We start from the raw sequence: 54,926 nt of genomic DNA on the forward strand, positions 1-54,926 counted from the left end.
ACGGACGCTTCCTTTGTACTCACCCTCTCGGGCTTTCCTCCGGGCGCTTCCCTTCGGTCTTGCGTTTCCGACTCTATCAGATCTTTTCTCGATCCGATTCCCTGTCGGCGGGATTTGCCTGAGGCTTCGGGCTTTCGCCCGTCGGCCTTTCGACATTCACTACGTTAGCCGATTCCCTCGGCAACTCATAATCGAGTCCTGCGAGACTGAATTCGGGCATGCGGGCATGCCGAATTCGCTCCCGCTGAGGGGCGTCGTAGGTAGTGGGTTGGCCGCTCTCGGCTGCTGGCGATCGCCGTAACCGGTTCAAGCGGCTTGGGCTACATTACGCACCTTGGCAAGGCGAGTCAACTTCGGCGGCGCCTCGGGACGTGGGCCCGATACGGGCTCACCGTCGGGTCGTTGGCGATCCAGAAGCGCCAGGGGTGGACGCCCCCGTCGCCGGCGACTCCCGTGCGTGGACCGTTGTCCACCTGATCGGAGGAGACAGGGGTGCCCGTGAGCACGCGTAGTGGGGTCTCGCCGGAGGTACAGGCGTCCGTACCGTCGAGGGCCCTGTCGACGCCCAGGGCCGTGGCCAGGCGGGCGGGGCCTTTGGCCAGTTCCTTGTCGTTTCGGGCCGAGAGTCGACGCTTGCGGGCCAGTTCGGCGCCCTCCACGATCTCGCCGGCGCGGAGCAGGACCGCGCTCGCCGTGCCCTCGGGACCGCAGACGAGGTTCATGCAGAACCACATGCCATAGGTGAAGTAGACGTACACGTGTCCGGCCGGACCGAACATCACCGCGTTGCGGGCCGTGCGGCCGCGATAGGCGTGTGAGCCGGGGTCGTTCGGGCCGTCGTAGGCCTCGACCTCCGTGAGACGCAGGGCGATCGGACCGTCAGGGGTGCTGCGTACGAGGGTGCGGCCGAGGAGGTCGGGGGCTACGTCCAGGACAGGGCGGTCGAAGAAGTTCCTGGGGAGGGGCGTACGGTCGGGGGTCGCGATCATGCCCTCCGAGCGTAGTGCAGACGGTTGGGTGCGTCGGGGTGGCCACCGGGCATCCGGCTTGCCAGGGTGTGTGCGGAACCGGTCACGGCCGGATCGCGTTTGTAGGGATCAGGGATCAAGCACCAGGGATCCACTCGTAACGAGGGAGAGTCATGGCGTTCAAGAAGCTGCTCGCGAGTCTGGGGGCCGGCGGGGCTTCGGTCGAGACGGAGCTGACCGAGTTCAACGTCGTGCCGGGCGGCGTCGTCCAGGGCGAGGTGCGGATCCAGGGCGGATCCGTCAACCAGCAGATCGAGGGGCTGTCGGTCGGGCTGCAGGCCCAGGTCGAGGTCGAGACCCAGGACGGGGAGCACAAGCAGAACATCGAGTTCACCAAGCAGCGGCTCGGGGGCGCGTTCGAGCTTCAGGCGGGCGCCGTGCACGCGGTGCCGTTCGGGCTGGAGATCCCCTGGGAGACGCCGATCACCACGATCGACGGCCAGACGCTGCGCGGCATGCACATCGGTGTGACCACGGAGCTGGAGATCGCCCGGGCCGTGGACTCCGGCGACCTGGACCCCATCAACGTGCACCCGCTGCCGGCGCAGAAGGCGATCCTGGACGCGTTCATCCAGCTGGGCTTCCGCTTCAAGAGCGCGGACATGGAGCGCGGGCACATCCGGGGGACGCGGCAGAAGCTGCCGTTCTACCAGGAGATCGAGTTCCTCCCGCCGTCGCAGTACCGGGGTCTCAACCAGGTCGAGCTGAGCTTCGTCGCCGACTCCCAGGCCATGGACGTCGTCCTGGAGATGGACAAGAAGCCCGGGCTGTTCAGTGAGGGCAGTGACACGTTCCGCTCGTTCCAGGTCGGTCTGCACGACTACCAGACGACCGACTGGGCGGCCTACCTCAACCAGTGGCTGTCCGAGGTCGGCAGCAAGCGCAACTGGTTCTAGGCTCGGAACCACAAGTTCCAGAACCGATGCAGGAGGTATTGAGGTGACCGAGCTCAAGAGGCGGCCGCTCCCCCACGACTTCCATCCGCCCGTGGCGTCCTTCACGGTCACGAGTGAGGACGTGCGGGAGGGGGCGACGCTCGAGGACGCTCAGGTCCACGCGGCCGGCAACACCTCGCCGCAGCTGCGGTGGGAGGGCTTCCCGCCCGAGACCAAGAGTTTCGCCGTGACCTGCTACGACCCGGACGCCCCGACGGGCAGCGGGTTCTGGCACTGGGTCCTGTTCGACATCCCGGCCTCCGTGACGGAGCTGCCCGCGGGTGCCGGCGGCGGCAAGTTCGAGGGGCTGCCGGAGGGCGCCGTACACGCGCGGAACGACTACGGGTCGAAGGAGTTCGGTGGTGCCGCGCCGCCGCCCGGGGACGGACCGCACCGGTACGTCTTCACGGTGTACGCGGTGGACCAGGAGAAGCTCGGTCCGGATTCCGACGCCACGCCTGCCGCCGTCGGCTTCAACCTGCGGTTCCACACGATCGGGCGTGCCCAGCTGATCGGTGAGTACGAGATTCCCGCGCAGGGCTGAATCAGCTCATCGTTCATTCAGCGTTTGCCCGCCCCTGGTCTTGGAATTGATCAGGGGCGGGCATTTTTGTTGCCGGGGGCACGGGGGTCACCCCCCGTGGGAGCAGCAGATATTGCGTTGTCCATCTCGGCGTGCCCGGCCAGAGTTGATCCCAGCCCGCCAGGGGGTGGGCCGGTGCACGGGAGGTGGGCTGGATGCGGGACACGCTGGTACTGAACGCGAGCTTTGAGCCGCTGTCGACGGTGACGTTGAACCGGGCTGTCGTGCTGGTGCTCCAGGACAAGGCCGTCGTCGAGCAGGCCCACCCCGAGCTGCGGATGCGGGGAGCCGCCGTCGACATACCCGCGCCTCGGGTGATCAGGCTGTGCAGGTACGTACGGGTGCCGTTCCGAAGACAAGCTCCGTGGTCGAGGCGGGGTGTCCTGGTGCGCGACCGGCACAGGTGCGCGTACTGCGGGAGGCGTGCGACGACCGTGGACCACGTGGTGCCGCGGTCGCAGGGTGGGCAGGACACCTGGCTGAACACGGTGGCCTCGTGTGCGGAGGACAACCACCGCAAGGCGAACCGGACTCCGGAGGAGGCGGGGATGCCGTTGCTTCGCGAGCCGTTCGAGCCGACTCCCGCGGACGCGATGTTGCTGGCGCTGGCCCAGGACGACTTGGCCGCGTTGCCGGGGTGGTTGGCACTCGACGCGGCGTAGTACGTCGGCTGTGGGTTGTGTGCGGCTGGTCGCGCCCACGTGGCGGAGCCGCACATGGACAGAACCCCGCGCCCCTTGGTGGGGGCGCGGGGAACTTTTTTTGTCCAGTTCCGTCAGTCGATCGACGGCTTCTCGCGGCGTTCCGGGATCTTCTTCTCCGTTCCGCCGTTGCCTCCTGAACCGCCGCCCATGGCGCCGAAGTTGCCCATGGCGCCGGAGAGGCCCTTGAGGGCGTCGCCGATCTCGCTGGGGACGATCCAGAGCTTGTTGGCGTCGCCTTCGGCGATCTTCGGGAGCATCTGGAGGTACTGGTAGCTGAGGAGCTTCTGGTCCGGGTCGCCGGCGTGGATCGCCTCGAAGACCGTCCGGACGGCCTGGGCCTCGCCCTCGGCGCGCAGGGCGGCGGCCTTGGCCTCGCCTTCCGCGCGCAGGATCTGGGACTGCTTCTCGCCCTCGGCGGTGAGGATGGCGGCCTGGCGCGTACCTTCGGCGGTGAGGATGGCGGCGCGCTTGTCACGGTCGGCGCGCATCTGCTTCTCCATCGAGTCCTGGATGGAGGTGGGCGGTTCGATCGCCTTGAGCTCGACGCGGTTGACGCGGATGCCCCACTTGCCGGTGGCCTCGTCGAGGACGCCGCGCAGGGCCGCGTTGATCTCCTCGCGGGAGGTGAGGGTGCGCTCCAGGTCCATGCCGCCGATGATGTTGCGGAGCGTGGTGACGGTGAGCTGCTCGATCGCCTGGATGTAGCTGGCGACCTCGTAGGTGGCGGCCCGGGCGTCGGTCACCTGGTAGTAGATGACGGTGTCGATGTTCACGACCAGGTTGTCCTGGGTGATCACCGGCTGCGGCGGGAACGGCACGACCTGTTCGCGCAGGTCGATGCGGTTGCGGATGGTGTCGATGAACGGCACGACGATGTTGAGGCCCGCGTTGAGTGTCCGCGTGTAGCGGCCGAAGCGCTCGACGATCGCGGCGCTCGCCTGCGGGATGACTTGGATCGTCTTGATCAGGGCGATGAAGACCAACACCACCAGAATGATCAAGACGATGATGACCGGTTCCATCGTCGGCTCCCCGTACCCTTCTCCGCCTCGGCGCTTTCGGAAGATCTTATGGCTGTCGAAGATCTTGCTGCTCGAGTCTGACAGACCGTCGCGTGACTCGTGACTCGTTCGCTTCAGTTGCGTCGTACGAGGTCACATGATGATTGCCGTGGCCCCCTCGATGTCCACGACGTCGACTTCCTGGCCTACTTCGTAGGCCTGGCCGCTGTCGAGAGCGCGGGCCGTCCAGACCTCGCCGGCGAGCTTGATCCGGCCACCGCCCGAGCCGTCGACCCGTTCCAGTACGACGGCCTGTCGGCCCTTCAACGCGTCTACACCCGTGGCGAGTTGGGGCCGCTGAGCGCTGTGGCGCGCCGCGATGGGGCGTACGACGGCGATGAGCGCGACCGATACGACGGCGAAGACGAGGACCTGGAGGACGATGCCGCCGCCGAACCCGGCGACGCCCGAGGCGGCGACGGCGCCCACGGCGAGCATCCCGAACTCCGGCATCGCGGTCACCACGAGCGGGATTCCGAGCGCGGCCGCGCCGACGAGCCACCACACCCATGCGTCGATGTCGTTCACGGGGCAATGGTAGGTCCGCGGGCACTGCCGCCGACAGGGCGCCGATCCGGTTGGAGGAGGCTTCTTACCGGGGTTTTCGCGAGCCCTTCACGCCGTCAGGACAGCGGGAGGCCCTGGGCGGTCCAGCGGTCGCCGACCTGCTCGACGACGAGCGGCAGGCCGAAGCAGAGTGAGAGGTTGCGGGAGGTGAGTTCGAGCTCCAGGGGACCTGCGGCGAGGACCTTGCCCTGGCGGATCATGAGGACGTGGGTGAAGCCGGGGGCGATCTCCTCGACGTGGTGGGTGACCATGATCATCGAGGGGGCGATCGGGTCGCGGGCGAGACGGCCGAGGCGGCGTACGAGGTCCTCGCGGCCGCCGAGGTCGAGGCCGGCGGCGGGCTCGTCGAGGAGGAGCAGCTCGGGGTCGGTCATCAGGGCACGGGCGATGAGGGTGCGCTTGCGCTCGCCCTCGGAGAGGGTGCCGAACTTCCGCTCGAGGTACTCGCTCATGCCGAGGCGGTCGAGGAAGGCGCGGGCGCGCTGCTCGTCGATCTCCTCGTAGTCCTCCTGCCAGGTGGCCGTCATGCCGTAAGCGGCCGTGAGGACCGTCTCCAGGACGGTCTGGCGCTTGGGCAGCTTCTCGGCCATGGCGAGGCCGGCCATGCCGATCCGCGGGCGCAGCTCGAAGACGTCGGTGCCGGGCTTGCCGAGGGTCTCGCCGAGGATGGTGGCGGTACCCCGGCTCGGGTAGAGGTAGCTGGAGGCGACGTTCAGGAGGGTGGTCTTGCCGGCGCCGTTCGGGCCGAGGATGACCCAGCGCTCGCCCTCCTTGACCGACCAGGAGACCTGGTCCACCAGAGCCCGGCCCTCGCGGACCACGGATACGTCCTGAAGCTCCAGAACATCGCTCATGAGCGCGTTGTCTCCCCTTGCAGTGTGGCCGGTCTCGGCTGTCGCGTTCGCCTGTGGCTCGGTCCGCCGCGCCGGTGGGCGCAGCCCTCTAGGAAATCTACGCCACGGGTGGGCCCGGACATTCCATCGGTCCGGTCCTTAGGGTGGGGGCATGCTCACGGAACCACGCTCTGGACGCCTTGCCGCTTGGGGAAATGCCCTATTGGCCGGACTTGTCTCTCCGGACGACGCCGTGCTCGCCATCGTCGGCGAGGACGCTGTGCACCGGGTGGAGGGGCTGCCCGGTGAGTCGGGGCCCGTCGGGCTCACGCTCGCACTGGGGCGGCTGCGGGCGCTGGGGGTGGCCGGGTTGCGGGTGGCGCTGCCGGCGCCGGGGCATCCGCTGGGGCTGAGCGGGCCGCCGGAGTTCAACGCGCGGGCCATGGAGGCCGAGGAGGCGGTGGTCTGTCACGGGGCGGCGCTGGGGTTGGTGCCGGAGGTGTTCGAGGCGGGGCCCGAGGGTGATGTGCATGTCGAGGTGACCTGGCGGTGCCTGGCGGTGCGGGAGGCTCCGCCGGCGGATGTGCCGTCGTTGGGTGAGGCGGAGCGGGAGCTGGCGGAGGCGCTCAGGGAAGCGACGCAGGTGCTGACACGGCTGGATGTGGCCGGGTCGGGGCCGGTGGCCGAGGCGGCGCTCGGCGCGTATCGGGCGCGGGCCGAGCGGGGCCGGGAGGTGCTGGCGCCGGGGTATCCGCCGCGGGCGGTGCGGGTGCTGGAGCTGGCGCAGCGGGTGGGGTTGTTGATTTCCCTGGCCTATGAGAACGGGCACGGGGGTGCGGTGAGTGCGTCGGAGATGGCGGCGCGGGGGCAGGCGTTGCGGCCGGTGGAGCGGACGGGGCGGCGGGCGCAGGTCGCGGCGTACAACTCCGTTGTGGAGGAGCGGGAGCGGGGGGTGCGGTGAGGGGTGCTCGCGCTGGTGGGCCGGTGCTGGGGTGGCCCTCGCTGGGGGCTCCGTCCCCAGACCCCCGTTCGGCCTGAACGGCCTCGTCCTCAAGCTCCCCCAGAGGGGGCACCCCCAGACGGGCTGGAATCGCCGATACATGCCTCAAGGCCCCGCGAGTTGTCGTTCGCTCGCGGGGCCTTCTGGGGTTCTTGGGCCTCAGTGGTTGAGGGCGGTGTTGCCGAAGGCCGGGTTCAGAACGCCGATGACGTTGACGCTGTTGCCGGAGACGTTCACCGGGATGTGGACCGGGGCCTGGACGACGTTGCCCGAGCCGACGCCCGGGGAGCCGACGGCCTTGCCGTCGGCCCACGCGCCACTGTCGGTGGCGGACGCCATGCCGGCACCGGCGGCGACGAGCCCGCCCGCCACCATCGCGACGGCCGCTGCCTTCTTCAGGTTGTTCACTTCTGAGTCCTCCTGGTGATCGCCGCGGCGGGCGCCGCGGCACGCACTGGAGAACGGCCGAGCCCGGGGGAGGATGCGCCGTTCGGATGACATTCCCACGGTCGTATGAATCTCGGCCTGGAGCGGAACCTTCCCCGTATCAGCCGGTCACGCCATGGCGTACGGCCCACAGGGCGGCCTGGGTGCGGTCCGCCAGGTCGAGTTTCATCAGGATGTTCGAGACGTGCGTCTTGACGGTCTTCTCGGAGAGGACGAGGGCGCGGGCGATCTCGCGGTTGGAGCGGCCGTCCGCTATCAGGCCCAGCACCTCGCGTTCGCGTTCTGTGAGCGACCCTCCCCTGCCCTGTCCTGAGCCGGTCTCCTCCTGTGCCAGCAGGGCACCCGCGACCTCGGGTTGGAGCAGGATGTGGCCCGCATGGACGGAGCGGATGGCGCCGGCGAGGGCGTCGGGGTCCACGTCCTTGTACACGTAACCGGCGGCGCCCGCGCGCAGGGCGGGGACGACCGTGCGCTGTTCGGTGAAGCTGGTGACGATCAGCACGCGCGCGGGGTTGGCCAGTTCGCGGAGCCTGCGCAGGGCCTCGACGCCGTCCATGCCGGGCATCTTGACGTCCATCAGGACGATGTCGGGCTTCAACTCCTCGGCGCGGTCGACTCCTTCGGCGCCGTCGGCGGCCTCGCCCACGACCTCGATGTCGTCCTGTACTTCCAGGAAGGTGCGCAGGCCTCGGCGGACCACCTGGTGGTCGTCGACGAGCAGCACCCTGATTGCGTCAGCCACCGGGGACCTCCATCTCGATCGTGGTGCCCTTGCCGGGCGCCGATTGCACCGTCAGGGTGCCGCCCACGCCGCTCGCCCGGTCCCGCATGGAGACCAGGCCCAGGTGGCGTCCGGCTCTGCGTATCGACCGCGGGTCGAAGCCGGAGCCGTCGTCCGTGACGCGCAGGACTGCGCCGCCGGCGCGCTTGTCCAGGGTGACGTCCACGAGGGACGCCCCGGAGTGGCGCAGGGCGTTGTGCAGCGCCTCCTGGGCGACCCTCAGGACGGCCTCCTCCTGGGCGGCCGGCAGGGCGCGGACGCCGGAGCCGGCGAAGGTCACGTGGGCACTGTGGGCGCGGTCGAGGACCTGGATCTGGGTGCGGAGGGTGGCCACGAGGCCGTCCTCGTCCAGCGCGGCCGGCCGCAACTCGACGACGGCCGCGCGCAGTTCGTCCGCGGCCTCGGCGGCGAGGGCGGCCACCTGGTGCAGCTCGCCCTTGGCCCGGGCGGGGTCGCGGTCGACGAGGGCGGCGGCGGCCTGGGCGGTCAGGCGCAGGGAGAACAGCTTCTGGCTGACGGCGTCGTGCAGTTCGTGGGCGAGGCGGGAGCGTTCCTCGGCGATGGTGAGTTCGCGGCTGCGTTCGTAGAGGCGGGCGTTGGTGAGGGCGATGGCCGCGTGCTGGGCGAGGATGGCGAGCAGTGCCTCGTCGTCCTCGGTGAAGCCGCAGCCGCCCTCGGGTTTCGGACAGGTCTTGTTGGCGAGGAACAGGGCGCCGATGACCTCGTCGCCGTCGCGGATGGGCAGGCCCAGGAAGTCGGACATCTCGGGGTGGGCGGAGGGCCAGCCCTCGAAGCGGGGGTCCTTGCGTACGTCGGCGAGCCGCTCGGGCCGGGCCTCCTGGAGCATGGCCGCGAGGATGCCGTGCTGGCGCGGGAGGGGCCCGATGGCCCGCCACTGCTCCTCGCTGACGCCGTCGACGACGAACTGGGCGAAGCCGCCGTGGTCGTCGGGGACGCCGAGCGCCGCGTACTGCGCGTCGAGCAGCTCACGGGCCGAGGCGACGATCGTCTTCAGGACGTCGCGCACCTCCAGGTGCCTGCTCATGGCCAGCAGCGCGGAGCTGACCGCGGCCAGGCCGGACGTCGGGCGATGACTCATGCACTCACGGTACCGGCGGGGTCCGACGGGGGGGATCGGACCTGTGGCGGCCTCCGACTGGGTCGGGGGACCTAGGACCTGCCTTCGGAAGGTCTGGGCCGCAGGTCCCAGGAGTTGCGGCGTAGGGCGAAGGGACCCGGGGGTTCGGGACCCGGGGCCGAGGTGGAGGGGGTGGGGCGGTTCCTAGGTTGAGGGGACCGCCGGGTCGGAGGCGGGCTGGACGAGGGGACGGTTGTCATGCCGGTAGCGATCATCACGGGGGCCTCGAAGGGCCTGGGCCGGGCGCTCGGAGAGGCGCTGGCCGCGCGGGGCTGGGATCTGGTGCTGGACGCCAGGACGGCGCACGTACTGAAGGAGACGGAGGCGGTGCTGGCGGCGCGCGGGGCGCGGGTGACGGCCCTGCCCGGCGATGTCACGGACGCCGCGCACCGGGCGGAGCTGGTGGCGGCGGCCCGGCGGTTGGGCGGGGTCGACCTGGTGGTGAACAACGCGAGCGCGCTGGGGGCGGAGCCGTTGGTACGGCTGGAGGTGCTGTCGCTGGAGGGGCTGCGGAGGGCGTTGGAGGTGAACGTGGTGGCCGCGCTGGGCCTCGTCCAGGAGGCGCTGCCGCTGCTGCGGGCGTCACGGGCGGGCGCGGTGATCGCGGTCAGCTCGGACGCGGCCGCCGAGGCGTACGAGACGTGGGGCGGGTACGGGGCGTCGAAGGCGGCCCTGGACCATCTGACGGCGGTGCTGGGCGAGGAGGAGCCGGGGCTGCGGGTGTGGGCGGTCGATCCCGGGGACATGGCCACGGACCTGTACGCGGCGGCCGTACCGGACGACGACGATCCGCGGCCGGACCCGGGCAGTGTGGTGCCCGCCTTCCTGCGGCTGCTGGACGAGCGCCCGGCGAGCGGGCGCTACGGGGCGCCGTCGCTACTGAAGGACCTGCGATGACTCTGGCGGTGAGGGTGCCGGAGGGGCTGTCCGCGCGGGTGCCGGCGGAACAGCGCGGGCCCGGGCTGGAGCGGGACGCCGTACGGCTGCTGGTGTCGCGGGGGACGGAGGTGTCGCACCACACGTTCGCGGAGCTGCCGCGGCTGCTGCGGGCGGGGGACCTGTTGGTCGTGAACACCTCCCCCACGCTGGCGGCCGCGGTGGACGGCGATGTCGGGCACGCGCGCGTGGTGGTGCATTTCTCCACGCGCGGGGACGACGGGCGGTGGGCGGTCGAGCTGCGCGATCCGGACGAGAAGGGAACCACGCGCGCGCGTGCGGGCGGGCCCGCGGGGACCGAGGTGCGGCTGCGCGGGGGCGTACGGCTGGTGCTGGAGGAGCCGCTGAGCCCGGGCAGCGGGCGGCTGTGGTGGGCGTGCGTGGCCGCGGGGGCGGTGGGTGGGTTGCTGCGGGAGCACGGGCGGCCCATTCGTTACTCCTATACGGAGCGGGATCAGCCGCTGTCGGTGTACCAGACGGTGTTCGCGCTGCCGGGCGCCGACGGGGCGGGCAGTGCGGAGATGCCGAGTGCGGGGCGGCCGTTCACGGCGCGGCTGGTGGCGGAGCTGGTGAGCCGGGGTGTGCGGTTCGCGCCGATCGCGCTGCACACCGGGGTGGCCTCGGCGGAGGCGCACGAGTCGCCGTATCCGGAGCGGTTCGCGGTGCCGGAGGCGTCGGCGCGGCTGATCAATGCCGTGCGGGCCGGAGAAGGGCGGGTCGTCGCCGTCGGGACGACCGCCGTGCGGGCCGTGGAGTCGGCCACGGGGGACGACGGGGTGGTCCGGGCCGCCGAGGGCTGGACGGATCTGGTGGTGACGCCCGAGCGGGGCGTGCGGGTGGTGGACGGACTGCTGACGGGGCTGCACGAACCGGAGGCCTCGCATCTGCTGATGCTGAAGGCGGTGGCGGGACGGGCGGCGGTGGGCCGGGCGTACGAGGAGGCCGTGCGCGGGCTCTACCTGTGGCACGAGTTCGGGGACGTGCATCTCCTCCTGCCGCAGGAGAGCCCGACAAGGGTCCCTCATAACCCTCACGCAGAGCATTGCTCCAGCAACTACTGGTGAGACCGACGCACGGGCGATGTGAGGCCGCACATAGGGCGCAGGTCACGTACGAAAGTGCCTAGGAGATACATAACCCCCAATTGAGCGGGACAGACAGCCTGGTCTGTCCCGTTTTGTCTGCCATCGGTCCACTACTCGGCTTCGTACGTCACATCATTGCCTCCGGATTTTGCGGCCGCTAAGAATGGCTCTCGTCGCTCAGCGCCGCGGTCTTCCGCCGCGGCGTTCGTGCAGCAAGCACACTCATGTCCCCGACGGACGAAGAGCGACCTCCGCGCTATTCGAAGAGGTCCATCTGCCATGCCCAAGAACTTCCTTACTCGTGTCAACAGTCCCGCGCTGACCCTGCACCACAAGATCGCGTTCGCCGGAGTCACCACCCTCGGTGCCGCCGCCCTCGCCTTCTCGGTGGTCCCGGCCGACGCCCGGACGACCACGAGCGAGGTGGTCTCCTCGGCTCAGGTGGCCCACAGCGCGCCGAAGGACGTCAAGGCCGGCGTCACCGGCCAGCTCGCGAGCGAGACCGCGAAGATCGACGCCATCGAGGCGCAGAAGAAGGCTCACGAGAAGGCCTCGACCGCGGCCGCCGCGAAGAAGGCCGCCGCGCAGGCCGCCGCCAAGAAGAAGGCGGAGGCCGCCGCGAAGAAGAAGGCCGCCGCGCAGGCCGCCGCGAAGAAGAAGGCCGAGGCCGCGCACAAGGCCAAGGCGGCCGCCGGCCGCTCCGCCAAGCGCGCCGCGGTCAAGCCCATCGCCGCCAAGAGCTACTCCAACAACCTCGACGGCTGGATCCGCGAGTCGCTCGCCATCATGAAGAAGCACGGCATCCCGGGCTCCTACAACGGCATCAAGCGCAACGTCCTGCGCGAGTCCTCCGGCAACCCGAACGCCATCAACAACTGGGACATCAACGCCATCAACGGCATCCCGTCCAAGGGCCTGCTCCAGGTGATCCCGCCGACGTTCGCCGCGTACCACGTCGCCGGCACTTCCTGGAACATCTACGACCCGGTCGCCAACATCACCGCGGCCTGCAACTACGCGGCCGACAAGTACGGCTCCATGGACAACGTCAACAGCGCGTACTGAGGCAGCCGCGGACCTCAGCCGTGAACACCGAAGGGCGGCCCCCACCTGACAGGGGGGCCGCCCTTCGGGACGTACGCAGGCGACTACTTGCGCATGACCTCGGGCTCGTGGCGGCGCAGGAAGCGGGCCACGAAGAAGCCGCAGATCACGCCGAGGGCGATCAGGGCGGCCATGTCCATGCTCCAGGCGCCGAGGGTGTGGTCCCACAGCGGGTCGTTGTCACCGGCCGTCTCGGGCGGGCTGATCTTGTTGAAGTCCAGCGTGGCACCGGCCGCGGCGACCGCCCAGCGCGAGGGCATCAGGTACGAGAACTCGTTGACGCCGATCGAGCCGTGCAGCGTGAACAGGCAGCCCGTGAAGACGACCTGGATGATCGCGAACATGACCAGCAGCGGCATGGTCTTCTCGGCGGTCTTCACCAGCGAGGAGATGATCAGGCCGAACATCATCGAGGTGAAGCCCAGCGCCATGATCGGGATCGAGAGCTCGATCATGGTGGCGCTGCCGAGGACCAGACCCTCCTGCGGGATCTCCCGGCTGGCGAAGCCGATCACACCGACCAGCAGGCCCTGGAACACGGTGATCATGCCGAGCACGAACACCTTGGACATCAGGTACGCCGACCGTGACAGGCCGGTCGCGCGCTCCCGCTCGTAGATGACCCGTTCCTTGATCAGCTCACGGACGGAGTTCGCGGCACCGGCGAAGCAGGCGCCGACCGCGAGGATCAGCAGGACCGTGGTGGCGGTGCCGTTGGGGATGATCCGGCCGGTCTGCGCGTTGGCGCCATTGGGCAGCAGACCCTTGTCCGCGTCGATGAGCAGGCTCACCGCGCCGAGGACGGCCGGGAGGATCACCATCAGGGCCAGGAAACCCTTGTCGGAGGCGATCACCGAGACGTAGCGGCGCACCAGGGTGACGAACTGCGACATCCAGCCCTGTGGCTTCGGCGGCTTCATCGCCTGCATCGGCGGTACCTGTACGGACTGCGGTGCGACCGCGTCGATGTCCGCTGCGTACATCTGGTAGTGCTGCGAGCCCCTCCAGCGCCCCGCCCAGTCGTAGTCGCGGTAGTTCTCGAAGGCGGAGAAGACGTCGGCCCAGGTGTCGTAGCCGAAGAAGTTCAGCGCCTCATCGGGCGGGCCGAAGTAGGCGACGCTGCCGCCGGGCGCCATCACGAGCAGCTTGTCGCAGATCGCGAGTTCGGCCACCGAGTGGGTGACGACGAGGACCGTACGGCCGTCGTCGGCCAAGGCGCGCAGCAGCTGCATGACGTCGCGGTCCATGCCCGGGTCGAGGCCGGAGGTCGGCTCGTCCAGGAAGATCAGCGACGGCTTGGTCAGCAGCTCCAGGGCGACCGAGACGCGCTTGCGCTGGCCGCCGGAGAGGGAGGTGACCTTCTTGTCCTTGTGGGGGTCGAGCTTGAGCTCGCGCAGCACCTCGTCGATGCGGGCCTGGCGCTCGGCGCCCGTGGTGTCGGCGGGGAAGCGCAGCTTGGCCGCGTACTTGAGGGCCTTCTTGACGGTCAGCTCCTTGTGCAGGATGTCGTCCTGCGGGACCAGACCGATGCGCTGACGCAGCTCGGCGAACTGCTTGTAGAGGTTCCGGTTGTCGTACAGGACCTCGCCCTGGTCGGCGGGCCGGTAGCCGGTGAGCGCCTTCAGCAGGGTCGACTTGCCGGAGCCGGACGGACCGATGACCGCGATCAGCGACTTCTCCGGGACGCCGAAGGAGACGTCCTTGAGGATCTGCTTGCCGCCGTCGACGGTGACGGTCAGGTGGCGGGCCGAGAAGGACACCTCACCGGTGTCGACGAACTCCTCGAGCCGGTCACCGACGATCCGGAAGGTCGAGTGACCGACGCCGACGATGTCGGTCGGGCCGAGCAGCTGCGAGCCGCCCTTGGCGATCGGCTGACCGTTGACGTACGTGCCGTTGTGCGAGCCGAGGTCGCGGATCTCCATGCGACCGTCGGGCGTCGAGTGGAACTCGGCGTGGTTGCGGGAGACCTGCAGGTCGGAGACGACCAGGTCATTCTCCAGGGCACGGCCGATGCGCATCACGCGGCCGAAGGAGAACTGGTGGAACGTCGTCGGGCTGCGGTCGCCGTAGACCGGCGGCGCCCCCGCGCCACCACCGGGGCCCTGCTGCTGCGGGATGTGCGCGGCGGCCTGCTGCGGCTGCTGCCAGCCGGCCTGCGGCGCCGGCTGCTGCGGCGGCGCCTGCTGCGCCCAGCCGGCGTTCGCGCCCTGTGCGGCGAACGGCTGTTGGGGCTGGGCCTGGGGCGTGGCGACGGCGGCCGCGGCGCCGGAGAGGTTCAGTCGCGGTCCGTCGGTCGCGTTGCCCAGGTGCACCGCCGAGCCGGGGCCGACCTCCAACTGCTGGATACGCTGCCCCTGCGCGAAGGTGCCGTTGGTGCTGCCGTGGTCCTCGATGACCCAACTACGGCCGTTGAAGCTGACCGTGGCGTGGCGCCAGGAGACCCTGGCGTCGTCGAGCACGATGTCGCCCTGCGGATCACGTCCGAGGGTGTATGGCCTGGACGGGTCGAGCGTCCAGGTCCGTCCATTCAATTCCAGTACGAGTTCCGGCACTCCATGCCCCACTGAGTAGTCCCCCGAGTTACCCCCATCGCAGGGAGTCTAGGGATGTCGAACATCGTCGGGAACTATTTCAGGCGCGGCCCCCTGACCGAAAGTCGGGCCTTGTGAAGACCGCGTACGGCCGCATCTACCGATCCCGTTGACGGGGTTGAAACCCGGCCGGAGAGTGGTAAAGGCACGCGAGGGGGACATGCGCGGCAACCGCGTCGCGCAGGGCCGCGGATCGGGGGGTCTGCCATGAGCTCGTCCAGGGGTATGGAGAGCGCCGGGCACGAGGGGCAGCGCGTGAAGGTACCTTGGGGGGACGTACTGCTGTCCGCGATCGCCGCCGTGAGCTGGGCGTTGATCGGGATGGCGGGCACGGCGGCGCTCGGTCTGCATCTGCTGGAGGCCGACTCGGCAGGTTCGCTCGGCCCGATGACGGCGGCGGTGGTGGCTCTCGGGGCGGGTGGTTCGGTCACCCCGTCCGGCGATGTGTCCGCTTTCGGGTTGAAAGGCGCGGAGGCCACCACGGCCATCGAGATCACGCCACTGGGCGTGAGCCTGGTCGGGGCGCTGCTTTTGTCATGGTTCTTCCTGCGGTCCCTGCGAGCGGCGGGAGTTGTGATCGCCCCCGCCGAACTCCTCGCGCGCGCGGGCACGGTGGTCGCGCTGTTCGTGGCGACGCTGGGCGGACTGGCCTGGGCGGGACACGACGTCATCACGATCGACGGGGGCTCGCTGGGGCTGGGCGACCTGCTCGGCGGCGACGGGGGCGGAAGCGGATCGGGGAGCGGGTCCGGGGGCGGGTCCGGAGGGCTCGAGATTCCCGGGCTCGGCGACGTGGGGAGCATCGGGGACCTCGGGGACATCGGGGGGTTGCTGCCGGACCGGCTCGGCGATCTCGTGCACGCGAAGGCGGCGGTGGGGTTCACCGTCGACACCGTGCCGACGCTGCTCGGGGGGCTGGGGTGGTCGGCCGGGATTCTGCTCATCGCGCTGCTGGCCTCGCGTCGCACTCCGTTGCCCCGGGGCTGGGAGGCCGTGCACCGGGTCGTACGGCCGACCGCGTCGGCCCTCGTCACCGTGCTGCTGTTGTCGGTGGCCGCCGGGTTTGCCGCAGCGGGCTTCGCCGCGACCGGTGACGACCATCCCCGGCGCATCGCGGGCGCGGCGCTGCTGGGCGCCCCCGAAGGGACCTGGCTCGGCGTCCCGATCGGACTGTTCGTCCCCTACGACGGCCGGGCGACGGGCGGGCTCACCAAGCTGCTGCCGGATCCCCTGGACGACCTGCTCACCGTGGAGTCCGGCCGACCCGTGACGTTGGCGCGCCTGGCGGAGCTGGACGGGCGGGTGTGGCTGTTGGGCGTGGCCGCGGCGCTGATGATGGTGTTGGCGGGGGTTCTTGTGGGGCTACGGACGCCGGTGGGGGCGGTTGCCGAGGGGGCGGGCGGGGATGGGGGTGCGTCCGGGATGGGCCACGTCGGCGCCCTGGGCTTTGCCGGACGGTGTGCGCTGCGGCTCGGGGTCGCGACCGCGCTGACGCTGCCGCTGCTGGCCTGGCTCACGGAGGTGTCCGTGAACGCCTCGCTGTCCGTGCTCGGGATCGACGCGTTCGGAGCGGGCGTGGAACTACGCGGGCGGCTCGGCACGGCACTGCTGCTCGGGGCTGTGTGGGGTGCGGGGGCGGGGGCCGTGGGGGCGCTGCTGGCGTGGGTCAGCGGGGCGGCGGGGCGAGGGGCGGCGCGGTTGGCCGTACCGGAGGTGCCGGACGCGGACAGGGCGGGGTCGGTGTTGGGAGGGGTGGAGCCGTACGTGGGTGACCGGTCGTACGTGGGTGACCGGTCCGGGCCGTACGCGCAGGGGGCCCTGTACCGACCGCCCAACCCGGACACCAACCCGTACCTGCGGATGCCGCCGGGGCCGCGTGAGCCGGAGGACGCGCGCCCTGGAGCGGCACCACCGTCGCCTGGCGGCCCACGGTACGAGGATGCCCCGCCACCTGGTCCGCCAACGGAACGGACCCTGCCGTCCGGTCAACGGACCCTGCCGTCCGGTCAGCCGCCGGGGCACCCCCCACCGCCCGGTGGGCATCCGCCCGGCACGGGGCCGCCGAGCGGCCGACAAATGGGTGAGCGGTCCGGCCGATCGCAGAGCGGTGCGCGCGAGCCCGACCGGCCGCAGAGCGGTGCGCGCGAGCCCGACCGGTCGCAGAGCGGTGCGCGCGAGCCCGGCCGGTCTGGGCCCGCTGAGCAGCCGTCCCCGGGACCGCCGCCCCACGGGGACTCTCCCCCGCCGCCTCCGGGAGCGGTGCCGCCGCGCGATGTGTACGGCGCGCCCACCGTGGTCCGGCCGATCGGGCCGGTGCCGCCGCGGCGGGCGGGCGGTCCGCGCGGTGGTCGGGCCGGTTCCTCTCCGGACGAGGAGCCGCCACCACCGCCTCCTCCGCCGCCCGGGACGCCGAGGCGACCGCAGTGAGCCGGGAGTGCCCCGGGGCAGGTCGGCGGGGGTGTGTAACGTTCGCTTCATCTGCTGGTCGGGCAGTGTTCCCTGTCCGCCAGGCGGACCTCGGGGGCGGGGTGCGCAAGGCGCCGGATACGGTGGACACACCATGAGCGCTTCGCAGATTCCGCCCTCTGACGTGACCTCTGACGTCCCCACTCTCCTGGTCAAGATCTTCGGCAAGGACAGGCCGGGCATCACGGCCGGCCTCTTCGACACTCTTGCCGCCTACTCCGTCGGCGTCGTCGACATCGAGCAGGTCGTCACGCGTGGCCGCATCGTGCTGTGCGCGCTCGTGACCGAGCCGCCGCGCGGCATGGAGGGGGATCTGCGGGCCACCGTCCACAGCTGGGCGGAGTCGATGAAGCTCCAGGCGGAGATCATCTCCGGTCTGGGTGACAACCGGCCGCGCGGTCTGGGCCGCTCCCTCGTCACCGTGCTGGGGGATCCGCTCACCGCGGAGGCGACCGCCTCGATCGCCGCGAAGATCACCAAGGCGGGCGGCAACATCGACCGTATCTTCCGGCTGGCCAAGTACCCGGTCACCGCGGTCGAGTTCGCCGTTTCGGGTGTGGAGACCGAGCCCCTTCGCACGGCCCTCGTGACCGATGCCGCGGCGCTGGGCGTCGACATCGCGGTCGTCGCGGCGGGCCTGCACCGGCGGGCCCAGCGGCTCGTGGTCATGGATGTGGACTCCACGCTCATCCAGGACGAGGTGATCGAGCTCTTCGCCGCGCACGCCGGCTGCGAGGACCAGGTCGCCGAGGTCACGGCCGCCGCGATGCGCGGGGAGCTGGACTTCGAACAGTCGCTGCACGCGCGGGTCGCCCTGCTGGAGGGGCTGGACGCGTCGGTGGTGGACAAGGTGCGCAGCGAGGTGAGGCTGACGCCGGGTGCGCGCACGCTGATCCGGACGCTGAAGCGGCTCGGCTATCAGGTGGGGGTGGTCTCGGGTGGGTTCACGCAGGTCACCGATGATCTGAAGGAGCGGCTGGGGCTGGACTTCGCCCAGGCCAACACGCTGGAGATCGTCGACGGCAGGCTGACGGGCCGGGTCACCGGCGAGATCGTCGACCGGGCGGGCAAGGCGCGGCTGCTGCGCCGGTTCGCCGCCGAGGCGGGGGTTCCGTTGTCGCAGACCGTGGCGATCGGTGACGGGGCGAACGACCTGGACATGCTGAACGCGGCCGGTCTCGGGGTCGCCTTCAACGCGAAGCCGGTGGTGCGGAAGGCGGCGCACACCGCGGTGAACGTGCCGTTCCTGGACACGGTCCTGTATCTGCTGGGTGTCACCCGCGAAGAGGTCGAGGCGGCGGACACGGTCGACGAGGGCTGAGCCGGCCGGCCGCGGGCCCTCGAAGCAGACGCCTCGCCGCGGGCCCCCGCCGCAAGCGCCTCGGCCCGGTCGCCCCGCCGCAGGCCCGCTCGCCGCAAGCGCCTCGGCCCGGTCGCCCCGCCGCAGGCCCGCTCGCCGCAAGCGCCTCGGCACGGTCGCCCCGCCGCAGGCCCGCTCGCCGCAAGCGCCTCGGCCCGGTCGCCCCGCCGCGGGGCCACCGGCCGCCGGAAGACCACCGGCCGGTCGAAAGGCAACCGGCTGGTCGAAAGCAACGGCCCGCCGAAGGGTCAGGGGGCTGTCCGGCATCCCCCGCGATGCCGGACAGCCCCCGTCACGTCACTCGGTCGGCGCCCAGTAGTCCAGCAGCGTGGCCACGCCCGGCTCCAGGCTCTTCCATGTGCCGTCGAAGGACAGCACGGCGAAGGCGGCGGCCGGGAAGCCCCGGCTGCTCATCCGCTCACGGGCGTCTTCGTCGGCGGAGCCGGAGAGGACCTCGGTCAGGCCCTGGACTCCAGGGTTGTGACCGATCAGGAGGACGTTCTGCGCGTCGTCGGGGACTTCGTTGAGCAGCGCGATCAGCTCGCCGGGCGAGGCCTCGTAGATCCGCTCCTCGTAGACGGTTTTCGGCCGGTGCGGGAACTCCTGGACGGCGATCTTCCAGGTCTCGCGGGTGCGGGTCGCGGTGGAGCACAGGGCCAGGTCGAAGGGGATACCGGTGTCGGCCAGCTTGAGTCCGGCGACTGCGGAGTCCTTTCGGCCCCGCTCAGCGAGCGGTCGCTCGTGGTCGGTCACCGGTGGCCAGTCGGCTTTCGCATGCCGGAAGAGGACAATCCTGCGGGGTTCTGCGACGCTCATGTCACCCAGCTTCGCATGAAACAGGCCATGGGGCGCAGGGAGTTGACGAGCGGCTTTGCCGGGGTTCAGCCCGCCATCAGACGCTGCACGCGCTCCATGAGGTGGCTGATCGCGGGGTCGCCGGTGGCCGCGTGCGCGTCCGAGGGGTTCATTATCAGCAGAAGAAGGGTGACGAAGGCGAGCAGCGGCAGGGCGAGCGCCCACCAGGGCAGCCGGATGTCGACGCGGCCGCCGGTCGCCGGGTGGGGGCGGGTGTGCGTAGGGGCCGACATCTGTGCCTCCGCTGGTCTCCGAGGGGCCGTGGCCGGCCTTTCGCGGCCACATCTCGAAGTTACGGAACGCGCGGCCCTCAACCCATCCGGTGATCCACCCAGTTGACCCTGACACTCACCCCCTAGGGGATGGTGGTGCTAGCACCACCCCGCCGGGGGACGAGGGCGCCTGGTCCGTCACGGCGACACGATCGTGGCGATCACGGCGAGGCGATCGTGGCGATCACGGCGATGATCACGAAGATGGCGAGGAACGAGCCGAAGACGATCAGCATCTTCTTCTGGCCGTTCTGGGGATTCGGATCGAGCACTGGCATACGGCCAGTTTCGCACCCCTGCGGCGGGCCCCGCCGGCCGGGGTGAGGGCGGACTCAGCGGCCCGCCTCGCCCTCGACCGTGCGGTCGCGCCCCGCCAGGAAGCCCACGACCATCTGCGGCACCATCAGGGCGCTCATGAGGGCGATGGGCAGGCCCCAGCCGCCGCTGCTCTGGTAGAGAACGCCCACGAGGAGCGGTCCGGGGATGGAGATCAGGTAGCCCATGCTCTGGGCGAAGCCGGACAGCTGGGCCACTCCGGCGCCGGTCCTGGCGCGCATCCCGATCATGGTGAGGGCGAGCGGGAAGGCGCAGTTGGCGACGCCGAGGAGCACGGCCCAGGCCCAGGCGCCCTCGGCCGGGGCGAGGTACAGGCCGGCGTATCCGGCGAGGCCGCAGGCGCCCAGCACGAGCACGATGGGGCCCTGGTGGGGCAGCCGGGTGGCCAGGCGCGGGATGACGAAGGCGAGGGGCACACCCATGACCATGGTGACGGCGAGGAGCAGTCCGGCCGTCCCGGCGGCCACCCCGGCGTCGCGGAAGATCTGCGCCATCCAGCCCATGGTGATGTAGGCGGCGGTGGCCTGGAGTCCGAAGAAGACGGCCAGGGCCCAGGCGGTGCGGCTGCGGGTGACGCGCAGGGCCGCCGGCGGTTCCTCCCGCGCGGGCGCCGGAGTGGCGGGCCGCGCCCCCCGCTGCCGTACGAAGGGGATCCAGGGCACCACGGCGATCCCGGCCAGGGTCGCCCAGACCGCGAGTCCGGGCTGCCAGCCGCCGCCCAGGGCGTCCGTGAGGGGCACGGTGACCGCGGCGGCTGCCGAGGTGCCGAGAGCCAGGGACATCGAGTACAGGCCGGTCATGGAGCCGACCCGGTCGGGGAACCAGCTTTTGACGATGACCGGCATCAGGACGTTGCTGACCGCGATGCCCATGAGGGCGAGGGCGCTGGCGGCGAGGAAGCCGCCCGTGCCGCCGGCGTAGGGGCGTATGAGCAGGCCGGCGGTGATGGCCAGCATGCCCGCGCACACCACCGCCCCGGGGCCGAAGCGGCGGGCGAGCCGGGGGGCCGTGACGCCGAAGACCGCGAAGCAGAGTGGGGGCACCGAGGTGAGCAGGCCGGCCACGCTGCCGCTCATGCCGAGGCCGTCGCGGACCTCTTCGAGGAGGGCACCGAGGCTGGTGATGGCGGGGCGCAGGTTCAGGGCGGACAGCACGATGCCGAGGACGAGCAGACGCGTCGCCCACGCGCGCGTGGGCGACGCGGGACTCGCCGGGGACGCTTCGGTCGTGTGTGTCCGGTGTTTCCGTAGGGTCTGGGCGGTCGGGGAGGTCGTCGTTGTCCGGTATTCCTCACGTGCCATGCCGTCCATCATAGAATCATAGGATGATTGGTCGTCCATGCCCGGGCTCCGCTCCCCGGTCCGTGTTCTGCGAAGGTGTGCCATGCCCCTGAGCCATCCGCGCCGCTCGGCGCTGTCCGAGCAGGTCATCGCCGCGCTGCGGGCCCAGATCACCTCGGGCGAGTGGCCGGTGGGCTCGCGTATCCCGACGGAGCCCGAGCTGGTCGAGCAGCTGGGCGTGGCCCGCAACACCGTGCGGGAGGCGGTCCGGGCCCTCGCGCACAACGGCCTGCTGGACATCCGGCAGGGCTCGGGCACGTACGTCGTGGCCACCAGTGAGCTGGCCGGCGTGATGCACCGCCGCTTCACGGACGCGGACCCCCGGCACATCGCCGAACTGCGCTCCACACTGGAGTCGGGCGCCGCCAAGCTGGCAGCCGAGCGGCGCACCGAGAAGGACCTCAAGCAGCTCGACGCGCTGCTGCTGCGCCGCGAGGAGGCGTGGGAGTCGGGCGACACGGAGGCGTTCGTGACGGCGGACGCGACCTTCCACCTGGCGGTGGTGGCCGCGTCCCACAACGACGTCATGACGGCGATGTACGCCGACCTGGGCGAGGTGCTGCGGGACTGGCTGCGCGAGGACGTCGGCGAGGAGCTGACGCCGGAGTCGTACCTTGATCACACGCCGCTGGTGGACGCGATCCGCGCGAGTGACGCGGAGGCAGCGGCGGCGGAGGCGGCGGGCTACCCGTTCCAGTGCCGGCCCGGCCCGTTCACCCCTTCTGGTGACTGACCCACGCCGAGCCCACTTCCTTCCAGCAGCGCCCCGTGAGCCGTACGGTCATCGCGGGCTCCACCTCGGCCGGGGCGCTGTCGGTGTCGATGTCCCACCACCGGTCGCACTCGATGTGCAGGCGCACGCGGTCGACTTCGACGTACGGGTTGTGGCAGAAGGCGACCACGTGGGAACCGCGGACGCTGGTCCGGCACTCGGCACCGAACGGCTCCGGCTCGGCGGGCTGCCGTGTCGCCACGCGCGCGTGGGGCATCGCCTCGTACGGCAGGCACATGACGAGGGCGACGGCGAGGGCCGCGGTCACTGGGGCCAGGCTGCTGGACAGGCGCACAAGGGAACCTCCTCGGCCGGGCTGGGGAGGGAAAAGGCGAGGTGAACGCGTAATCCAGAGTGCCCGCTCGTGCGCGGTGCGCGCCCGGTCGGTGAGCCGTTCGAGTGAACGTCCTTGCGCGAAAGGCCCCCACCCGAACGGGTGAGGGCCCCAGTACCGCGGGTCAGGCGGCGACGCTGCCGGTCAGGCTGCGATCACGCGCCGATGGCGTGCAGACCGCCGTCGACGTGGATGATCTCGCCGGTGGTCTTCGGGAACCAGTCGCTCAGCAGGGCGACGATGCCGCGCCCGGCCGGCTCGGGGTCCTTGAGGTCCCACTCCAGCGGGGAGCGGGAGTCCCACACGGAGGCCAGCTCGCCGAAGCCCGGGATGGACTTGGCGGCCATGGAGCCGATCGGGCCGGCGGAGACGAGGTTGCAGCGGATGTTCTGCTTGCCCAGGTCACGCGCCATGTAGCGGCTGGTGGCCTCCAGGGCGGCCTTGGCCGGGCCCATCCAGTCGTACTGCGGCCAGGCGAACTGCGCGTCGAAGGTGAGGCCGACGACCGAGCCGCCGTTCTGCATCAGCGGCAGGCAGGCCATGGTCAGCGACTTCAGGGAGTACGCCGAGACGTGCATGGCGGTGGCGACGGACTCGAACGGCGTGTTGAGGAAGTTGCCGCCGAGCGCGTCCTGCGGCGCGAAGCCGATGGAGTGCACGACGCCGTCGAGACCGCCCAGCTCCTCGCCGACGATGTCCGCGAGGCGGCCGAGGTGGTCGTCGTTGGTGACGTCGAGCTCGATGACCTTGGTGGGCTTCGGGAGCTTCCTGGCGATGCGCTCGGTCAGCGTGGGCCGCGGGAACGCGGTCAGGATGATCTCGGCGCCCTGCTCCTGGGCCAGCTTGGCGGCGTGGAAGGCGATGGAGGACTCCATCAGCACACCGGTGATCAGGACGCGCTTGCCCTCGAGAATTCCGCTCATGGTGATCAGTGACCCATTCCCAGTCCGCCGTCAACGGGAATGACGGCTCCAGTGATGTACGAGGCGTCGTCCGAGGCGAGGAACCGCACCGTCGCGGCGATCTCCTCCGGCTGCGCGTACCGGCCCAGCGGCACCTGGGACACGATGCCCGCGCGCTGCTCGTCGGTGAGCACCTTGGTCATGTCGGTGTCGACGAAGCCGGGCGCGACGACGTTGAAGGTGATGTTGCGGGAGCCGAGCTCACGGGCGAGGGAGCGCGCGAAGCCGACCAGGCCGGCCTTGGACGCGGCGTAGTTCGCCTGGCCGGGCGAGCCGTACAGGCCGACCACCGACGAGATGAGGACGACACGGCCCTTCTTGGCGCGCAGCATGGCGCGGTTGGCGCGCTTGACCACGCGGAAGGTGCCGGTGAGGTTGGTGTCGACGACCGAGGTGAAGTCCTCCTCGGACATGCGCATCAGGAGCTGGTCCTTGGTGACGCCGGCGTTGGCGACGAGCACCTCGACCGGGCCGTGCTGGGCCTCGATCTCCTTGTAGGCCTGCTCCACCTGCTCGGGGTCGGTGATGTCGCACTTGACGGCCAGGTAGCCGGCCGGCGGCTCACCCGAGCGGTACGTGATCGCGACCTTGTCGCCGGCGTCGGCGAAAGCGCGGGCGATGGCGAGGCCGATGCCCCGGTTGCCTCCGGTGACGAGAACCGAGCGGCTCAACGGATCACCCTTTCGATTGGGGTCTGACACGCCCGCCCGAAACACCTGAATGGCAGGCGGCTACCCGCAAAACCTATCGGGCCGGTCCCCCCGCGGGACATTCGGGCACCCACAGTGGCTCACGGGACTGGCTGTGGGCTTCCTACAGAAAGTTTGCGGACAGCGGACGGAAACGTGTGGTCCGCGGGACCGCCGCCACGACATGATCGGAGCCCACAGGTCACGACACCAGGGAGAGACCTCCGTGCCTCATACGATCGACGAAGCCTTCACGGCGCTTCCCCTACGCGCCCTCGCCGACGCGGCGCTCGCACGCGCGCGTGCGCTGGGCGCCGAGCACGCGGACTTCCGGTTCGAGCGGGTGCGCAGCGCCTCCTGGCGGCTGCGGGACGCCAGGCCGTCCGGCTCGTCGGACACCACCGACCTCGGGTACGCGGTTCGGGTCGTGCACGGCGGCACGTGGGGCTTCGCGTCGGGGGTGGACCTCACCCTGGACGCCGCCGCCAAGGTCGCCTCGCAGGCGGTGGCCATGGCCAAGCTCTCCGCGCAGGTGATCAAGGCCGCGGGGTCGGACGAGCGGGTGGAGCTCGCCCACGAGCCCGTGCACGCCGACAAGACGTGGATCTCGTCGTACGGGATCGACCCGTTCAGCGTGCCCGACGAGGAGAAGTCGGCGCTGCTCGCGGAGTGGAGCACGCGGCTGCTCGCCGCCCCCGGGATCAACCACGTCGACGCCTCACTGCTCACCGTCCACGAGAACAAGTTCTACGCCGACACGGCCGGGACGGTCACCACCCAGCAGCGGGTCCGGCTGCATCCTTCGCTGACGGCGGTGTCGGTGGACGAGTCGAGCGGCGAGTTCGACTCCATGCGGACCATCGCGCCGCCGGTCGGACGCGGCTGGGAGTACCTCACCGGCACCGGCTGGGACTGGGACGAGGAGCTGGAGCGGATCCCGGAGCTGCTCGCCGAGAAGATGCGGGCGCCCAGCGTCGAGCCGGGCCTGTACGACCTGGTCGTCGACCCGTCCAACCTGTGGCTGACCATCCACGAGTCGATCGGCCACGCCACCGAACTGGACCGGGCCCTCGGCTACGAGGCGGCCTACGCCGGTACCTCCTTCGCCACCTTCGACCAGATCGGCAAGCTGAAGTACGGCTCCGAACTGATGAACGTCACCGGTGACCGCACCGCCGAGCACGGCCTGGCGACCATCGGGTACGACGACGAGGGCGTCGAGGGGCAGAGCTGGGACCTGGTGAAGGACGGCACGCTGGTCGGCTACCAGCTCGACCGGCGGATCGCGAAGCTGACCGGCTTCGAGCGTTCCAACGGCTGCGCGTTCGCCGACTCCCCCGGCCATGTGCCGGTGCAGCGCATGGCCAACGTGTCGCTCCGGCCGGACCCGGCCGGCATGTCCACGGAGGACCTGATCGGCAGCGTGGACCGCGGGATCTACGTCGTCGGGGACCGGTCCTGGTCCATCGACATGCAGCGCTACAACTTCCAGTTCACCGGGCAGCGGTTCTTCAGGATCGAGAACGGGCGGATCACGGGTCAGCTGCGGGACGTGGCCTACCAGGCGACCACGACCGACTTCTGGGGCTCGATGGCCGCGGTGGGCGGCCCGCAGACCTACGTCCTCGGGGGCGCCTTCAACTGCGGCAAGGCCCAGCCGGGTCAGGTGGCGGCGGTCTCGCACGGCTGCCCGTCGGCCCTGTTCAAGGGCGTCAACATCCTCAACACCACGCAGGAGGCCGGCCGATGAGCGCCCGTAGCAACAAGCCGCACGAGGTCGTCGAGCGCGCCCTCGAGCTGTCCCGGGCCGACGGGTGCGTGGTCATCGCCGACGAACAGTCGACCGCCAACCTGCGCTGGGCGGGCAACGCGCTCACCACGAACGGCGTCACGCGCGGGCGCACGCTCACCGTCATCGCGACGGTCGACGGCAAGGAGGGCACCGCCTCCGGGGTCGTCTCGCGCTCCGCGGTGACCGTGGACGAACTGGAGTCGCTGGTGCGGGCAGCCGAGGCCGCCGCGCGCGGCGCGGGGCCCGCCGAGGACGCGCAACCGCTGATCAGGGACGTCCCCGAGTCGCCCGACTTCACGGACGCGCCCGCGGAGACCTCCTCCGCGGTGTTCGCCGACTTCGCCCCGGCGCTCGGCGAGTCCTTCGCACGCGCGCGTGCGGGCGGCCGCGAACTGTACGGATTCGCCAACCACGAGCTGGTCTCCAGCTACCTCGGCACCTCGACGGGACTGCGCCTGCGGCACGACCAGCCCAACGGGACGCTGGAGCTGAACGCCAAGTCGCCCGACCGTACGCGCTCGGCGTGGGCGGGCCGCTCCACTCGGGACTTCAAGGACGTCGACCCTGCGGCGCTCGACGCGGAGCTGGCCGTACGCCTCGGCTGGGCCGAGCGGCGCTTCGAGCTGCCCGCCGGGCGGTACGAGACGCTGCTGCCGCCGACGGCCGTGGCGGACCTGCTGATCTACCAGATGTGGTCCTCCTCGGGCCGGGACGCGGTCGAGGGCCGCACGGTGTTCTCCAAGCCCGGCGGCGGCACGCGCGTCGGCGAGCGGCTGACCGAGCTGCCGCTGACCCTGCGCAGCGACCCGTACGAGCCGGGGCTGGAGTCCGCTCCGTTCGTGCTCGCGCACTCGTCCGGGGGCGACCAGTCGGTGTTCGACAACGGTCTGCCGATGGCGGCCACCGAGTGGATCCGCGACGGCGAGGTGGGCCGACTGCTGACCAGCAGGCACAGCGCGGCCCTGACCGGGCTGCCCCTGGCGCCCGGGATCGACAACCTGATCCTCGACGGCGGCGAGGACCGCTCCCTGGAGGAGATGGTCGCGAGCACCGAGCGCGGGCTGCTGCTGACCTGCCTGTGGTACATCCGCGAGGTCGACCCGGCCACGCTGCTGCTCACCGGCCTGACCCGGGACGGCGTCTACCTCGTGGAGAACGGCGAGGTGACCGGCGAGGTGAACAACTTCCGGTTCAACGAGTCGCCGGTCAACCTGCTGGGGCGGGCCGTGGAGGCCGGGCGCACGGAGAAGACGCTGCCGCGGGAGTGGAGCGACTGGTTCACCAGGGCCGCGATGCCTGCGCTGCGTATCCCCGATTTCAATATGAGCTCTGTCAGTCAGGGCGTATAACCTCGTAGGCGGCTGTCACTCGACCGCCCGAAAGATCATCCAAGGAGTACGAGACCGTGACGGACATCGTCGACGAGCTGAAGTGGCGCGGGCTGTTCGCCCTGTCCACTGACGAGGACGCTTTGCGCAAGGCGCTCGCGGACGGTCCCGTCACGTTCTATTGCGGCTTCGACCCGACCGCGCCGTCCCTGCACGTGGGGCACCTGGTCCAGGTGCTCACCGTGCGCCGCCTCCAGCAGGCCGGACACCGGCCGCTGGCGCTGGTCGGCGGGGCCACGGGTCTGATCGGCGACCCGCGCCCGACCGCGGAGCGCACGCTGAACGACCCGGAGACGGTCCGTGGCTGGGTCGACAAGCTGCGCGGCCAGATCGAGCCGTTCCTCGACTTCGAGGGCGAGAACGCGGCCCTCATGGTCAACAACCTCGACTGGACCGAGGGCCTGTCCGCGATCGAGTTCCTCCGCGACATCGGCAAGCACTTCCGCGTCAACAAGATGCTCACCAAAGACTCGGTCGCCCGCCGGCTGGAGTCCTCCGAGGGCATCAGCTACACGGAGTTCAGCTACCAGCTCCTGCAGGGCATGGACTTCCTCCAGCTCTTCCGCAGGTACGGCTGCACGCTCCAGCAGGGTGGCAGCGACCAGTGGGGCAACCTGACGGCCGGCCTCGACCTGATCCACCGCCTGGAGCCGCAGGCCGACGTGCACGCGCTGGCGACGCCGCTGATGACCAAGGCGGACGGCACCAAGTTCGGCAAGACCGAGGGCGGCGCCGTCTGGCTCGACCCGGAGATGACCACGCCGTACGCGTTCTACCAGTTCTGGCTGAACGTGGACGACCGGGACATCTCGACGTACCTGCGGATCCTGTCCTTCAAGTCCCGCGAGGAGCTGGAGGAGTTGGAGAAGCAGACCGAGGAGCGTCCGCAGGCCCGGGCCGCCCAGCGTGCGCTGGCCGAGGAACTGACGACCCTGGTGCACGGCGCCGGCCAGACGGCCGCGGTGATCGCCGCATCCAAGGCGCTCTTCGGCCAGGGCGAGCTCGCGGACCTCGACGAGCGGACGCTGACGGCGGCCCTGTCCGAGGTGCCGCACATCCAGGTCGCCGCGCTGGGTCCGGTCGTGGACCTTTTCGCCGAGGTCGGCCTGGTGGCCAGCAAGTCCGCCGCGCGCCGGACCGTGAAGGAGGGCGGGGCGTACGTGAACAACGCGAAGGTCACCGCCGAGGACGCGGTGCCCGCCAAAGAGGACCTGCTGCACGGCCGCTGGCTGGTGCTGCGCAGGGGCAAGAAGAACCTGGCGGCCGTGGAGGTCACGGGCGGCTGAGCGCACCCGGTCACGGCGACGGGGGCGGCGCCTTGACGGCGCCGCTCCCTTCGACGTTCACGCCGCCTGAGCTCAGGCGCTTCGCTGCATCTTTCTGTTGCCCCACAACTGCATATACAGCGCGTCACCGGCCGCGACGATGACGATCGCGGCGATCAGCTGGAAGATGTGGCGGCTCCAGTCGATGCCGGACGTCTCCTCGACACCGAACCCACGGGCCATCGCGTTGCCGACGACGGCGCCGAGCATGCCGAAGATGGTGGTCAGCCAGAGGGGGCTGTGCTGCTTGCCCGGGATGATCGCCTTGGCGATCAGACCCAGTACGAATCCCACGATGATGGCCCAGAACCAGCCCATGGCTGTCTCCTCCTACGGCTCGAGCCGAGCGCTGCTCCCAGTCTCGGCCCGTTGGACGTACGGCGCATGTCGGGTGCGCCCCTCCTCGGAATGGCGCAGCGCGTTCGCGTCGGCGGGAGACGACCCGGCCTCGAACCCGGACCCGGGGCGGCGTACCGTTGGACGCAGGTTTTCCATGCGGACAGCGTGCGGGCGGATGGTGGAATGTGATGCGGAAGCAGCGTGGCGGCAGCGGCCAGGTGTTCCGGATCACCGGAGCCCGGCAAGGCCTCCAGGACGACGTGCGGGGCCGGCAGCGGCGGTACGTCATCTCGATGTCGATCCGTACGCTGGCGGTGATCCTCGCGGCGCTGCTCTGGAACGTGGAACGGCACGTCGCGATCGTGGCGCTCGTTCTGGGCGCGACACTGCCGTACATCGCGGTGGTGATCGCCAACGCCGGGCGGGAGAACGCGCCGGGACTACCGTCGACGTTCGTGACGACGCCGATGCGGCCGATGATCACGCCGGGGCATGAGGCGGGCCCCGAGGCGGAGGGCGCTTCGGAATCCGTGCCGGACGGCAGTGCCGGTGAGACGGCTGAGCGCCGGCCATGAGTGCGTTGTGCGCCAAGCTCAAGAAAAGCTCAGATCAATCACGTTGTTCCGGTGCCCCGGGGCGGGTGACCCATGACATACTTCGTACGCGCTCCGCATCCCCCGTCGGAGCGAGAGACCGACGCCGGGCAGCTCCCCCCGTGGCTGCTCGGCGTCGCCTTTTTGTGAGACTTGGCTCGTGACTGCTGAAGCTGTTGAAACTGTTGAGACGCCGGTTTGTTCCGCCAAGGGGTGCCGTGAGGACGCGGTGTGGGTGTTGGCGTGGAACAACCCGAAGATTCATACGCCGGAGCGGCGGAAGACTTGGCTCGCGTGTGAGTCGCATCGCGAGCACTTGTCGGAGTTTCTGGGGGTTCGGGGGTTTTTGAAGGACGTGGTGCTCTTGAAGGAGTGGGAGGAGCAGGGGGGCTGAGGGCGCGGTTCGACTGCGGGTTGTTCGTGGTTTCTCGCGCCCACGCGGCGGAGCCGCATATCGATACAGCCCCGCGCCCCTGGGTGCCTTCAGCCCCCGATCGCTGACATAGGGCGGTCCGGCTGTACGAACGACGGGTCGTCCAGGCCCGCCCCCGCCTTCTTGCCCCACATCGCCAGGCGCCAGATGCGGGCGATCTCCTCGTCGGGGGCGTCGCTGCGCAGCGCTGACCTGAGGTCTGTTTCCTCGGTGGCGAAGAGGCAGGTGCGGATCTGGCCGTCGGCGGTGAGGCGGGTGCGGTCGCAAGCGGAGCAGAAGGGGCGGGTGACGGAGGCGATGACGCCGACACGGTGGGGGCCGCCGTCGACCAGCCAGCGTTCCGCCGGGGCGGAGCCGCGTTCGTCCTGGCCCTCGGGGGTGAGGTCGAAGCGGGTGCGCAGGGAGGTGAGGATGTCGCCGGCCGTCACCATGCCCTCGCGCTTCCAGCCGTGCTGGGCGTCGAGGGGCATCTGCTCGATGAAGCGCAGTTCGTAGTCGTGCTCGACGGCCCAGGCGAGCAGGTCGGGGGCCTCGTCCTCGTTGAGGCCCGGCATCAGGACGCTGTTGACCTTGACCGGGGTCAGGCCGGCCTCGCGGGCGGCCTGGAGGCCTTCGAGGACGTCCTTGTGGCGGTCGCGGCGGGTCAGGGTCTTGAAGACGTCCGGGCGGAGGGTGTCCAGGGAGACGTTCACCCGGTCCAGGCCCGCGGCCTTCAGGGCGGTCGCGGTGCGCCTGAGGCCGATGCCGTTGGTCGTCAGCGACATCTGGGGGCGGGGCTCAAGGGCCGCGACGCGCTCGACGATGCCGACCAGGCCGGGGCGCAGCAGGGGCTCGCCGCCGGTGAAGCGGACCTCCTCGATGCCGAGGGAGGTGACCGCGATGTCGATCAGGCGGACGATCTCGTCATCTGTGAGGAGATCGGGCTTGGCCAGCCACTGCAGGCCCTCCTCGGGCATGCAGTACGTACAGCGCAGGTTGCACCGGTCGGTCAGCGAGACCCTCAGGTCGGTGGCCACCCGGCCGTAGGTGTCGATGAGCACGTGGGCCCCCTCCCTCGTCGCGGACACGTCCTCTTCCGTCACCTGCGAGCCTACGTGACGCCACCGACAACGACGCCGGCCCGGCCCGTTTCCACGAGGTACGGAGCGGCCGCGTCGTAGGTCCGTACGATCCCACGACGCGGCCGTCGAGTCGGCGGTGTCCAGCGGGTCAGTGCGCTCCGGTGCCGGTCAGCGACCGTACCTCCAGCTCGGCGTACTTGGCCTTGTCGGGCTCCTCCTTGGACAGCAGCGTGCCGACGACGCCCAGCAGGAAGCCGACCGGGATCGAGATGAGGCCAGGGTTCTCCAGCGGGAACCAGTGGAAGTCGGCGTCCGGGAACATCGAGGTGGGCTTGCCGGAGACGACCGGCGAGAACAGCACCAGGCCGACCGCCGTGACCAGGCCGCCGTAGATCGACCACAGGGCCCCGGAGGTGGTGAACCGCTTCCAGAAGAGGCTGTAGACGATCGTCGGCAGGTTGGCGGAGGCGGCGACGGCGAAGGCGAGGGCCACCAGGCCGGCGACGTTCAGGTCGCGGGCGAGGGCGCCCAGCACGATGGAGACGGCGCCGATGCCGACGGTCGCCCAGCGGGCCGCGCGGATCTCCTCCTTCTCGGTGGCCGCGCCCTTCTTGATGACGTTGGCGTAGATGTCGTGGGCGAACGACGAGGACGAGGCGAGGGTCAGGCCCGCGACGACCGCGAGGATCGTGGCGAAGGCGACCGCGGAGATGGTGGCGAGCAGGATGGCGCCCCAGTTGGAGTCGATCCCGCCGAGGTGGAGCGCGAGCAGGGGGGCCGCCGTGTTGCCCGCCTTGTTGGAGGTGGTGATCTCGTCGGGCTTGATGAGCGCGGCGGCGCCGAAGCCGAGCGCGAGGGTCATCAGGTAGAACGCGCCGATCAGGCCGATGGCCCAGATGACCGACTTACGGGCGGCCTTGGCGGTGGGCACCGTGTAGAAGCGGATCAGGATGTGCGGCAGGCCCGCGGTGCCGAGGACCAGGGCGATGCCGAGGGAGATGAAGTCCAGTTTGGTGGTGCCGGTGACGCCGTACTTCAGGCCGGGCTCCAGGAAGGCGGCGCCCTTGCCGCTGTTGTCGGCGGCGGAGCCGAGCAGCTCGGAGACGTTGAAGTCGAACTTCAGCAGCACCAGGAAGGTCAGCAGCAGGGCGCCCGCGATGAGCAGGACCGCCTTGACCATCTGGACCCAGGTGGTGCCCTTCATGCCGCCGATGGTGACGTAGACGATCATCAGGAGGCCGACCAGCGCCACGATGCCGATCTTGCCGCCGTCGCTGGTGATGCCGAGGAGCAGGGAGACCAGGACGCCCGCGCCCGCCATCTGGGCCAGCAGGTAGAAGATCGAGACCACGATCGTGGAGGTGCCGGCGGCCGTACGGACGGGGCGCTGACGCATGCGGTACGCCAGCACGTCGCCCATGGTGTAGCGGCCGGAGTTGCGCAGCGGCTCGGCGACCAGCAGGAGGGCGACGAGCCAGGCGACCAGGAAGCCGATGGAGTAAAGGAAGCCGTCGTAGCCGAAGAGGGCGATGGCGCCCGCGATGCCGAGGAAGGACGCGGCGGACATGTAGTCGCCGGAGACCGCGAGACCGTTCTGGAAACCGGTGAACTGCCGTCCGCCCGCGTAGAAGTCGGCGGCGTCCTTGGTCTGGCGGCCCGCCCAGACGGTGATGACGAGGGTCGCGGCGACGAAGACCGAGAACAGGGTGATGATCAGCGTCCGGTGCTCGCTGGCCGCACCCGCGGCGATGGTGATCGTGGGGCTCATGCGTTGCCCTCCATCCGGGACTTGATGGCCTCGGCCTTGGGGTCGAGCTTGGCGGCGGCGTGCCGCGCGTACCACCAGGCGATGAGGAACGTGGTGAGGAACTGGGCGAGGCCGAGGACGAGCGCCACGTTGATGTTGCCGACGACCTTGGTGCCCATGAAGTCGCCCGCGTAGCTGGACAGCAGGACGTACAGCAGGTACCAGGCGATGAAGGCGACGGTCAGCGGGAAGGCGAAGGAGCGGTAGGAGCTGCGCAGTTCACCGAACTCCGCGCTCTCGGAGACCGCGACGAACTCCTCGGTGGAAGGGAGTTGGGCTGGGGTTTTCGAGGGGGGCGGTGTCTCGGTGGCCACGGGTTCTCCTCGGTTGCGGACGGGGCGACTGCGGTCGGAGGCGAGTGTCCTCGCGCTCCCTGCCCAAGGTCACGGCGGCGCGCTAGGGCCGGTTCAAGTCCGGTGGTCACTTTCCGAAGTCGCCGTGATCAAGCATTGCTGGCCCGGGACTTCGGGAGATAACTTCGCCCTGCACCACCCGTCATGTACCTGCCCGAGCGCCACCTGTGTCTCGGGCCGGTTTCGTTTCCGGATGATGTGGAGATCCCATGGCTCATCTGCGTTCCAGACACCGTCTCGCCCTCGCGGTGCCCGTCGTGCTGTCGCTGACCGCCTCGCTCGGCTTCCTGCCGGCGGCGGCCTCGGCCGCGCCGCTCGCCCAGTCCACCGCGACGACGGCGGACGGGCCGAACCTGGCGTACGTCGTCAACACCAAGGCGGACCATCGCACGATCGCGTCGGTGAAGAAGGCCGTCGCCAAGGCCGGCGGCACCGTCGTCATCGCGTACGAGAAGATCGGCGTCATCGTGGTGCACTCCGCGAACCCCGACTTCGGCAAGCAGATACGCGCCGTACGCGGAGTGCAGTCGGCGGGTGCCACGCGCACCACGCCGCTCGTCGCGGCGGGCACGACGGACGAGGGCGCCGCCGACTACCTGTCGGCCGCGGAGGCCGCGAAGGTGAAGGCCGCCTCGGCGGACGCCCCGGGCAGCGAGCCCCTCGAGGCCGACCAGTGGGACCTGCGCGCCATCGGCGCCGACAAGGCCGCGCAGATCAACCCGGGCAGCAGGAAGGTCACCGTCGGTGTCATCGACACCGGCGTCGACGACACCCACCCGGACCTCGCCCCGAACTTCTCCGCGTCCCAGTCGGCCAACTGCGTGGGCGGCGTCGCGGACACCAGCGAGGGTGCCTGGCGCCCGTACACCGCCGAGGACTACCACGGCACGCATGTCGCCGGTGAGATCGCCGCGGCCCGCAACGGCATCGGTGTGGCCGGTGTCGCGCCGGGCGTGAAGGTCTCCGGCATCAAGGTGAGCGACCCGAGCAACGGCCTCTTCTACCCCGAGAACGTCGTGTGCGCGTTCGTGTTCGCCGCCGACCACGGTGTCGAGATCACGAACAACAGCTACTACGTGGACCCGTGGCTCTACAACTGCATGGACGACCCCGACCAGAGGGCGATCGTCGACGCGGTCAACCGGGCCCAGCTGTACGCCCAGAAGAAGGGCACGCTGAACCTGGCGTCGGCCGGCAACTCCAACCACGACCTGGACTCGGACTCCATCGTCGACAACAGCAGCCCCGACGACGCCACGCCGGTGGAGCGGACCATCGACCCGCACGAGTGCTTCGACGTGCCGACCCAGCTGCCTGGCGTGGTCACGGTGAGCGCGACGGGCGTGCAGAACCTCAAGTCGTACTACTCCTCTTACGGCAAGGGTGTCGTCGACATCGCGGCGCCGGGCGGCGACCGGAAGTACCAGCTCCCGGACACCCCGTCGAAGGACGGCCGCATCCTGTCGACCATGCCGAACAACCAGTACGCCTTCCTGCAGGGCACGTCGATGGCCTCGCCGCACGCCGCGGGCGTCGCCGCGCTGCTGAAGTCCACGCACCCGTGGGCGGGTCCGGCGCAGCTGCAGGCGCTGCTGAAGGCGCAGGCCGACAAGACCGCCTGCCCCGCGTCGTACGACCAGGACGGTGACGGCACGCAGGACGCGACCTGCGTGGGCGGCAAGCGCATCAACGGCTTCTACGGCTTCGGCATCGTCAATGCGCTGCGCGCGGTCAAGTAACCCGGGATCATGGGGACTTACCGCACCGTCCACCCGTACCGCGACCGAAACCGGAGAGACTGACACATGACAGCGCCTCATCCGCGCTACCGCCGCGCCCTGGTGATCCCCGTCGGGACGGCCCTGGCGACGGCACTCGCGTTCCTGCCGAACGTCTCGGCCACGGCGGCTCCGCAGGCCGCCCCGCAGACAGCGTCGGCCGCGGACGCGACCTCGCTCAGCTATGTCGTCAACGTCCGCCCCGGGCACGGGGTTTCCGCCCACGTGAAGAAGGCGATCGCCAAGGCCGGCGGCACGGTCGTGACGTCGTACGACCAGATCGGCGTGATCGTCGTCCACTCGTCGAACCCCGACTTCGCCAAGACCGTGCGAGCGGTGCGCGGGGTCCAGTCGGCGGGCAACACGCGCAATGCGCCGCTGCCCGCGCAGTCGACCGGGGACATGGGGACGCCGAAGGTGCTCAGCGCCGCGGAGGTGGCCGACGCCGAGGCGGCCGACGGCAAGGATCCGCTGGAGCCGTTGCAGTGGGACCTGCCCGCCATCAAGGCGGACAAGGCGCACGAGAAGACGCTGGGCAGCTCGAAGGTCACGGTCGCCGTGATCGACACCGGCGTCGACGACACCCACCCGGACATCGCGCCGAACTTCGACCGGGGGGCGTCGGTCAACTGCGTGACCGGCAAGCCGGACACGGCCGACGGGGCGTGGCGGCCGAGCGCGGCGGAGAGCCCGCACGGCACGCATGTGGCCGGTGAGATCGCGGCCGCCAAGAACGGTGTCGGCATGACGGGCGTGGCGCCCGGTGTGAAGGTCGCCGGCATCAAGGTGTCGACGACCGCCGGCTACTTCTACACGGAGGCCGTGGTCTGCGGCTTCGTGTGGGCGGCGGAGCACGGTGTCGACGTGACGAACAACAGCTATTACACCGACCCGTGGTACTTCAACTGCAAGAACGACCCGGACCAGAAGGCGCTCGTGGACGCCGTCACCCGGGCCTCGCGGTACGCGGAGAAGAAGGGGGCGGTGAACGTCGCGGCGGCCGGCAACGAGAGCTACGACCTCGCGGCCGACGAGATCACCGACCCGGCCTCGCCGAACGACGGCACCCCGTCGGACCGGGTCGTCGACCCGTCCGAGTGCCTCGACATCCCGACCCAGCTACCGGGTGTCGTGACGGTCGCGTCGACCGGGGCGAAGGGCATCAAGTCGTCCTTCTCCAACTACGGTCTGGGCGTCATCGACATAGCCGCCCCCGGCGGCGACTCGACCAGCCTGCAGACCCCGGCCCCGCCGGCCACCAGCGGCCTGATCCTGGGCACGCTGCCCGGCGGCAAGTGGGGCTACATGGCCGGTACGTCGATGGCGACCCCGCATGTCGCGGGCGTGGCCGCGCTGATCAAGTCGACCCACCCGCACGCCTCCCCCGCCCTGGTGAAGGCGCTGCTGTACGCCGAGGCGGACCGCACGGCGTGCACGGACCCGTACGACATCGACAACGACGGCAAGGTCGACGCGGTGTGCGAGGGGCCGCGGAACTACAACGGCTTCTACGGCTGGGGCACCGCGGACGCGCTGGACGCGGTGACGAGGTAGGGCTTTTGTGAAGGCGGTCCGGAGCGGGCGGGGCCACCCGCCCGCTCCCGGCGTCCGCACGGCATGATCACTGTCATGCTCGAGTACGAAGATCCCGCGACCTGGGGGCCCGAACCTGCCCGGCCCCGTGGGCGGTTGACGGTGCGTTTCCTCGCGACCGTGGTGTGTTTCCCGTTGCTGTGCGTGCTGGGCCTCGCGACCCTGCTGGTCTTTCTCGCGTTGGGCCTCCTGACCGAGGTGATCGCCGCGGTCAGCACACGCTACGAGCGCGGCTTCCTGGCGATGATGGACGTGGCGCTGGACCGGATCCGTCGCCTGGGCTCGTGGTTCGTGACCTGGCCCGAGCTGCGGCACGAGGGCGACACGGCCTACTACCGGGCGCGCGTCGAGAAGGCGGTCGCGCGGTGGACCGCGCGGGCCTCGGCCCCGCGCCGCCCGAACAGGGCGAGGCCGCCGGTGGAGTGCGCGATACCCCTGTCCGTCTACCGGGGCGTGGGCGGGTGGTACGTCGCCCAGGTCGCCCTCTCCCACGGGTGGGAGCTGCGGCCGACGGACGTGCGCAAGGAGGTGCGGCTGTGGTGGACGGCCGCGTCCCATGTTGATCCGGTCCATGCCGCATAGTGCGGGCATGACGGAGATCGAGGTCGCATGGTCCGCGCTGGGTGGCGATCCCGCGCTGCTCTCCCGGGTGTCGACGGTCGCGCGTGAGGGTGCCCTCGTGGGGCGCCTTCCGGTACGGGAGTTGGCGCGGGCCTGCGTAGGCGCGTGTGCGCTGGCCGCAGCCGAACTGGGTGCTCGGCGGGCCGGGTTGGGTCAGGTGCCCGAGGTGCGGGTGGACGACGGGGCCGTGGCCACGGCGTTCGTCAGTGAGCGCCATCTGCTGATCGACGGGCGGGCCCCCGTCGGGTTCGCCCCGCTGTCGCGGTTCTGGCGGACGGCGGACGGCTGGGTGCGCACCCACGCGAACTACCCGCACCACCGGGCCCGGCTGCTCGGCGCCCTGAGGGTGCCGGAGGACGTCGCCGCCGTGGAGTCGGCGCTGGCCGCGCGCTCCGCCCGGGAGGTCGAGGAGACCGTGTGCGCGGCGGGCGGCCTGGCTGTCGCCCTGCGGACACCCGCGGAGTGGTCGGCACACCCCCAGGGCAGGGCGGTGGCCGCACGGCCCCTGGTGGAGCGGGAGCGGTCGGACACGGCACGCGCGCGTGTGCTGCCCCCGCTCGCCGGGTCACCTCTGCTGCCCGCCGCCGGGCTGCGTGTCCTGGACCTGACCCGGGTCACCGCGGGTCCGGTCGCCACCCGCACGCTCGCCCTGCTCGGTGCGGACGTGCTGCGGGTGGACCCGCCGCAACTGCCCGAACTGCCCGACCAGCACGCCGACACGGGCTTCGGGAAGCGCTCGACGACGCTGGACCTGCGGGCCGACCGGCGCGGCTTCGAGGAGCTGTTGTCGAGTGCGGACGTCGTGGTCACCGGCTATCGCCCGGGTACCCTGGACGCCCTCGGCCTCTCCCCCGACGCCCTGGTCGAGCGCCGGCCCGGCCTGGTCGTGGCGCAGTTGTCGGCATGGGGCGCGTACGGGCCCTGGGCCGGGCGGCGCGGCTTCGACAGCCTGGTGCAGGTCGCGACCGGCATCGCGGCGCTCGAAAGGTCGGTGGAGCAGCCCGGCGCCCTGCCGGCCCAGGCCCTGGACCACGGCACGGGTTATCTGCTCGCGGCCGCGGTGCTGCGGGCACTCACCGAGCAGTCCCACGAGGGGTACGGGCGGGTCGTACGACTGGCACTGGCCCGCACGGCGGCCTGGCTGACGGCCGGGATCGAGCAGGGCCCCGCCGACGACCTGCCGTACGACGGACCGGGCCCCTGGCTCACCGAGCGGGACAGCGACCTCGGGCGCCTGCGGTACGCACGGTCCCCCGTGTCCTTGGAGGGAGGCCCGACGGACTGGCGGCGGGCTCCGGGGGTGTTGGGGGCGGACCCGGCACGCTGGGAGTGAGCCCCGGGGCGGGCCGAGCGGCGGTTCACCCGGTGTCCGGCAGGTGCCCCGGGGCCCGGCCCTCGTCGGCCTGCCGCCGGGCGCGCCGCTCGTTCCCCGCGCGCACCTCGTCCAGCCACGCCACAAGCCCGACCTCTTGCCAGGTCAGCCCCGGGCAGGCCAGCCGGTGCGATACCCGGCACACCGCGCCCGGCTCCGGTTCGTCACCGCCGCCGTTCCACGCCCGTCCGCCGGCGTCCACGTACCAGCGGTGCCCGGCCGGCACCCTGTGCGCGGGAGCCGACAGCACGGGTTCGAGGAGGATGTACCGCCCGTAGTACGTGGGCCGTCGCTCGCCGGCGAGCCCGCACTGCGGGCACAGCGGTGGGTCGGGCGGCTCCGGTCCGTCGGCGTGCTCCGTGGCCGCCTGGGCCCGGTCGACGTTCTCCCACACCTGCGCGGTGCCCGGTGGGCGCTGGCGGTGACCGTCGGGTCCCGGCACGGCGACCAGATGCTGCCCGGCCGCCTCGTCGGGTGACCCGAGTTCCGTCCGCCCGGACCGGTCTGACTCATCGATCGCCCCCATGGTGTCGAGCGTGTGGTCGCCGCTCGGGCACAGGAAGGGCGCAATACGGGCGCAACGGGAGCACGTGGACGGCTCTCAGGTGGTGACCATGACCTTGAGAGCCGTGCGCTCGTCCATGGCCTTGTAGCCGTCGGGGACGCCCTCCAGACCCACGGTCAGATCGAAGACGGGGGACGGGTCGATCGTGCCGTCCAGGACGTCGGGCAGCAGCTGCGGGATGTACGCGCGTACCGGCGCGACCCCGCCGCGCAGCGCGATGTTCCGGTCGAACATGACACCGAGGTCGAGACCGGTGCCGCTGCCGTGCGGCACGCCCACGAACCCGATGGCGCCGCCGTCCCGCGCGATCTCGACGGCCGTCCGCATCGACTCCTCGGTGCCGACCGCCTCGACCACGGCGTGCGCGCCCTGCCCGCGGGTGAGTTCACGCAGGGCCTCGACGGCGGCCTCGCCGCGCTCGGCGACGACGTCGGTGGCGCCGAAGCGGCGCGCGATGTCGGTGCGGACCGGGTGGCGTCCCAGCGCGATGATCCGCTCGGCGCCCAGCCGTTTGGCCGCGAGCACGGCGCACAGGCCGACGGCACCGTCACCGACGACCGCGACGGTGGCGCCCGGGCGGACACCCGCTCCGAGCGCGGCGTGGTGGCCGGTGCCCAGCACGTCGGACAGCGTCAACAGCGCGGACAGCAGGTGGTCGTCGGAGGCGGCCTCCTTCGGCAGCTGGACGAGGGTGCCGTCGGCGAAGGGCACGCGCAGGGCCTCGCTCTGACCGCCGTTCGTAGCCGACGGTGCCCCAGAAGCCACCGTGTTCGCAGGAGGTCGTCAGCCCCTCCCGGCAGTAGTCGCAGACGCCGTCGGACCACATGAAGGGCGCGACGACCAGGTCACCGCGCCGTACACCGGTCACCGCCGATCCGGTCTTCTCGACCACGCCGAGGAATTCGTGCCCGATCCGCTGCCCCGGCTGCCGGGCCGCCTCGCCCCGGTAGGCCCACAGATCGCTGCCGCAGATGCAGGCGCGCAACACCCGCACCACGGCATCGGTGGGCAGCTGCACCACGGGTTCGGGAACGTCCTCCACGCGTATGTCGTAGGGGGCGTGAATGGTGGTGGCGCGCATGGTGGTCCTTGTCGTGTCTCGGAGAGTGCGGTGAACCTCCGCAAACGTAGTAGGCGGGGGCTTCCTCCTTCGAGCGGAGCCACTCGGGCTGAGCACCGGTCAGACAGGCACCGGTCCTGGCAAGCCGGACCAACCGGACGAACTTCCGTACGGGACGCCACCCTTGCGCGCACCACGCGTTCATGACGTGTCAGTCGTGGCCCGTATCCTCAGGAACCATGCTCGAAGACCGTACGACCGCAGCCTCCTCCGCCACGCAGTGGCCGACGGCGTATCCCCCCGGGTACGCGGTCGTTGACGTGGAGACCACCGGCCTGGCACGCGACGACCGCATCATCTCCGCGGCCGTCTACCGCCTGGACGCGCGCGGCGAGGTCGAGGACCACTGGTACACGATGGTCAACCCGGAGCGGGACCCCGGCCCCGTGTGGATCCACGGCCTGACGAGCGAGATGCTGGAAGGCGCGCCCCTTTTCGGTGATGTGGCCGAGGAGTTCGCGGCCCGCCTGGACGGCCGGGTGCTCGTCGCGCACAACGCCGTCTTCGACTGGCAGATGATCGCGCGGGAGTACGCGCGCGCCCAGTGTGAGGCACCCGTGCGGCAACGGCTGTGCACCATCGCGCTCTCCAAGGAGTTGGGGCTGCCGTTGCCCAACCACAGGCTGGAGTCGCTCGCCGCGCACTTCGGCGTCGTGCAGCGGCGCGCGCACCACGCCCTCGACGACGCGCGCGTGCTGGCGGAGGCGTTCCGGCCGAGCCTGCGGGCCGCGGCGGCGGGCGGCATACGGCTCCCGCTGCTCGAGTGCCGGCCGCTGACCGAGTGGACCGACGGGCCCGCGCCCCGCATCGGCCGGCAGGCGAGCGGCGGCCAGGGCGGCTACCGGCCCACCAGTTGGCGCCCGTCCCGCAAGCGCCCCGCCTGCCCCTACCCCAACCCGGGCCGTTACGAGGACGGCAAACCGCTCAAGCAGGGCATGCGGGTCGCCTTCTCGGGCGACACGTCGGTGGAGCGCGACCTGCTGGAGGATCGCGCCACCGAGGCCGGACTGCACGTGGCGACGAGCCTGTCCAGGCTCACCAGCCTGCTGGTCACCAACGACCCCGACTCGGGGACGTCGAAGGTGGTCAAGGCCCGGCAGTACGGCACGCCGGTCGTCGACGAGGCCGCGTTCGGGCAGCTGCTGCGCGACGTGGCGCCGGCCGACGGGTGACCCGTACGTATGGGTGATTGCCGTGCGACTCGCCCGCCGGCCACTCGCCCGCGCGGCGGTGACGGCCCACCCTGTGGCGCATGGCGAGATGCGAAGTTTGCGGCAATGACTACGGAATGACCTTCGAGGTACATGCTCAGGGCGCTGTGCATGTCTTCGACTGCTTCTCCTGTGCGATCCACCGCATGGCCCCGATCTGCGAGCACTGCCGCGTCCAGATCATCGGGCAGGGAGTCGAGGTCGAGGGCCACTGGTACTGCGGCGCCCACTGCGCGCGGGCCGAGGGGAAGGCGGGCATCGTGGACCGGGTGTGAGCACGCACCCCGCGGAGGGCGCCCCAGGGTCGAGAGGTACCGTCGTGGGGTGTACCGCTTCCTGTTGTCCCGGCAGTGGGTGATCATCACACTGGTCGCCCTGCTTCTCATCCCCACGATGATCAGGCTGGGCATCTGGCAGATGCACCGCTACGAGGAGCGCAGCGCCCGCAACCATCTGGTCGCCGACGCGCTGCACGCCAAGCCGGTCCCGGTGGAGACGGTCACCTCTCCGGGGCACGCGGTGACCGACGCCGAGCGGTACCACCGTGTGACCGCCGTGGGCCACTTCGACACCGGCCGGGAGGTCGTCGTCAGGCGGCGCGTCAACGCCGACGACGAGGTCGGTTTCCACGTCCTGACCCCGTTCGTCCTCACGGACGGCAAGGTGCTGCTGGTCGATCGTGGCTGGATCCCCGCGAACGGGCCGAGCCAGACCGCGTTCCCCGAGATCCCCGCTCCGCCTGGCGGACGGATCACCGTCACCGGGCGGCTGATGCCCGACGAGACGACCGCGGCGAGCGGTATCAAGGACCTCAAGGGGCTGCCGGACCGGCAGGTCATGCTGATCAACAGCGAGCAGGAGGCGCGGCGTCTCGGCGCCCAGGTGCTCGGCGGCTACATCGCGCAGACGGCACCCGAGCCCAAGGGCGACACTCCGGAACTGCTCGGCGACCCCGGCGACGAGAACGCCGCGCTGAACTACGCGTACGCCATCCAGTGGTGGCTGTTCTCCGCGGGTGTCCCCGTCGGCTGGCTGGTGCTGGTCCGCCGTGAGATCCGGGACCGGGCGCAGACGGCGGCGAAGGAGTCGGCGGCGTCCGAACCGGAGTCGGAGTCCGCGCCGGTCTGACGAGTGCGGGTGCCCGTTCAGTTGCCCTCGGCCAGGTGGTCCCGCCAGTACAGGAAGGTGCGCTGGGGGTCGGGGAGGACGTCCCAGGGGTGGGATGTCATGCGGCGGCCGATGCGGCGGAAGACCGGCGCTGCCTCGGTCGGGCGGTGAGCCTGGATCAGGGCGAACGCGAGGATGTTCAGGTCGAGCAGTGCTTCGGCGTGCGGGGCCGTGCCGGTGCGGAACCAGCCGTTCAGGGCGGCGTCGATCTCGTCGGACGCCCGGGGTTCCGTCCAGTGGCCGCTCGCTCCCAGGGGTGAGAGCCGCTGGCGGTGGGCGACGAGTTCGATGCGGGCGGCGAGGGGCAGCAGGGCGAGGGGCGAGCCGTGCGGGGCGCGGGCGGCGGCCTGGTGGGCGAAGTCCATGAGGTCGGCGACCGTTCCGTGGGCGCGGGGGGAGAGATAGCGCACGAGGTGGTGATAGGCCGCGCGGTGCCAGGGGGCGCGGGTGACGGCTTCCGTCCATACCGGGACGGCGTCGCGGGGCGGGACGGCGAAGGCGTGCAGGAGCTGCAGCAGGGCCAGCCAGGGGGTGGGGTCTTCCGGGGAGGCCTCGGCGGCGCGGTAGCAGGCGTGTTCGGCGTCGCGGGCCGCGGTGGGGTCGTTGAGCTGGGCCGCTGCTCGGATGGCCTGGACGTGGGCGTGGAGGGTGAGGGCGTCGGGGTCGTCGGGGCGGTCGGTGGTCCAGCGGGTGGAGAGGGTGGGGGGTGCGTGCTGGGCGAGGACGCAGACGCGGTGGGTACGGAGGTCCCAGTCGCGGGGGGTGGTGCGGAGGAGGTGGGCTGCGGGGTGCCATGGGGGGCGGGTGTGGTTGGTGCCCAGGCCGTGGAGTTGTGGGGTGGGGCGGAGTTCGGTGAGTGTTGCGTGGAGGGGGGCGTCGTCCAGGGCGGGGCGGGCGAGGAGGGGTGGGCTGCGTCTGAACAATGCGTTCTCGCCGGGGTTCGGGGTCTACGGAGGGGTCGGCGCAGGGGTTCATAGGCGCCCGGCGCCGCGCGACTGCCCGCGGCCAGGCGCGTCACAGGTGCGGGCAGTCGCGCCGGGTCAGCAGCAGCGGCTTTGGGGGTTGGTCTCCCGGTGGTGGGCGCGCAGGACCTCGTACTGCCTGCGGGTGGGGAGGGGGGCGTGGGGGTGGTGACGGTGTCGGTGGGCGCAGTAACGGTCGTACTCCGACTCGCCCGTCAGCTCCTGCAGGTACCACCGCACCGCCCTGGCCCAGCGGACCGCCCGCCTCATCAGTGGGCCCCCTCCGGGATGCGGGACTCGACGTAGGGGGCCTCGGTGGTGGGGAGGGTGCCCGGGGAGCGGAGGGAGCGGACGCAGACCACTGCCGCGTTGACCAGGACCACGGCGACCAGGAGCAGGAACAGGGCGATCAGCACGCCGTCGACCGTGGAGTTCGTCACCACCGTGTGCATGTCGTCGAGGGACTTGGCCGGCGGCAGGACCTGGCCCGCGTCGATCGCGTCGGCGTACTTCGCGCGCTGGGCGAAGAAGCCGATCTTGGGGTCGTCGGAGAAGATCTTCTGCCAGCCGGCGGTGAAGGTGATCGCGACGACCCAGGCCAGCGGGACGCCCGTGACCCAGGCCCAGCGCAGACGGCCGGACTTGATCAGGACCGTCGTGCAGACGGCGAGGGCGATGGCGGCGAGGAGCTGGTTGGCGATGCCGAAGAGCGGGAAGAGCTGGTTGATTCCGCCCAGCGGGTCGGTGGCGCCGGTGTAGAGGAAGTAGCCCCACGCGGCGACGACCAGCGCGCTGCACAGCCAGATGCCCGGCTTCCAGTTGACCCGGCCGACCGGCTTCCACACGTTGCCGAGCATGTCCTGGAGCATGAACCGGCCGACCCGGGTGCCCGCGTCCACCGTGGTCAGGATGAACAGCGCCTCGAACATGATGGCGAAGTGGTACCAGAACGCCTTCATCGCCGTGCCGCCGAAGACGCCGGAGAAGATCTCCGACATACCGACGGCGAGGGTGGGCGCGCCGCCGGAGCGGGCGATCAGGGTCTGCTCCTCGACGGCTTTGGCGGCCTGGGTGAGCTGGTCGGGCGTGATGGTGAAGCCGAGGCCGGCCACCGCGTGGGACGCGGACTCGGCCGTCGCGCCGAGCAGGCCCGCCGGTGCGTTCATCGCGTAGTACAGGCCCGGCTCCAGGGTCGCCGCGGCGATCAGAGCCATGATCGCGACGAACGACTCCATGAGCATGGCGCCGTAGCCGATCATCCGGACCTGCGACTCCTTCTGGATCAGCTTCGGGGTGGTCCCGGAGGAGACCAGGGCGTGGAAGCCGGACAGCGCGCCGCAGGCGATCGTGATGAACAGGAAGGGGAACAACGAGCCCGCGAAGACCGGACCCGCACCCGAGGTCGCGAAGTCGCTCACCGCGTCCGCCCTGAGCACGGGCGCGGCCACGACCACACCGACCGCGAGCAGCGCGATCGTGCCGATCTTCATGAAGGTGGAGAGGTAGTCGCGCGGCGCGAGCAGCATCCACACGGGCAGGACGGAGGCGACGAAGCCGTAACCGACCAGGCAGAAGACGAGAGTGGTGGGGCTGAGGGTGAAGGTGCCGGCGAGGGAGGAGTTCTGCACCCAGCTGCCGCCGACGATCGCGAGGAGGAGCAGCGCGACGCCGATGAGGCTGGTCTCGACGACCCGGCCGGGGCGGATGCGGTGCATCCAGAAGCCCATGAAGAGGGCGATGGGGATCGTCATGGCGACGGAGAAGGTGCCCCACGGGGAGTGGGCCAGCGCGTTCACCACGACCAGCGCGAGCACGCCCAGCAGGATGATCATGATGGCGAAGACCGCGATCAGGGCCGCCGCCCCGCCGGCGCGGCCGATCTCGTCGCGGGCCATTTGACCGAGCGACTTGCCGTCCCGTCGCATCGACAGGAACAGCACGACCATGTCCTGTACCGCCCCGGCGAAGATCACTCCGGCGACGATCCACAGGGTGCCGGGAAGGTAGCCCATCTGGGCCGCGAGCACCGGGCCGACCAGCGGTCCGGCGCCGGCGATGGCGGCGAAGTGGTGGCCGAGCAGGACCCGGCGGTCGGTGGGGTGGAAGTCGACGCCGTCCTCCAGGCGTTCGGCGGGGGTGGCCCTGCGGTCGTCCGGCCGCAGCACGCGGCGGGCGATGAAGCGGGAGTAGAAGCGGTAGGCGATGGCGTAGGAACCGAGCGCGGCGACGACGAGCCAGACCGCGGAGATCTTCTCGCCCCGGGCCAGCGCGAGGACGCCCCAGGCGACGGCGCCGAGCAGTGCGACGCCGGTCCACAGCAGGACGGATCGGAGTGGCATACGTGGCTTTTCGGGCGCGGGCAGGTCGGTTTCGGGCAGGGTGGACGTAGGCATGGCGGCTCCTCACCGGGGCGGTGCGGGACACCTCGTGACACGAGGTGTCCGGAGATCAGCGACAGCGGCTCTCTCCCGATCGCTGTCGGTCTGTGCAAGAGTTGCCCACCCGCCGGAACCGGTTGACAGCGAATTTCCAGAACATTTCCCGCCGGTTCCGTGTCCTCCGATCGGGGACGCCGCGCAACTCCCCCGTGAGGGCTCAGGCACACCAAGGACGGTGACCCATGGCCGACGGCGCCATGACCGCGACGTTCCTCGCCGTGATCGGCGGGGCGTCGCTGCTCGCCGTGACCGCGCGTCGCCTGCGCCCGAGCGACCGGCTGCCCTCGTTGGAGGGCTGGGCGCTGGCCGACCGCGGGCTCGGACCGGTGTGGACGTGGCTGCTGCTCGGCGGCACGATCTTCACCGCGTACACCTTCACGGCGGTACCGGGACTGGCGTACGGCAACGGGGCACCCGCCTTCTTCGCGGTGCCGTACACGGTGATCCTCTGCCCTCTCGCCTTCGTCCTGCTGAGCCGCCTGTGGACGGTGGCCCGGCGGCACGGATACGTCACCGCCGCCGACTTCGTGCGGGGCCGGTACGGGTCGGCGCCGCTGGCCCTGGTGGTCGCGCTGACCGGGATCCTGGCGACGATGCCCTATCTGGCTCTGCAACTGCTGGGCATACGGGCGGTGCTCACCGCCGGGGGCGTCTACCCGCGGGGCGCGGCCGGTGACCTGGTGATGGTGGCGCTGTTCGCCGGGCTCGCGGTGGCCACGTACCGGCACGGGCTGCGGGCGCCCGCGGTGATCTCCGCACTGAAGGCGGTGGCGGTCTTCGTGTCGCTGGTCGCCGTGTGCTGGCTGGTGCTGGTACGGCTCGGCGGCCCCGGGCCGGTCTTCGAGGGCGCGGCCCGGCGGCTCGGCGGGACCGACGTCGCCCACTCCCCGCTGGTACTCTCCCCCGCGCAGCAGCCCGCGTACGCCACGCTCGCGCTCGGCTCGGCGCTGGCGCTGCTGATGTACCCGCATGTGCTGACCGCCGGTTTCGCCGCCGACGGACCGCGCACCCTGCGCAAGGTCACCGTGGCGCTGCCCGCGTGGACGGGGCTGCTGGCCCTCTTCGGCTTCCTCGGCATCGCGGCCCTCGCGACGGGCGTCCGGGCGCCGCGGGGCGGGGCCGAGGCCGCCGTCCCGATGCTGGTCGACCGGCTGATGCCGGCGCCGCTGGCCGGGCTGGTGTTCGCCGCGATCACCGTGGGCGCGCTGGTGCCGGCCGCCGTGATGTCGATCGCCGCCGCGACGAGCTTCGTACGGAACGTGTACGTCGAGTACGTGCATCCGACGGCCACGCCCAAGCGGCAGGTACGCATCGCCAAGGCGGTGTCGCTGACCGCGAAGGTCGGGGCGGTGGCGTTCGTGTTCGGGCTGCGCGACCAGGACGCCATCAACCTCCAGCTGCTCGGCGGGGTGTGGATCCTCCAGGTGTTCCCGGCCGTGGCCGTCGGGCTGTTCACCGGGCGGCTGCACGCGCGGGCGCTGCTCGCGGGCTGGGCCGTGGGCATGGTGTCCGGGACCCTGATGGTCGTGCGCGAGGGGTTCTCGTCCATCGTCGCCCTGGGCTTCGGCCCGCTGGAGGTCTACGCCGGGCTCGCGGCGCTGCTGCTCAACCTGGTCGTCGCGGTGGCCGGCACCGCGGTCCTCGATCGTCTCGGCGTCCCGCGCGGCGCCGACGCCACCGACCTGCCGTCCCGCCTGAGTGTCAGGCGCCGCCCCGAGACGGGAGCGAACCACCCGTGAGACGCAGACACCCGATTCCGGTACCCGAGCCCTACGTCGAGCCCGTGGCGGGGGCGCCGTCGGCCCAGCCGCTCGCGCCCGCGATGGCCGACCCGGCCGAGCTGGAACGCGAGGCCGGGCTCGCCCGGCTCTTCGAGGTGCACTACTCCTCGATGCTGCGCCTGGCCGTGCTGCTCGGGGCGGACGACCCGGAGAACGTCGTGGCCGAGGCGTACTACCAGATCTACCGCAAGTGGCGGAGGCTGCGGGACGTCCAGGCGGCGGAGGCGTATCTGCGCTCCACGGTGTGCAATCTGACCCGGATGCGGATACGGCATCTCCAGGTCGCCCGCAAGCACGTGGAGAACCCGCCGGTGCCGCCGGAGGAGATCGTCGCCTCCGCCGAGAGCACCGCGCTGCTGCGCGACGACCAGCGGGTGCTGATCGACGCGCTGCAGCAGCTGCCGGCCCGGCAGCGCGAGGCGCTGGTGCTGCGTCACTGGCTCGGGCTCAAGGAGGGCGAGATCGCCGCCGCGATGGGCATCTCCAGCGGTTCGGTGAAGACCCACACGGCACGCGGCATCGCCGCCCTGACCCAGGCGATGGAGGCCCGGCGATGACGCATCGAGATGCGACTCCGGCGCGCGGCACCGGTGCGGACCGCACCGAAAGCAACCGCGTCGAGGACAACCGCACCGAGGACAACCGCACCGAGCGGGAACTCCGCGAGGCCCTGGAGGCGTTGGCCGGCGGTGTGCGGGCCGCCCCCGACGCCTACCGCACGGCGCGCGGCGAGTGGCTGCGCCGTGAACGCCGACGCCGGCTCGTCCTGGCCGTACTGATCACGGTCGTCTTCACGCTGGCCACGCTCATCGGACTGTGGGTGCTGAACCAGACCCCGTCGGACCCCGGGGTGATCTTCTCCGGCGCCGGTGACACCGTCGGCCAGGCGTCACTCGCCCGGCCGCACCCCTGATTGCCCCGCCGACCCCCCGGGAACCCGATCATTCGTGCATCCCCGGGTTGAGGACTACGCACTGATCGGTGACGAGCAGACGGCGGCGCTGGTCGGCAGGGACGGTTCCGTCGACTGGCTGTGCCTGCCGCGCTTCGACTCGGCGTCCTGCTTCGCCCGGCTGCTCGGCACGGAGCGCCACGGCCACTGGCGCATCGCCCCCAAGGGAGTCAAGGGCTCCTGCACGCGGCGCGCGTACCGTCCCGACACGCTCGTCCTCGACACCGAGTGGGAGAGCGACGAGGGTGCCGTGCGGGTCACCGACCTGATGCCGCAACGCGACCGCTCACCCGACCTGATGCGGATCGTCGAGGGGCTGAGCGGCCGGGTGACCCTGCGCAGCACGCTCCGGCTGCGCTTCGACTACGGCTCGGCCGTGCCGTGGATGCGCCGCGCCGACGGCCACCGCGTCGCCGTCGCCGGCCCCGACGCGGTCTGGCTGCGCAGCGAACCCCAGGTGCGTACCTGGGGCGAGGACTTCGGCACCCACTCGGAGTTCACCGTCGCCGAGGGGGAGAAGGTCGCGTTCGTCCTCACCTGGCACCCCTCCCACGAGCCGCGCCCGCCGCTGGTCGACCCGTACGAGGCGCTGATCAGCAGCGTCGAGGACTGGCGGACGTGGGCGGCGCGCTGCCGCTACGACGGCCCGCACCGGGACGCCGTCGTGCGCTCCCTGATCACCCTCAAGGCCCTCACCTACGCCCCCACCGGCGGTATCGTCGCCGCCCCCACCACCTCGCTGCCGGAGGAACTCGGCGGGGTGCGCAACTGGGACTACCGCTTCTGCTGGCTGCGCGACGCCACTCTCACCCTCGGCGCCCTGCTGGCGGCCGGCTACCAGGAGGAGGCCGAGGCCTGGCGCGACTGGCTGGTGCGCGCGGTCGCCGGCGACCCGGCGGACCTCCAGATCATGTACGGCCTCGCGGGCGAGCGCCGGCTCCCCGAGTTCGAACTGCCCTGGCTGCCCGGCTTCGCCGCCTCCGCCCCCGTACGCATCGGCAACGAGGCCGTCGGCCAGCTCCAGCTGGACGTGTACGGCGAGGTCATGGACTCGCTGTCGCTGGCCAGGACGTCGGGCCTGCCCGCCAAGCCGCACATGTGGGCGCTACAGGTCGCGCTGATGAAGTGGCTTGAGAAGGAGTGGCGCCGACCGGACGAGGGGCTGTGGGAGGTGCGCGGTGGGCGCCGCCAGTTCGTCCACTCGAAGGTCATGGTCTGGGTGGCCGCCGACCGCGCGGTGCGCACGCTGGAACGCAACCCCGGGCTGGACGGGGACCTGGAAGGCTGGCGGGCGATGCGCGAGGAGGTGCACCACGAGGTGTGCGAGAAGGGCTACGACGCCGAGCGCAACACCTTCACCCAGTCCTACGGCTCCCGCGAACTCGACGCCTCCCTGCTGCTCATCCCCCGCGTCGGCTTCCTGCCGCCCGACGATCCGCGCGTCACCGGCACCGTCGACGCGATCGTCGCCGAGCTGGGCCACGGCGGACTCGTGCGCCGCTACAGCGCCGAGGAGACCTCCGTCGACGGGCTGCCCGGCGGCGAGGGCACCTTCCTCGCCTGCTCGTTCTGGCTCGCGGACGCGCTGCACATGACGGGCCGTACGCAGGAGGCCCGGGAGCTGTTCGAACGGCTGGTCGGTCTCACCAACGACGTGGGTCTGCTGGCCGAGGAGTACGACCCGGTGGCCGGCCGGCAGCTCGGCAACTTCCCCCAGGCCTTCAGTCACATCGCCCTGGTGAACACCGCCCTCGCCCTGTTCGGGGCCGAGGGGGCAGGATAGGGGCCATGGATCTTGGACTGAAGGACCGGGTGTACGTCGTCACCGGGGCCACGCGCGGCCTCGGCAACGCGGCCGCGCGCGAGCTCGTGGCCGACGGGGCGAAGGTGGTGGTCACCGGCCGGGACGAGCAGCGCGCCGCCGACGCGGCGGCCGGGCTGGGACCCAACGCGGTCGGCGTCGCCGTGGACAACGCCGACCCCGAGGCGCCGGCGCGGCTGATCGCGGCCGCCCGTGAGCACTTCGGGGGCTTCGACGGCATCCTCGTCAGCGTCGGCGGGCCGCCGCCCGGCTTCGTCGCCGACAACACGGACGAGCAGTGGCAGACGGCGTTCGAGTCGGTGTTCCTCGGTGCGGTGCGGTTCGCTCGCGCGGCGGCGGCGGAGTTGGAGGACGGCGGTGTCATCGGGTTCGTGCTGTCGGGGTCGGTGCACGAGCCGATTCCGGGGCTGACGATCTCCAACGGGCTGCGGCCCGGGCTCGCGGGGTTCGCGAAGTCCCTCTCCGACGAGTTGGGGCCGCGTGGGATCCGGGTGGTGGGGTTGCTGCCGGCTCGCATCGACACGGATCGCGTGCGCGAGCTGGACGGGTTGTCGGCTGATCCTGAGGCTACTCGGGCTGCCAACGAGTCGCGGATTCCGTTGCGGCGGTATGGGGCGCCGGAGGAGTTCGGGCGGGCTGCGGCGTTCTTGCTGTCGCCGGCTGCTTCTTATCTGACCGGGATCATGTTGCCCGTGGACGGGGGCATGCGGCACGGGTTTTGACGTCGTGTGCGGGTCGTGGTGGGTCGATCGCGCCCACGCGGCGGAGCCGCACATCGATACAGCCCCGCGCCCCTTGCAGGGAGGGGCGCTTCAGCTCACCCTCTCCTCACCGTGCTTGACCGCCCTCAACCTGACCTCTGCCGGCAGGGACGCCAGGCCCGCCGAATTGCGGGCGTGGGTCAGGGCCTGGGTGGTGAGGTCGTTGAGGGCTGTTCCCGGGTCCACGTGCGGGTCCAGTTGGAGTCTGATGCGGGCCTCCGGAGCCGTGCGGCGGCCCGTCAGATGGACGCGGGCGTCGGCGACTCCGTCCAGGTCGGTGGCTTCCCTGGCCAGTACGTTCTGGAGGGCGCGGCCGCGCAGGAGAGCGCCCGCGCCGTCGCCCGTGTCCACGAGGACCTCGGCGAGCCGGCGTCGGCGCAGGATCGCGGTGAGCCACCAGAGGGTGAGGAGCAGGAGGACGGCGAGGACGGCGATGACGACCGGCCACCACCAGTCGGAGTCCCGCCAGCGGGTCCGCTCGGCGTTGCTGAGGAGCACGTCGTGGCGTCCGTCGTGGATCCACCAGGAGGGTGCCGGAGCGCCGAGGCCGATGGCGAGCACGGAGCCGCCCAGGGCGAGCAGCACCAGGCCCACGACCCCGATCAGTACCCGGTTGACGGTCCTGAGCATCGCCTTCACCCCTTCCGCCCGGGCCGCGTCACATGCACCGACAGCGCGGGCGGCCGGGTGAGGCCCAGGCCCCGGATCGCCTCGGCCAGCACGTCGTCCAGGTCGTTGCGCACGTCGTCCAGTTCACGGAAGTGGGAGAGCGCGCGGACGTCGGCCTTCCGCCTGCGGACGCGCGCGCGTGCCGACTGCACGCCGGCGACCTCCATGGCCCGGTCCCGCAGCACCATCGCGGCGGCGCGCCGGGACAGCCCGGGGCGTACGTCGGGGTGCGTGCGCCGCATCGGCAGGACGTCCCGCAGGCCGGGAGTGACCGCGAGCACGATCAGCCAGAGGCCGAGGGCGGCGGCGACCCCGGCGCCGACGAGCACCCAGGTGTCGTCCAGAGGCCGTTCGGCGAGCTGACGGGCGAGTTCCTTGCGCCAGGCGAGGACGGAGTGGCCGGCGCGCACGGCGACGATGTCGTAGAGGAAGGCGCCCACGACGACCAGGAGCAGCAGGGCGACGATGCCCGCGGGGACGCGGCGCGCGGACCAGAAGCGGCGGTTGCCGCCGTCCTCGCCGTCCAGGTGGGGCGGCGGCTCGAACTCCGCCGCGGACGCCGACTGGGCGGGCCGGTCCGCCCCGTTGTCGTCGCCGACGTCCTTCTCAAGGACCGGCAGTCGTTGTGTGGTGCCCTCGGAGCCCTGGGGCTCGCTCATCGCGTCCTCCCCTGTGTCAGGCCGTGCGCCGCCACCGGATGCAGCCGTTCGACGTACACGGCGACCTCCGGCACCTGCATTCCCACCAACGCGCCTACCCGCTCGGTGACGTGACGACGCACCTGCCGGCTCCGGGCGCCGATGTCGCACGGGTACTCGAGTTCGAGGTGGACGCTGACGTGGGCGGCCTCGGTGGAGGGCCGCCCCGTCGGCGTCAGGCCGGCGGCATGGGGGCGCACCACCACCGTGGCGTGCGGGGGCTTCGCGTCCGGGGGCAGCCCGCCGACCGCCTCGCGCGCCGCGTGCGAGGCGATCTTCGCGACGACCCGGTCGGCGATCCGGGTCGCGCCGCGCTCACCCGGCGGGACGACGGCCGGGCGCCGGCCGGGCGCGCCGGTCCCTTCACTCACCGGACGTCACCGCCGCCGCTCGTCGCGCGTACGGAAGAAGTCGCCGAGCTCCCAGTCCCCTTCCAGGAACCGGCCGACGACAAAGCCGACGGCGCCGAGCGCCGCCACCAGCAGGAAGGCACCGAACCCGCCGAAATACCCGGCGAAGCCCAGCGCCATGCCGGCGATCATGCCGACCACTGCCATGCTCATGGTGCGCTCCTCAGCTGTCCGCCCGTACGCCGATCCGCCAACGGTCCTGCCGAGGCGTCACTGGAGCCGGGACTCCTGCTCTTCCTCTTCCTCGTCCTCCGGCAGCTTCACGTCGCTGACCGCGATGTTGACCTCGACCACCTCGAGTCCGGTCATCCGCTCGATGGCCGCGATGACGTTCTCCCGCACGGCCTGGGAGACGTCGGTGATCGACTCGCCGTAGTCGACGACGATCTCCAGGTCGAGCGCGGTCTGCACCTCGCCGACCTCGACCTTGACCCCGCGGGTCACGGACGACTTCGTCCCGCCGGGCACCCGGTCCCGGACGGCGCCGAAGGTGCGTGACAGTCCGCCGCCCATCGCGTGGACGCCCACGACGTCGCGTGCCGCCATTCCGGCGATCTTCTCCACCACCCCGTCGGCGATCGTGGTCCGCCCCCGGGTCGCCGGGTCCCCGCCACCTCGTCGGGTGGTCTTGCGGGTCTGTACCGGCGCGTCCCTCTCGCCTTCGGAGGTCTGCGTCCGGTTCTGTTCCGTCATATCGGTCATCGCCGTACGTCCCTTCCGATTTGTCTTCCTTTGACCACGGTAAGCGGCGTTGCGCCGATGCGCGCCAGGGATGGGGCAGTCTGGAGCAATGACGGCGGACGGATGGACACAGGCGGTACGGCAGCAGTTGGGCCTGGGCAGGCTGCTGCCCCTGGGCGGCCCGCGGGACGGCGCGTGGATCGCGGAGGGCGCCGCAGGGGCGGTGCTGCGGCGGGATGTGCGGGAGGTGAGCGGGGTGCGGCTGGGGCCGCTGCGGATCGCTCCGGCGGACCCGGAGGGGGTCCACGAGCCGGCCGTACCGCCGCCGCCCAGCGCCCTGTCGCCCGGGCCCCTCAGGGTGACGGCGGATTTCGCGGCGGCTACTCCGTCCGAGCCACTGCCGACGGTCGCCTCCAGGCTGCGGGCGGCGCTGGCGACGGCGGCGGAGCGCCTCGGTCTGGCGGTCACCGAGATCGACCTACGGGTGACGGCCCTGCTGGACGAGCTGCCGGAACCGGAAACCGGGGCACCGCCGGAGCCGCCGGAGGCCGCGCCGGAGGCTCCCGCTGCTCCGCGCGGCGACGAGGCGCGCATCGCCGCGGCCGCACTCGCCGTGCCCGGCGTGTCCCGTCTGACCGGCATCCTGGGCGGACTGGGCCGCGCGGTCCACGTCGAGGAGCGCGCCGACGGCACGGCCGCCCTCCCCCGCCGCCACGCGCGCCTGGAGATCGCCGTACGGGCGGAGCACCGGGCACTGGACGTGGCCCTCGCGGTGCGCACGGCGGTTTCCGAGGCGCTGTCGGATCACCCGACGGTGACGGTGCTGGTCACCACGGTGGACTGATGGCAGGCCGACTCACCGCGAGCGGCGCGAGGTACCGGTCGGCGCGAGGTGCCGGTCGGCGCGAGGTGCCGGTCGGCGCGAGGTGCCGGTCGGCGCGGGGCTCACTCGCCCACGCCGGCCAGTTCCCGCAGGCGCCGGGCCTGCGCGGCCCGCTCCGCCGCGCGCTGCTCGTCGTATCCGCGGTCCGCGGCACCGCGCAGCAGGGCCT

Annotated in this window: 57 protein-coding genes and 1 pseudogene (1 of these 58 running past the window's edge); 28 read left to right on the plus strand and 30 right to left on the minus strand. The window is 71.3% G+C overall.

From position 1 onward, the window contains the following. Window positions 1-347 precede the first annotated feature (347 nt). Window positions 348-989: a DNA-3-methyladenine glycosylase gene (locus IG99_RS00005; protein ID WP_037668205.1), complete on the minus strand. Its 642-nt coding sequence runs from the start codon at window positions 987-989 to the stop codon at window positions 348-350. A gap of 152 nt (window positions 990-1,141) precedes the next feature. Here IG99_RS00005 and IG99_RS00010 point away from each other — a divergent pair, with 152 nt between their 5' ends. From IG99_RS00010 to IG99_RS00020, 3 genes are all read left to right on the plus strand, one after another. Beyond that, window positions 1,142-1,924 (plus strand): sporulation protein, encoded by a 783-nt coding sequence (locus IG99_RS00010; RefSeq protein ID WP_037668208.1) that lies wholly within the window; start codon window positions 1,142-1,144, stop codon window positions 1,922-1,924. 43 nt (window positions 1,925-1,967) lie between these two features. Then, window positions 1,968-2,507: a YbhB/YbcL family Raf kinase inhibitor-like protein gene (locus IG99_RS00015; protein ID WP_037668210.1), complete on the plus strand. Its 540-nt coding sequence runs from the start codon at window positions 1,968-1,970 to the stop codon at window positions 2,505-2,507. A gap of 194 nt (window positions 2,508-2,701) precedes the next feature. Then, complete coding sequence (locus IG99_RS00020; protein ID WP_037668212.1) at window positions 2,702-3,208, plus strand: HNH endonuclease; 507 nt, start codon at window positions 2,702-2,704, stop codon at window positions 3,206-3,208. A 113-nt stretch (window positions 3,209-3,321) separates the two neighbouring features. On the opposite strand, the gene IG99_RS00025 is transcribed toward IG99_RS00020, so the two are convergent. The 3 genes from IG99_RS00025 to IG99_RS00035 all read right to left on the minus strand — a co-directional run bounded on the left by IG99_RS00025 (window position 3,322) and on the right by IG99_RS00035 (window position 5,732). Beyond that, a complete protein-coding gene (locus IG99_RS00025) occupies window positions 3,322-4,272 on the minus strand; it encodes an SPFH domain-containing protein (protein ID WP_037668213.1) in 951 nt (316 codons plus the stop codon). A gap of 132 nt (window positions 4,273-4,404) precedes the next feature. Beyond that, window positions 4,405-4,839, minus strand: coding sequence for an NfeD family protein (locus IG99_RS00030; protein WP_037668216.1), 435 nt, complete (start codon window positions 4,837-4,839; stop codon window positions 4,405-4,407). A gap of 95 nt (window positions 4,840-4,934) precedes the next feature. Further along, the gene (locus IG99_RS00035; protein ID WP_037668219.1) at window positions 4,935-5,732 is read right to left on the minus strand and encodes an ABC transporter ATP-binding protein; all 798 of its coding nucleotides are present in this window, start codon (window positions 5,730-5,732) and stop codon (window positions 4,935-4,937) included. 151 nt (window positions 5,733-5,883) lie between these two features. Between IG99_RS00035 and IG99_RS50005 the strand changes: the two genes are divergently transcribed. Further along, window positions 5,884-6,672 carry a hypothetical protein gene (locus IG99_RS50005; protein WP_037668222.1) on the plus strand — a complete coding sequence of 263 codons (789 nt, stop codon included), beginning with the start codon at window positions 5,884-5,886 and terminating at the stop codon, window positions 6,670-6,672. Window positions 6,673-6,870: 198 nt separating this feature from the next. Here IG99_RS50005 and IG99_RS00045 read toward each other — a convergent pair whose 3' ends face one another. The 3 genes from IG99_RS00045 to IG99_RS00055 all read right to left on the minus strand — a co-directional run bounded on the left by IG99_RS00045 (window position 6,871) and on the right by IG99_RS00055 (window position 9,038). Further along, window positions 6,871-7,119: a chaplin gene (locus IG99_RS00045; RefSeq protein ID WP_037668223.1), complete on the minus strand. Its 249-nt coding sequence runs from the start codon at window positions 7,117-7,119 to the stop codon at window positions 6,871-6,873. A gap of 139 nt (window positions 7,120-7,258) precedes the next feature. Further along, entirely contained in the window at window positions 7,259-7,900 is a 642-nt protein-coding gene (locus IG99_RS00050; protein ID WP_037668224.1) for a response regulator, read from the minus strand. After that, a complete protein-coding gene (locus IG99_RS00055; protein WP_037668226.1) occupies window positions 7,893-9,038 on the minus strand; it encodes a GAF domain-containing sensor histidine kinase in 1,146 nt (381 codons plus the stop codon). The genes IG99_RS00050 and IG99_RS00055 overlap by 8 nt, the downstream gene beginning before the upstream one ends. A 237-nt stretch (window positions 9,039-9,275) precedes the next feature. Here IG99_RS00055 and IG99_RS00060 point away from each other — a divergent pair, with 237 nt between their 5' ends. The 3 genes from IG99_RS00060 to IG99_RS00070 all read left to right on the plus strand — a co-directional run bounded on the left by IG99_RS00060 (window position 9,276) and on the right by IG99_RS00070 (window position 12,163). After that, entirely contained in the window at window positions 9,276-9,974 is a 699-nt protein-coding gene (locus IG99_RS00060) for an SDR family NAD(P)-dependent oxidoreductase (RefSeq protein ID WP_037668229.1), read from the plus strand. After that, entirely contained in the window at window positions 9,971-11,077 is a 1,107-nt protein-coding gene (locus tag IG99_RS00065; RefSeq protein WP_037668232.1) for an S-adenosylmethionine:tRNA ribosyltransferase-isomerase, read from the plus strand. The genes IG99_RS00060 and IG99_RS00065 overlap by 4 nt, the downstream gene beginning before the upstream one ends. Before the next feature lie 300 nt (window positions 11,078-11,377). After that, window positions 11,378-12,163, plus strand: a complete 786-nt coding sequence (locus IG99_RS00070; protein WP_037668235.1) for a transglycosylase SLT domain-containing protein — start codon at window positions 11,378-11,380, stop codon at window positions 12,161-12,163. A gap of 83 nt (window positions 12,164-12,246) precedes the next feature. Here the strand turns inward: IG99_RS00070 and IG99_RS00075 are convergent, their stop codons facing one another. Next, window positions 12,247-14,757 (minus strand): ABC transporter ATP-binding protein/permease, encoded by a 2,511-nt coding sequence (locus tag IG99_RS00075; RefSeq protein ID WP_199815422.1) that lies wholly within the window; start codon window positions 14,755-14,757, stop codon window positions 12,247-12,249. Window positions 14,758-15,003: 246 nt separating this feature from the next. Here IG99_RS00075 and IG99_RS00080 point away from each other — a divergent pair, with 246 nt between their 5' ends. Next, window positions 15,004-17,223, plus strand: a complete 2,220-nt coding sequence (locus IG99_RS00080) for a streptophobe family protein (protein ID WP_037668241.1) — start codon at window positions 15,004-15,006, stop codon at window positions 17,221-17,223. 133 nt (window positions 17,224-17,356) lie between these two features. Further along, window positions 17,357-18,583 (plus strand): phosphoserine phosphatase SerB, encoded by a 1,227-nt coding sequence (serB, locus tag IG99_RS00085; protein ID WP_037668244.1) that lies wholly within the window; start codon window positions 17,357-17,359, stop codon window positions 18,581-18,583. Window positions 18,584-18,919: 336 nt separating this feature from the next. Here serB and IG99_RS00090 read toward each other — a convergent pair whose 3' ends face one another. From IG99_RS00090 to IG99_RS00100, 4 genes are all read right to left on the minus strand, one after another. Then, on the minus strand, window positions 18,920-19,438 hold the full coding sequence (locus IG99_RS00090; protein WP_037668246.1) for a SixA phosphatase family protein: 519 nt from the start codon (window positions 19,436-19,438) through the stop codon (window positions 18,920-18,922). Window positions 19,439-19,503: 65 nt separating this feature from the next. Then, window positions 19,504-19,710, minus strand: a complete 207-nt coding sequence (locus IG99_RS00095) for a hypothetical protein (protein WP_037668249.1) — start codon at window positions 19,708-19,710, stop codon at window positions 19,504-19,506. Between the two features lie 200 nt (window positions 19,711-19,910). Beyond that, a complete protein-coding gene (locus IG99_RS51325; protein ID WP_107055787.1) occupies window positions 19,911-20,027 on the minus strand; it encodes an SGM_5486 family transporter-associated protein in 117 nt (38 codons plus the stop codon). Window positions 20,028-20,081: 54 nt separating this feature from the next. Continuing rightward, window positions 20,082-21,398: a CynX/NimT family MFS transporter gene (locus IG99_RS00100; RefSeq protein WP_037668252.1), complete on the minus strand. Its 1,317-nt coding sequence runs from the start codon at window positions 21,396-21,398 to the stop codon at window positions 20,082-20,084. Window positions 21,399-21,468: 70 nt separating this feature from the next. On the opposite strand from IG99_RS00100, the gene IG99_RS00105 reads away from it, so the two are divergent. Next, window positions 21,469-22,158: a FadR/GntR family transcriptional regulator gene (locus IG99_RS00105; RefSeq protein WP_037668255.1), complete on the plus strand. Its 690-nt coding sequence runs from the start codon at window positions 21,469-21,471 to the stop codon at window positions 22,156-22,158. On the opposite strand, the gene IG99_RS00110 is transcribed toward IG99_RS00105, so the two are convergent. The 3 genes from IG99_RS00110 to fabG form a co-directional block, all read right to left on the minus strand. Continuing rightward, window positions 22,139-22,492: a hypothetical protein gene (locus IG99_RS00110; RefSeq protein ID WP_037668257.1), complete on the minus strand. Its 354-nt coding sequence runs from the start codon at window positions 22,490-22,492 to the stop codon at window positions 22,139-22,141. The genes IG99_RS00105 and IG99_RS00110 overlap by 20 nt on opposite strands. Before the next feature lie 194 nt (window positions 22,493-22,686). Further along, window positions 22,687-23,454: an enoyl-ACP reductase FabI gene (gene fabI, locus IG99_RS00115; protein ID WP_037668260.1), complete on the minus strand. Its 768-nt coding sequence runs from the start codon at window positions 23,452-23,454 to the stop codon at window positions 22,687-22,689. A gap of 5 nt (window positions 23,455-23,459) precedes the next feature. Then, window positions 23,460-24,164, minus strand: a complete 705-nt coding sequence (gene fabG, locus IG99_RS00120; RefSeq protein WP_037668261.1) for a 3-oxoacyl-[acyl-carrier-protein] reductase — start codon at window positions 24,162-24,164, stop codon at window positions 23,460-23,462. Between the two features lie 244 nt (window positions 24,165-24,408). On the opposite strand from fabG, the gene IG99_RS00125 reads away from it, so the two are divergent. From IG99_RS00125 to tyrS, 3 genes are read left to right on the plus strand one after another with little or no spacing between them, the layout of a single operon-like run. Continuing rightward, complete coding sequence (locus IG99_RS00125; protein WP_037669509.1) at window positions 24,409-25,932, plus strand: TldD/PmbA family protein; 1,524 nt, start codon at window positions 24,409-24,411, stop codon at window positions 25,930-25,932. Continuing rightward, window positions 25,929-27,323, plus strand: a complete 1,395-nt coding sequence (locus IG99_RS00130) for a metallopeptidase TldD-related protein (protein ID WP_037668262.1) — start codon at window positions 25,929-25,931, stop codon at window positions 27,321-27,323. Before IG99_RS00125 ends, IG99_RS00130 begins: the two co-directional genes overlap by 4 nt. 56 nt (window positions 27,324-27,379) lie before the next feature. Beyond that, window positions 27,380-28,648, plus strand: coding sequence for a tyrosine--tRNA ligase (gene tyrS / locus IG99_RS00135; protein WP_037668263.1), 1,269 nt, complete (start codon window positions 27,380-27,382; stop codon window positions 28,646-28,648). A 72-nt stretch (window positions 28,649-28,720) separates the two neighbouring features. On the opposite strand, the gene IG99_RS00140 is transcribed toward tyrS, so the two are convergent. Beyond that, entirely contained in the window at window positions 28,721-29,005 is a 285-nt protein-coding gene (locus tag IG99_RS00140; RefSeq protein WP_037668265.1) for a GlsB/YeaQ/YmgE family stress response membrane protein, read from the minus strand. Between the two features lie 209 nt (window positions 29,006-29,214). Here IG99_RS00140 and IG99_RS00145 point away from each other — a divergent pair, with 209 nt between their 5' ends. Both IG99_RS00145 and IG99_RS44755 read left to right on the plus strand, forming a co-directional pair. After that, on the plus strand, window positions 29,215-29,601 hold the full coding sequence (locus IG99_RS00145; protein WP_037668267.1) for a DUF3099 domain-containing protein: 387 nt from the start codon (window positions 29,215-29,217) through the stop codon (window positions 29,599-29,601). A 178-nt stretch (window positions 29,602-29,779) separates the two neighbouring features. Continuing rightward, a complete protein-coding gene (locus tag IG99_RS44755) occupies window positions 29,780-30,013 on the plus strand; it encodes a hypothetical protein (RefSeq protein ID WP_063768278.1) in 234 nt (77 codons plus the stop codon). A gap of 89 nt (window positions 30,014-30,102) precedes the next feature. Here the strand turns inward: IG99_RS44755 and moaA are convergent, their stop codons facing one another. From moaA to IG99_RS00160, 3 genes are all read right to left on the minus strand, one after another. Continuing rightward, on the minus strand, window positions 30,103-31,092 hold the full coding sequence (moaA, locus tag IG99_RS00150; protein WP_037669511.1) for a GTP 3',8-cyclase MoaA: 990 nt from the start codon (window positions 31,090-31,092) through the stop codon (window positions 30,103-30,105). 169 nt (window positions 31,093-31,261) lie between these two features. Next, window positions 31,262-32,881, minus strand: a complete 1,620-nt coding sequence (locus tag IG99_RS00155) for a solute symporter family protein (protein WP_037668269.1) — start codon at window positions 32,879-32,881, stop codon at window positions 31,262-31,264. After that, window positions 32,878-33,234 carry a DUF485 domain-containing protein gene (locus IG99_RS00160; protein WP_037668271.1) on the minus strand — a complete coding sequence of 119 codons (357 nt, stop codon included), beginning with the start codon at window positions 33,232-33,234 and terminating at the stop codon, window positions 32,878-32,880. The genes IG99_RS00155 and IG99_RS00160 overlap by 4 nt, the downstream gene beginning before the upstream one ends. 248 nt (window positions 33,235-33,482) lie before the next feature. Between IG99_RS00160 and IG99_RS00165 the strand changes: the two genes are divergently transcribed. The 4 genes from IG99_RS00165 (at window position 33,483) to IG99_RS00180 (ending at window position 38,598) form a co-directional block, all read left to right on the plus strand. Next, entirely contained in the window at window positions 33,483-35,012 is a 1,530-nt protein-coding gene (locus tag IG99_RS00165) for a S8 family peptidase (RefSeq protein WP_037668272.1), read from the plus strand. A 66-nt stretch (window positions 35,013-35,078) separates the two neighbouring features. After that, entirely contained in the window at window positions 35,079-36,605 is a 1,527-nt protein-coding gene (locus IG99_RS00170; RefSeq protein WP_037668274.1) for a S8 family peptidase, read from the plus strand. A 75-nt stretch (window positions 36,606-36,680) separates the two neighbouring features. Further along, window positions 36,681-37,226, plus strand: a complete 546-nt coding sequence (locus IG99_RS00175) for a hypothetical protein (protein WP_037668276.1) — start codon at window positions 36,681-36,683, stop codon at window positions 37,224-37,226. A gap of 7 nt (window positions 37,227-37,233) precedes the next feature. Then, window positions 37,234-38,598, plus strand: coding sequence for a CoA transferase (locus IG99_RS00180; RefSeq protein ID WP_037668277.1), 1,365 nt, complete (start codon window positions 37,234-37,236; stop codon window positions 38,596-38,598). 25 nt (window positions 38,599-38,623) lie between these two features. Here the strand turns inward: IG99_RS00180 and IG99_RS00185 are convergent, their stop codons facing one another. Both IG99_RS00185 and IG99_RS00190 read right to left on the minus strand, forming a co-directional pair. Beyond that, complete coding sequence (locus IG99_RS00185) at window positions 38,624-39,163, minus strand: DUF6083 domain-containing protein (protein ID WP_234311724.1); 540 nt, start codon at window positions 39,161-39,163, stop codon at window positions 38,624-38,626. A gap of 75 nt (window positions 39,164-39,238) precedes the next feature. Beyond that, window positions 39,239-40,283: pseudogene (locus IG99_RS00190) on the minus strand (zinc-dependent alcohol dehydrogenase family protein). 218 nt (window positions 40,284-40,501) lie between these two features. Between IG99_RS00190 and IG99_RS00195 the strand changes: the two are divergent. The 3 genes from IG99_RS00195 (at window position 40,502) to IG99_RS00205 (ending at window position 42,661) form a co-directional block, all read left to right on the plus strand. After that, complete coding sequence (locus tag IG99_RS00195) at window positions 40,502-41,494, plus strand: DEDDh family exonuclease (RefSeq protein WP_037668278.1); 993 nt, start codon at window positions 40,502-40,504, stop codon at window positions 41,492-41,494. Window positions 41,495-41,574: 80 nt separating this feature from the next. After that, window positions 41,575-41,808 carry a hypothetical protein gene (locus IG99_RS00200; protein ID WP_078947469.1) on the plus strand — a complete coding sequence of 78 codons (234 nt, stop codon included), beginning with the start codon at window positions 41,575-41,577 and terminating at the stop codon, window positions 41,806-41,808. Window positions 41,809-41,857: 49 nt separating this feature from the next. Further along, window positions 41,858-42,661, plus strand: coding sequence for an SURF1 family cytochrome oxidase biogenesis protein (locus tag IG99_RS00205; protein ID WP_037668280.1), 804 nt, complete (start codon window positions 41,858-41,860; stop codon window positions 42,659-42,661). A 17-nt stretch (window positions 42,662-42,678) separates the two neighbouring features. Here the strand turns inward: IG99_RS00205 and IG99_RS00210 are convergent, their stop codons facing one another. The 3 genes from IG99_RS00210 to IG99_RS00220 all read right to left on the minus strand — a co-directional run bounded on the left by IG99_RS00210 (window position 42,679) and on the right by IG99_RS00220 (window position 46,055). Further along, window positions 42,679-43,623, minus strand: coding sequence for a hypothetical protein (locus IG99_RS00210; RefSeq protein ID WP_037668282.1), 945 nt, complete (start codon window positions 43,621-43,623; stop codon window positions 42,679-42,681). Between the two features lie 117 nt (window positions 43,624-43,740). Further along, a complete protein-coding gene (locus IG99_RS00215) occupies window positions 43,741-43,932 on the minus strand; it encodes a YbdD/YjiX family protein (protein ID WP_037668284.1) in 192 nt (63 codons plus the stop codon). Continuing rightward, complete coding sequence (locus IG99_RS00220; protein WP_037668286.1) at window positions 43,932-46,055, minus strand: carbon starvation CstA family protein; 2,124 nt, start codon at window positions 46,053-46,055, stop codon at window positions 43,932-43,934. The genes IG99_RS00215 and IG99_RS00220 overlap by 1 nt, the downstream gene beginning before the upstream one ends. A gap of 227 nt (window positions 46,056-46,282) precedes the next feature. On the opposite strand from IG99_RS00220, the gene IG99_RS00225 reads away from it, so the two are divergent. From IG99_RS00225 to IG99_RS00245, 5 genes are read left to right on the plus strand one after another with little or no spacing between them, the layout of a single operon-like run. Further along, a complete protein-coding gene (locus IG99_RS00225; protein ID WP_037668288.1) occupies window positions 46,283-47,839 on the plus strand; it encodes a sodium:solute symporter family protein in 1,557 nt (518 codons plus the stop codon). After that, window positions 47,836-48,438 carry an RNA polymerase sigma factor gene (locus IG99_RS00230; RefSeq protein ID WP_394297950.1) on the plus strand — a complete coding sequence of 201 codons (603 nt, stop codon included), beginning with the start codon at window positions 47,836-47,838 and terminating at the stop codon, window positions 48,436-48,438. The genes IG99_RS00225 and IG99_RS00230 overlap by 4 nt, the downstream gene beginning before the upstream one ends. After that, window positions 48,435-48,794 carry a hypothetical protein gene (locus tag IG99_RS00235; protein WP_037668291.1) on the plus strand — a complete coding sequence of 120 codons (360 nt, stop codon included), beginning with the start codon at window positions 48,435-48,437 and terminating at the stop codon, window positions 48,792-48,794. The genes IG99_RS00230 and IG99_RS00235 overlap by 4 nt, the downstream gene beginning before the upstream one ends. A gap of 34 nt (window positions 48,795-48,828) precedes the next feature. Beyond that, entirely contained in the window at window positions 48,829-50,616 is a 1,788-nt protein-coding gene (locus tag IG99_RS00240) for a glycoside hydrolase family 15 protein (RefSeq protein ID WP_037668293.1), read from the plus strand. A gap of 5 nt (window positions 50,617-50,621) precedes the next feature. After that, window positions 50,622-51,377 (plus strand): SDR family oxidoreductase, encoded by a 756-nt coding sequence (locus IG99_RS00245; RefSeq protein ID WP_037668295.1) that lies wholly within the window; start codon window positions 50,622-50,624, stop codon window positions 51,375-51,377. A gap of 90 nt (window positions 51,378-51,467) precedes the next feature. On the opposite strand, the gene amaP is transcribed toward IG99_RS00245, so the two are convergent. From amaP to IG99_RS00270, 5 genes are read right to left on the minus strand one after another with little or no spacing between them, the layout of a single operon-like run. Continuing rightward, a complete protein-coding gene (gene amaP, locus IG99_RS00250) occupies window positions 51,468-52,055 on the minus strand; it encodes an alkaline shock response membrane anchor protein AmaP (RefSeq protein WP_037668297.1) in 588 nt (195 codons plus the stop codon). Continuing rightward, window positions 52,052-52,744 carry a DUF6286 domain-containing protein gene (locus tag IG99_RS00255; RefSeq protein WP_037668299.1) on the minus strand — a complete coding sequence of 231 codons (693 nt, stop codon included), beginning with the start codon at window positions 52,742-52,744 and terminating at the stop codon, window positions 52,052-52,054. Before IG99_RS00255 ends, amaP begins: the two co-directional genes overlap by 4 nt. Further along, window positions 52,741-53,154 (minus strand): Asp23/Gls24 family envelope stress response protein, encoded by a 414-nt coding sequence (locus IG99_RS00260; protein ID WP_037668300.1) that lies wholly within the window; start codon window positions 53,152-53,154, stop codon window positions 52,741-52,743. Before IG99_RS00260 ends, IG99_RS00255 begins: the two co-directional genes overlap by 4 nt. Before the next feature lie 6 nt (window positions 53,155-53,160). Continuing rightward, a complete protein-coding gene (locus IG99_RS00265; protein ID WP_037668301.1) occupies window positions 53,161-53,346 on the minus strand; it encodes a hypothetical protein in 186 nt (61 codons plus the stop codon). Window positions 53,347-53,403: 57 nt separating this feature from the next. Then, window positions 53,404-53,895 (minus strand): Asp23/Gls24 family envelope stress response protein, encoded by a 492-nt coding sequence (locus IG99_RS00270; RefSeq protein WP_037668303.1) that lies wholly within the window; start codon window positions 53,893-53,895, stop codon window positions 53,404-53,406. An 88-nt stretch (window positions 53,896-53,983) separates the two neighbouring features. Here IG99_RS00270 and IG99_RS00275 point away from each other — a divergent pair, with 88 nt between their 5' ends. Further along, on the plus strand, window positions 53,984-54,718 hold the full coding sequence (locus IG99_RS00275; RefSeq protein WP_037668305.1) for a hypothetical protein: 735 nt from the start codon (window positions 53,984-53,986) through the stop codon (window positions 54,716-54,718). Window positions 54,719-54,819: 101 nt separating this feature from the next. On the opposite strand, the gene IG99_RS00280 is transcribed toward IG99_RS00275, so the two are convergent. Continuing rightward, window positions 54,820-54,926, minus strand: partial view of an enoyl-CoA hydratase/isomerase family protein gene (locus tag IG99_RS00280; RefSeq protein ID WP_037668306.1) — the 3' portion only. 697 nt of this gene lie beyond the right edge of the window; only the last 107 of its 804 coding nucleotides appear in the window; the start codon falls outside the window, past its right edge — the gene reads right to left on this strand; the stop codon is at window positions 54,820-54,822.

Source organism: Streptomyces griseus subsp. griseus (assembly GCF_000720255.1).
GTDB classification, from domain to species: Bacteria; Actinomycetota; Actinomycetes; order Streptomycetales; family Streptomycetaceae; genus Streptomyces; species Streptomyces griseus_I.

Excerpts from the sequence above, each read along its gene's own strand:
- IG99_RS00140 (WP_037668265.1), bottom strand. The coding sequence starts at position 29,005 with ATGGGCTGGTTCTGGGCCATCATCGTGGGATTCGTACTGGGTCTGATC.
- IG99_RS00155 (WP_037668269.1), bottom strand. The coding sequence starts at position 32,881 with ATGAGCCCCACGATCACCATCGCCGCGGGTGCGGCCAGCGAGCACCGG.
- IG99_RS50005 (WP_037668222.1), top strand. The coding sequence starts at position 5,884 with ATGCTCACGGAACCACGCTCTGGACGCCTTGCCGCTTGGGGAAATGCC.
- IG99_RS00270 (WP_037668303.1), bottom strand. The coding sequence starts at position 53,895 with ATGACCGATATGACGGAACAGAACCGGACGCAGACCTCCGAAGGCGAG.
- IG99_RS00225 (WP_037668288.1), top strand. The coding sequence starts at position 46,283 with ATGGCCGACGGCGCCATGACCGCGACGTTCCTCGCCGTGATCGGCGGG.
- IG99_RS00180 (WP_037668277.1), top strand. The coding sequence starts at position 37,234 with ATGACGGAGATCGAGGTCGCATGGTCCGCGCTGGGTGGCGATCCCGCG.
- IG99_RS00100 (WP_037668252.1), bottom strand. The coding sequence starts at position 21,398 with ATGATGGACGGCATGGCACGTGAGGAATACCGGACAACGACGACCTCC.
- IG99_RS51325 (WP_107055787.1), bottom strand. The coding sequence starts at position 20,027 with ATGCCAGTGCTCGATCCGAATCCCCAGAACGGCCAGAAGAAGATGCTG.
- fabI (WP_037668260.1), bottom strand. The coding sequence starts at position 23,454 with ATGAGCGGAATTCTCGAGGGCAAGCGCGTCCTGATCACCGGTGTGCTG.
- IG99_RS00060 (WP_037668229.1), top strand. The coding sequence starts at position 9,276 with ATGCCGGTAGCGATCATCACGGGGGCCTCGAAGGGCCTGGGCCGGGCG.
- IG99_RS00265 (WP_037668301.1), bottom strand. The coding sequence starts at position 53,346 with ATGAGCATGGCAGTGGTCGGCATGATCGCCGGCATGGCGCTGGGCTTC.
- IG99_RS00010 (WP_037668208.1), top strand. The coding sequence starts at position 1,142 with ATGGCGTTCAAGAAGCTGCTCGCGAGTCTGGGGGCCGGCGGGGCTTCG.
- IG99_RS00070 (WP_037668235.1), top strand. The coding sequence starts at position 11,378 with ATGCCCAAGAACTTCCTTACTCGTGTCAACAGTCCCGCGCTGACCCTG.
- IG99_RS00275 (WP_037668305.1), top strand. The coding sequence starts at position 53,984 with ATGACGGCGGACGGATGGACACAGGCGGTACGGCAGCAGTTGGGCCTG.
- IG99_RS00200 (WP_078947469.1), top strand. The coding sequence starts at position 41,575 with ATGGCGAGATGCGAAGTTTGCGGCAATGACTACGGAATGACCTTCGAG.
- IG99_RS00170 (WP_037668274.1), top strand. The coding sequence starts at position 35,079 with ATGACAGCGCCTCATCCGCGCTACCGCCGCGCCCTGGTGATCCCCGTC.
- IG99_RS00185 (WP_234311724.1), bottom strand. The coding sequence starts at position 39,163 with ATGGGGGCGATCGATGAGTCAGACCGGTCCGGGCGGACGGAACTCGGG.
- IG99_RS00065 (WP_037668232.1), top strand. The coding sequence starts at position 9,971 with ATGACTCTGGCGGTGAGGGTGCCGGAGGGGCTGTCCGCGCGGGTGCCG.
- IG99_RS00215 (WP_037668284.1), bottom strand. The coding sequence starts at position 43,932 with ATGAGGCGGGCGGTCCGCTGGGCCAGGGCGGTGCGGTGGTACCTGCAG.
- IG99_RS00025 (WP_037668213.1), bottom strand. The coding sequence starts at position 4,272 with ATGGAACCGGTCATCATCGTCTTGATCATTCTGGTGGTGTTGGTCTTC.
- IG99_RS00105 (WP_037668255.1), top strand. The coding sequence starts at position 21,469 with ATGCCCCTGAGCCATCCGCGCCGCTCGGCGCTGTCCGAGCAGGTCATC.
- IG99_RS00145 (WP_037668267.1), top strand. The coding sequence starts at position 29,215 with ATGCGGAAGCAGCGTGGCGGCAGCGGCCAGGTGTTCCGGATCACCGGA.
- IG99_RS00090 (WP_037668246.1), bottom strand. The coding sequence starts at position 19,438 with ATGAGCGTCGCAGAACCCCGCAGGATTGTCCTCTTCCGGCATGCGAAA.
- IG99_RS00165 (WP_037668272.1), top strand. The coding sequence starts at position 33,483 with ATGGCTCATCTGCGTTCCAGACACCGTCTCGCCCTCGCGGTGCCCGTC.
- IG99_RS00005 (WP_037668205.1), bottom strand. The coding sequence starts at position 989 with ATGATCGCGACCCCCGACCGTACGCCCCTCCCCAGGAACTTCTTCGAC.
- IG99_RS00130 (WP_037668262.1), top strand. The coding sequence starts at position 25,929 with ATGAGCGCCCGTAGCAACAAGCCGCACGAGGTCGTCGAGCGCGCCCTC.
- IG99_RS00175 (WP_037668276.1), top strand. The coding sequence starts at position 36,681 with ATGCTCGAGTACGAAGATCCCGCGACCTGGGGGCCCGAACCTGCCCGG.
- IG99_RS00095 (WP_037668249.1), bottom strand. The coding sequence starts at position 19,710 with ATGTCGGCCCCTACGCACACCCGCCCCCACCCGGCGACCGGCGGCCGC.
- IG99_RS00245 (WP_037668295.1), top strand. The coding sequence starts at position 50,622 with ATGGATCTTGGACTGAAGGACCGGGTGTACGTCGTCACCGGGGCCACG.
- IG99_RS00080 (WP_037668241.1), top strand. The coding sequence starts at position 15,004 with ATGAGCTCGTCCAGGGGTATGGAGAGCGCCGGGCACGAGGGGCAGCGC.
- IG99_RS00235 (WP_037668291.1), top strand. The coding sequence starts at position 48,435 with ATGACGCATCGAGATGCGACTCCGGCGCGCGGCACCGGTGCGGACCGC.
- IG99_RS00035 (WP_037668219.1), bottom strand. The coding sequence starts at position 5,732 with ATGAGCGATGTTCTGGAGCTTCAGGACGTATCCGTGGTCCGCGAGGGC.
- IG99_RS00195 (WP_037668278.1), top strand. The coding sequence starts at position 40,502 with ATGCTCGAAGACCGTACGACCGCAGCCTCCTCCGCCACGCAGTGGCCG.
- IG99_RS00220 (WP_037668286.1), bottom strand. The coding sequence starts at position 46,055 with ATGCCTACGTCCACCCTGCCCGAAACCGACCTGCCCGCGCCCGAAAAG.
- IG99_RS00020 (WP_037668212.1), top strand. The coding sequence starts at position 2,702 with ATGCGGGACACGCTGGTACTGAACGCGAGCTTTGAGCCGCTGTCGACG.
- IG99_RS00055 (WP_037668226.1), bottom strand. The coding sequence starts at position 9,038 with ATGAGTCATCGCCCGACGTCCGGCCTGGCCGCGGTCAGCTCCGCGCTG.
- serB (WP_037668244.1), top strand. The coding sequence starts at position 17,357 with ATGAGCGCTTCGCAGATTCCGCCCTCTGACGTGACCTCTGACGTCCCC.
- IG99_RS00255 (WP_037668299.1), bottom strand. The coding sequence starts at position 52,744 with ATGAGCGAGCCCCAGGGCTCCGAGGGCACCACACAACGACTGCCGGTC.